Genomic DNA, 57671 nt, shown 5'->3' on the forward strand with positions numbered 1-57671 from the left:
AGGAAGAACAACACAGTTATTAGATATTCGTGTTACTGATGATCATGACAACTTAATATCAGTTTGTAGACTATCTACTATTTCGCTACCAAAAAACAAATCATGATTATATCCGATTTTTTTGATCAGTTAGCAATACATTTTAATAGTGAATTACCTTTTGTAGGTTACCGAAAGCCTAACGAAAAAAAGCTTCAGGCATTCTTACAAACATCAGATGAACTTAATACTATTTCTGATTATACAGAAAAAGGTTTTGTTATGGCTCCTTTTAATGATGAAGAGCCAAGTGTTTTAATTCCGTTAGAACAATCTAAAAGTATTTCTACACTATACAGTTTTGATTCGTCAAATGAGTTACCAGAAAAAACGCATAATAGTGATTTATCTGCCAGTGAGCATATAGCACTTGTAGCTAAAGGTGTAAATACAATTAATAAAGGAAGTTTAGATAAAGTTGTAATATCTAGAGAGGAAGTTGTTTCAATAACAGAAACAAATCCTATTACAATTTTTAAGCGCTTGTTACAAAGCTATCCAACGGCATTTGTATATTGTTGGTACCACCCAAAAGTAGGATTATGGCTGGGAGCAACACCAGAAACATTACTGTCTGTAGCAAATAACAGACTTTCTACAATGTCACTTGCAGGAACTCAAGAATACAAAGATTCTTTAGATGTTGTTTGGGGAAATAAGGAGCAAGTTGAGCAACAGTTTGTAACAGACTATATTGTTGAAAACCTTCAAGATTCGTTATCTAACATTTCAGTTTCAGAGCCAGAAACAATTAAGGCTGGTAATTTATTACATCTTAAATCTACAATTACCGGTAAAATTAATGAAACCGGATTAAAAGATATTATAAAAAAGTTACATCCAACTCCAGCTGTTTGCGGAGTTCCTAAACAAGAAGCAAAAGCTTTTCTTATTCAAAATGAACCATATAACAGAGCATTTTATACAGGCTTTTTAGGAGAATTAAACATAACACAAAAGTCTACGAGAAACACAAATAGGCGAAATGTAGAGAATAATGCTTATGCAACTGTAAAAACAACTACAAAGCTATTTGTAAACCTTCGTTGCATGCAATGGTTTAATAATGATACTGTGCATTTATATCTTGGAGGTGGTATCACCAAAGATTCTAATCCAGAAGCTGAATGGTTAGAAACAGTAGCAAAAGCAAGAGTTATGAAAAAGGTGCTTTATTAAGCATTTTTATAAGCTTTCCTGTTTGACATTATGGTTTCCATATTCTGTAAAGACCATTTTGTCAAGCTATCTATGTGTGGTATTAAGCTAATCCCTAATGCTGTAAGACGATATTCTACTTTTGGAGGAATTTGTGGGTAAACTTTTCTACTTACAAATCCATCTGCTTCTAGTGATTTTAATGTTACAGAAAGCATTTTTTGTGAAATATCTCCAATAGATTTATGTATTTCATTAAAACGTAGAACAGGTTCCTCATTTAGTATAAGAAGAATTAAAATAGACCATTTATCACCAAATCTATCTAGTACATTTCTGACAGGGCAATTATTTATTTCAATTTTTTTTAAGTTTTTTTCCATGTTAATACACTCATTTTTAGCATTACTAACTTTAAAGTAAGCGTCTGATTTACAGGTAAGTTCTTGTGAAAAATATAGTTACTTTTTACCTTTGACTAACCAAAAGTAAGTAAATATATTATATTAATTAAAAAAAATAGAAAAAATGATTTTAGTAACAGGCGCAAGCGGACAGTTAGGAGATTTAGTTGTTAAACAACTTTTGAACAAAATACAAGCATCAGAAATAGCTGTATTATCAAGAGACACTAGCAAAGTTGAAAACTTAAAAAAATTAGGCGTTGAAGTAAGACAAGGTGATTATGATAATTACAAAACATTAGTAAACGCTTTTGCAGGAATTAAAAAGCTATATTTTGTATCAGCATCAGATATAGAAAAACGAGATAGCCAACACGAAAATGTGGTTAATGCAGCTATTGAAGCTGGTATTGAGCATATAGTTTATACAAGTTTTCAAAGAAAAACTGATAAGAAAGATAGTGTTATAGGTTTTATAGCAAATTCACATTTAGATACAGAACAAAAAATAAAAGATTCAGGATTAACCTATACAATACTTAAACATGCTTTATATATGGAAGTGATTCCATTGTTTATAGGTGATAATGTATTAGATACTAAAACTATTTACATTCCTACAGAACAAGGACAAGTGTCATTTGTCTCAAGAAAAGATTTAGCAGAAGGAGCAGCAATAATATTAACAACTTCAGGGCACAACAATAAAGTATATGAGTTTGGTAATGACAAAGTATTATCTATGCAGGATATAGCTCAAGAATTATCAAAATTAGCAAATCAAACAATTTCTTATACAAGCCCTAAACCAGAAGATTTTGTAGCGACATTAACACAAAACAATGTTCCAAAGCCATTTATAGATTTAAGGTTAGGTTTTAGTATAGGTATTGCAGCAGATGAGTTTAATAATCCTACAGATGAGCTTAAAAATCTTTTAGGAAAAGACTTAATTTCAATATCTAGCTATCTAAAAGACACATACTTTAAAGAATAATTCTGAAATTTGTATTTATGACAGATTCTGATTTATATACATGGAAAAATAACCTGTCTTACAAAGATACAGTTCAGCCTGTGTTATTTGTAGGGCATGGTTCTCCTATGAATGCTATTCAAAACAATGCATTTACACAACAGTGGAATGCACTGGGTGAAACTTTGGAAACACCTATTGCTATTTTATGTATTTCTGCACATTGGTTAACAAACGGTACGCTTGTTACACATATGGAAGCACCAAAAACCATTCATGATTTTGGCGGTTTTCCTCAAGAACTTTTTGATGTACAATACCCAGCAAAAGGATTACCTACGTTAGCTGAAGAAATTGCGCATCATATTACATCAACTCATGTAGGATTAGATGATGATTGGGGATTAGATCATGGAGCTTGGAGTGTAATAAGACACATATATCCTAAAGCCAATATTCCTGTTGTACAAATGAGTATAGACTATTTTAAGCCACCAGAATATCATTATAATTTAGCCAAACAATTGTTAGATTTAAGAAAAAAGGGAGTACTCATTGTAGGTAGCGGAAATATGGTACATAATTTAAAAATGCTAGCATGGGACAAAATCGAAGATACTTATGGTTTTGATTGGGCATTAGAGATTAATGAACTTTTTAAAACAAAAATATCCAACGGAAATCATAAAGACTTAATCAATTACAAGAGCTTACATAGCGATATTGTTAAAGCCATTCCTACGCCAGATCATTATTACCCGTTGTTATACACATTAGGGTTACAAACCCAAAAAGACGATATTCAATTTTTTAATGATTTGCCAGTAGCAGGTTCGCTAACTATGACTTCTGTAAAAATAGGATAGCATTAAAATTCATTAAGTCGTGCATATTAAGTAATTTTGTAAGACTATTTATACTACTAAATGATATATCCTAAAATACCACTCGCACAAACAGTTGTTCAGTTATGTAAAGCAGAAAACATAAAACATATTGTGTTGTCACCAGGAAGTAGAAATGCACCGTTGACAATTGGTTTTACTCACGATGATTTTTTTACATGCTATAGCATTGTAGATGAACGATGTGCTGCTTTTTTTGCATTAGGAATCGCTCAAAATATACAGCATCCGGTAGTGTTGGTATGTAGTTCAGGAAGCGCATTGTTAAATTATTACCCAGCAATAGCAGAAGCTTTTTACAGTGATATTCCGTTAGTTGTTTTATCTGCTGATAGACCAAAATATTTAATAGGAATAGGAGATGGGCAAACCATAAACCAAGAAGATGTTTATAAAAACCATATACTGTATTCTGCCAATTTAAAATTAGATATAAAAAATCTACCAAAAACAAATGATGACGAACCTGCAATAATAAAAAGCATAGAAAATAAATTAGAGCGCTTTTTAGGTATAAAACAAGAAATTCAAGATGCTAACGAAACTGAAATTAATACTGCATTAAATAAAGCAATAATTAAAAAAGGACCAGTACATATTAATGTACCTTTTGAAGAACCTTTATACGAAACCGTTGATAATTTATCAGTAGATGTCACGATAGATGATATTGAAAAAAAGATAAAAAAAGTTGATGAGTTTATTATTCAAGAGTGTTTTGAAGATTGGAATAATGCACCTAAAAAAATGGTGCTTGTAGGTGTAAATCAACCTAATGCTATAGAGCAACAGTGGCTTGATGAGTTAGCAAAAGATGATAGCGTTGTTGTTTTTACCGAAACAACATCAAACTTACACCATGAAGCCTTTTTTCCAAGTATAGACAAGATTATAGCACCTTTAAGTGATGATGAATTTAAAGCATTACAGCCTGATATTCTAATAACTTTTGGAGGTTTAATTGTTTCAAAAAAAATAAAAGCTTTTTTACGAACATATAAACCAAAACATCATTGGCATATAGATGAGAAAAAAGCTAACGATACCTTTTTTTGTTTAGAAAAGCATATAAAACAAGATCCAAACCAGTTTTTTGAGACATTTTTATCTCGAATGACACATTTTGTTAAAAGTGATTATAAACCTTTATGGAGAAGTGTTAAGCAGCACCGACAAGAAGCCCATGAAGCCTATATAAAAGATATTCCATTTTCAGACTTTAAAGTTTTCAATACTGTATTTAAAAGTTTACCTAATGATTCTGTTTTACAATTAGGAAATAGCTCAACCATAAGATATGCACAACTTTTTGATTTAAATAAAACGCTACATGTGTTTTGTAACCGTGGTACAAGTGGAATAGATGGTAGCACAAGTACAGCCATAGGCTATGCCGTAGGAAGTAAGCAGCAAACTACTTTTATAACAGGAGATTTAAGCTTCTTTTATGATAGTAACGCTTTATGGAATAATTACATTCCCAAAAACTTTAGAATAATTGTAATTAATAATCAAGGAGGTGGCATTTTTAGAATTCTTCCAGGTCACAAAAACACAGATAACTTTGATAATTTCTTTGAGACAAAACACGATTTAACAGCCAAGCAATTATGTGCTATGTATCATTTTGATTACCATACAGCAACAAATGAGTTACAAGTAAAAAACAAGCTTAAAACATTTTTTGATACATCAGATAAACCAAAACTATTAGAAGTTTTTACACCAAGAACTGTTAACGATGAGGTGCTACTGAATTATTTTAAATACATTAAGTAATTGTTAAAGTGACTTTTATTTTTTTTGAAAGTCTTAAATATTAGCTATATTTATGTGAAAACAATACGAATAACTTAAAATAAATATCAAAATGAGTAAAAGAGACGAATTAATCGCAAAATACGCAGCAGATTTAAAAGACAAAATAGGAGTAACACCAGATATGGACTTATTAACAAAAGTAACTATAGGTTGTGGACCTGCTATTTATAATGCTGATGCTGCAACGGTTTCAGGGTCTGATGAATCAGAATTAGCAACTGTAAAAAATAATTTTTTAATTAAAAAACTAGGATTAGCCGATAGTCCAGAATTAGATAAAGGTATTGCAAAAGTTATGGAGCAATACGGACAATCTAACAGAAACAAATATAGAGCAGTTGTATACTACTTATTGACTAAACATTTCAAAAAAGAATCTGTTTATTAAAAAACACATTCATAATCATAAAAGCACTACAAACTTGTGGTGCTTTTTTTATTTCCATAATGTAATATGATTACCTTTGCGGTATGATAAAAATAGGAGAATATAATACATTAGAAATACTTCGAGAAACAGATCCAGGATTGTTTTTGGCTGATGATGAAGGCAATGAGGTTTTACTACCAAATAGATATGTGCCAGAAACATTTAAAATTTGGGATAAAATTGAAGTTTTTGTTTATCTAGATAATGAAGAGCGTTTAGTAGCTGTTACAGACAGACCTTACATAAAAAAAGGCGATTTTGCTTTATTGCGTTGTAATCAAGTAAATAAACATGGTGCTTTTTTAGATTGGGGAATGGTTAAAGAATTATTTTGTCCGTTTAAAGAGCAAGCTTTCAAAATGAAACCTGGCGGTTGGTATTTGGTATATTGCTATATTGATGAAAAAACAGATAGATTAGTAGCTTCAAGTAAAACCAATCAGTTTTTAGACAATAGCGTACTAACAGTTGAAAAATTTGATGAAGTAGACATTATTGTATCTCACCCTTCAGAAATAGGAATGAATGTTATTGTAAACAAAAAGCATTTAGGACTTATTTTTAAAGACGAAATTTTTAAGGATATAAGTATAGGTGATAGGTTAAAAGGGTATGTGAAAAAAATTCGTCACGATAATAAAATAGATATTGTTTTAGGACAAATAGGTTATCGTAACATAGAGCCTAATGCAGAGCTTATTATGAGAGAACTTGAAGATAATTCAGGCTACTTAAACCTTACAGATAAATCTGACCCAGATGTGATTAAAGAACAGTTACAAATGAGCAAAAAAAGCTTTAAAAAAGCAATAGGCTCACTGTATAAGCAAAAGTTGATAGAATTAAAGGAAGACGGTATTTATCTTAAATAACTTCTTTTAGAATATTTAACTCATTTGTTATCCACTTTTCACTTTCTAATAAGCATTTAAACTCTTTTCTTTTTACATCACAAAAGTGACTTTCTAGATGAAATAACTTTGTTGTTTGTTCAGAATAAGAAACCACAGCTTTTGCTATAGCATTAGGATATCTTTCTCTAAATTTTTCTGAATCTAAAAGATTTATAGAAAAAGAATTTATTCTGTTTGATATAATACCAAATGGTTTATCGGTTCCAAAATGAAGATCTACGAGCGGAATTAAATCTTTAGAGTTTTCAAAGTCTTGAACAACACCTTCGTTAATTTCGGTAACAAAGAAATTTTCAAAAAAATAAACAATGCCATTTTTTATCGTATAACTGTTTTTAATTTTTGAAAATAAATCAGAGTTAATTAACTGCATAAATGTCCTTTTGTTTAAAACGGCCGGCAAATATACACCCTTATTAGGTTTGTAGATACATATTTAAAACAGTTTAACAATTTTATTATAAATTGATTAAGCTTTATATACTGTTGGTTATCAATAATTAAGATTATGATAGGTAATAGTGATAAATACTAAATGCTTTGATTATTAGGTTTTTAACAGGAAAACGTTTTCGTGAATTAAAAAATGATAAATTTTACTCTATAAGCATGCTTAATACCCATTTTTCAGCTTCTTCAATCGAAGAAAACAATTTTCGGTTTATAGCATTAAAAAAATGATTCTCTAAATCAAAATTCACAACCGATGGTAAATTGTAGCTTACCACAGCTGTACATACCAAATTTTTAAGCTCACTTTCTAGCTTCATAGCATCACTAGGAATGGTAGAGTAGTTGTTTACCTTATTTACAATTAGCCCAAATTGTTTTTCTGTACCATAAAATGCTTTACTTCTAGAAATCATATTACTTATGGTAGGCATAGATACAACAACATTTTCAGCATATTCAACTACAGCATATTTTTCAAAAAAATAGAAGTCGCCAATTTTTGTATGGAAATGTTGTTGTACGTCATTTAGTAGTTTGGAGCTGCTTATTTTCATTAAAAAAAATTATTTAATACTCAAGTTCTTTTTTAAAACTTTAGAAAGTGCATCTTTATGAACCATAACAGAGATTGTTTTTAATCTTAAATAAGCTTCACTCATATACACATATCCTCCATTCGCAACACGAGACTCATCAGTTCCCCAAGAGTTTTTTACTTTATAATACGTTGTACCATTTTGATCTTTTAGCATTCCAGTAATATGCATTAAGTGATCATCTGTAGTTTGGTAATTTTCAAATTCTTGTTGTCTGTATTGCGGCGTTATTGTTTTTTCAGGTCTTACACTTATAATAGCTTCTGCAGCAGTCTCATCATTTTCAGGAATTACAGCAATACCATGTTTTGCAGAAAATGTGTTTTCACTTACATCACAATCTAGCTCTACAGTAAATCCGTTTTCTAAAGCTGTATTTACAGTAGTTACCATTTCGTCTAGAGAGACATTATAAAAACTCCCATTAGAAAAATTATCAGGAATGTTTAGAATAAATTTAGAGTAAAACGGCTGGTGTGTAAATGAGGTAATACTTACATAATCATCTGGATTTATTTTGGTCATTTTTAAGAATGATTCTGGAGTATATTGCACACCGTCATAATTAAAAGTTGATGTTTTCTTTCCTAAATAGGTGTCTAAAACACTCTCTGTTACAGTTTTCCATTTAGGAGATAACTTTCTTGCAGGATTATCAATATAAACATCTAAAACACCTTTTAATACAGCAACCATTTCAGCATGATTATGAGTGTCATCACCTTCATAAAGTCCAGAAAAAGCAGATTGAGGTACTAAACCATGATCAGCAATACTGTTTATAACATCATGAGCAAGACCACCTTCGCTAAATTGCGCTTTTCCTTGACGCATAATGTAATTCCAAGCTTTTTTAGGATACGTTTGCCTTACGGTATACATTTCAGAAATATCTATTTGTTTACCAGTTAATCGAATAATCTCACTTTCAATAAACGATGAGGTTGAAAAACTCCAACACGTTCCTGTGCGTCCTTGACTAATAACATCTGTTGTTTCTAAATCTACCACTGTTTTAAAATGATAAGTTTGAGAAAATAGAGAAGTAGAAATTAAAAACAGGCTATAAAAGATGATATTATTTTTCATTGAGAAGTGATGTTTATTTAAAATAATTTATTTTTGACAAAATTAAAAAAAATGAGTGTAGCAAACTGGAAAACTGCCAAAGAATACGAAGATATTACTTATAAAAAATGCAATGGTGTTGCCAGAATAGCATTTAATAGACCTAATGTACGAAACGCCTTTCGTCCTAAAACAACTAGCGAACTTTATGATGCTTTTTATGATGCCAATGAAGATGTAAATATTGGTGTTGTTTTATTATCGGCTGAAGGTCCTTCAACAAAAGATGGAGTTTGGAGTTTTTGCTCTGGAGGCGATCAAAAAGCACGTGGGCATCAAGGTTATGTAGGTGACGATGGTTACCACAGACTTAATATTCTTGAAGTACAACGATTAATACGCTTTATGCCAAAAGCTGTAATTGCTGTTGTTCCAGGTTGGGCTGTTGGTGGCGGTCATAGTTTACATGTAGTTTGCGATTTAACACTAGCAAGTAAAGAGCATGCTATTTTTAAGCAAACAGATGCTGATGTAACAAGTTTTGACGGTGGTTATGGTTCTGCGTATTTAGCAAAAATGGTAGGTCAAAAAAAGGCTCGTGAAATTTTCTTTTTAGGTAGAAATTATTCTGCTCAAGAAGCTTATGAAATGGGTATGGTAAACGCTGTAATTCCTCATGATGAATTAGAATCTACGGCATTTGAGTGGGCTCAAGAAATATTGGCTAAATCTCCAACATCAATAAAAATGTTAAAGTTTGCTATGAACCTTACAGATGATGGTATGGTAGGGCAACAAGTATTTGCTGGAGAAGCAACAAGACTAGCTTACATGACAGATGAAGCAAAAGAAGGTCGTGATGCTTTTTTAGAAAAGCGTAAGCCTAACTTTCCTAAAAAATGGATTCCATAAGCCTAGATTTATTTTATGAATAATTTAAAAAACTGGTTGTCTGCATTTAGGTTACGAACATTGCCATTATCTCTTTCTGGAATTATTTTAGCCGCATTTTTAGCCATACAAAACAATGTGTTTGATTCGGCAATTTTAATATTAGCCATTTTTACAACCTTAAGTTTGCAAATACTATCTAATCTAGCAAATGACTATGGCGATGGCGTAAAAGGCACTGATAATGAGGATAGAATAGGGCCAAAACGTGCTATACAAAGTGGTCATATTTCACCAAGTAGCATGTTTAAAGCCATAAAAATTAATGTAGTTATTACTATTGTTTTTGCAGGTTTACTTATTTACGCAGCATTCGGATTATCATACGTTGTTTATTCAATTATATTTTTTGTTTTAGGTGGATTAGCAATTTATGCAGCCATAAGATATACTGTAGGTGATAATGCCTATGGATATAAAGGATTAGGTGATGTTTTTGTATTTCTGTTTTTTGGGCTTGTAAGCATAATAGGAAGCTATGTATTGTTTGCTAAACAAATTGATCCCGTTGTTTTTTTACCAGCTTGTACGATTGGGTTTTTGAGTACAGCAGTTCTTAACTTAAACAATTTAAGAGACTACGAATCTGATAAAAAATCAAATAAAAACACACTTATTGTCAAGATAGGAGTTAAAAACGGAAAAATTTACCATTATTTTCTAATCATCGCAGCTATAGTGTTATCTGCTTCATTTGGTATATTATATTACAGTTCGCCGTATAATTTTATTTACGTTATTGCATATATTCCGTTGTTAATACACTTAAAAACAGTTTATAAAACAAAAGATACAAAGCAGTTAGATCCTGAATTAAAAAAAGTAGCATTAACAACATTTGTATTAAGTATCCTTTTAGGAATAGGGCATATTTTATAGGGAATTATTAAGACTATTTCTTTAATTTTTTTGTAAATTCAAAACTCAAAAAAATCATAATTATGAAAATCACATTTTATGGACATGCTTGTTTAGGTATTGAAGTTAATGATATAAATATTTTAGTAGATCCGTTTATTTCAGCAAATAAGAATGCATCGCATATCAATATAGATACACTTAAAGCAGATTATATTTTATTAACACATGCGCACCAAGATCATATTCTTGATGCCGAAGCTATCGCAAAACGAACAAATGCTGTTATAGTATCTAATTTTGAAGTAGCTAATTTTTACGAAACAAAAGGACTTGAAGTACACCCAATGAACCATGGTGGTAGTTGGGATTTTGAATTTGGCACTGTAAAATACGTTAACGCTATTCATACATCATCGTTTCCAGATGGAAGCTATGGCGGACAACCAGGAGGTTTTGTTATTGAAGGCGAACACAAAAACATTTATATAGCTGGCGATACTGCCTTAACTATGGATATGAAACTGATACCATTGCGTACTAAACTAGATTTAGCCATTTTACCAATAGGAGATAATTTTACTATGGGTATTGATGATGCTATTACAGCTAGTGATTTTGTAGAGTGCGATAAAGTATTGGGTTACCATTTTGACACCTTTGGTTATATAGAAATTGACCACGAAGAAGCTAAACGCAAGTTTTTTGACAAAAACAAAGACTTAATGTTACTTGAAATAGGAGAGAGTATTGAGCTTTAGCGTATTGATAAAATATTATTAATTAACCTTAAAAAAAAATCTACTAGCAACTAGTAGATTTTTTTGTTTTAAAACGACGCTTCATTAAAAATAATGAGTGGTACTTTAGCGTGGTGACTTATAGATTTACTCTGGCTTTTATTAAAAAGCTTTTCAAAGAAATTGTGTTTTTTAGCAATGACACACATCATATCTAACTTTCTACTTTCACTAAAAATACGAGTTCCTATAGCAACAGATACATCCGTTAACTGATAAAAATGAGTTGGTACTGGGTTTAAAAAATCTATAAGTTTCTCTTTACTAGATATTTTTTCAGGGGTTAATGCTTTATCTTTTAAAATATGAACCACAGAAACTTGCGCTTCAAAATGTTCGGCAAGCGCTTTTAATAGGCTTAAACCATTGGTATAAGAATTTATAGAGTAGTCTACTGCAAAACCAATTTCGTTAATGTCATTAAATACCACATTAGAAGGTACAGCAATAATTGGACAGGTTAACTTACCAATTAAACCAGCAGTGTTGCTACCTAAAGTCACTTCTTTTAGGCCGCTAGCACCTTTTGTTCCTAAAATTACAGCATCAATACTGTGTTCTTTTACTTTGGTTTTTACAGCACCTGTAAAATAGTCATTAATTATAGAGGTTTTAAACGTATGATTCTCATTTTTAGGTAAGGCATCTATTTGTTTTTTTAATTTATTTAGTCCAGAAACAGCTTCACTTTTCATAGACTCCATAATTATAGAGTTTGCGCGTTTAGAAGTAACAGCTGTTGATGGAGCAGCAACTTGAGGCTCATATGAATGCATTAAATAAAATGTACATTCAGCATCTTTTAGCAGTTCTAAAGCGTATGAAATCGCTTTCCATGAATTGTCAGAAAAATCGGTAGGTAATAGTATATTCTTCATTTTTTTGCTTTGAAATGATTATACTATAAAATTAAAGGTTTTTTAGGAAACTGTATATGATAAATATCAGTAGTTTTTATCTATTGGGTTAGATTTTAACCATTCTTTACGCAAGTCATCACTTAATTTTCCAGTACCATCATGAGTCCAACCAGGAGGTTTCAATAAATATAAAACTCTGTTTTTAAGCGATTTTTTACCCGAAAAAGCATCCTTGAACATATTAATCCATTCTATAAAGGCTATCTTTATTGGGTTGAAAGTATTTATGTTTTTTACTAAACCGTAGGTAACTTTTTCTTCTTCTAGTTCTGGCTGAAATGTGCCAAATAGTTTATCCCAAATTATTAAAATACCTGCATGATTTCTATCTAAATAAATAGGATTACTACCATGATGCACTCTGTGATGCGAAGGTGTATTCATAACGGCTTCAAACCATTTAGGGAGTTTATTTATCGCTTCGGTATGAATCCAAAATTGGTATAATAAACTTATAGACATTTGTAATAAAATCATACCAGGATGAAAACCAATAAGCGGCATCCATAACCAGAATATAAAAGAATAAAATCCGCCAGACCATGTTTGCCTTAAAGCTGTGCTTAAATTATAATGTTCAGAAGAATGATGCACCACATGAGATGCCCAAAAAAGTCTGCTCTCGTGAGAAATTCTATGAAACCAGTAATAAGAAAAATCATCAGCAAAGAATATTAGTATAAAACTCCACCAAGTTACCGGAATTGTAAAAAGTCTATAATTTTCATAAATCCAAAAAAATGCTAGGAGTACAATAGCTTTACTAAAAAAGCCTAAAAAAACATTTCCTAAACCCATAGCAATAGAGGCAAAAGCATCCTTAAGCTCGTAACCTTTAGTTTCCTTATAAGCTTCGCGAGTAGTCACATAAAGCTCAAGAAGCATAGATATTACAAAAAACGGAATAGCAAAATGAATAATATTAGGAAACTCTGGCATAGTAATCAAATTATGTAGCCTAAAGTACAAAATAATTTAAGTATTTTTGATGCAGACTATGACAGCAACCTACCATAAGCATATTTTAGAGTTTAAGCAACCTAGCGGAACATCTAGAGGAATTTTGAAAACCAAGGAAACTTGGTTTTTGATTTTAGAGCATCAAAACCAAAAAGGTATTGGCGAATGCGGTATTTTACGAGGTTTGAGCGCTGATGATAGACCTGATTATGAACAGCAACTAAACTGGACATGCCAAAATATTCATTTAGGTTTTCAGGAGCTTTATACTGCTAATAGAGAGTTTCCTAGTATTCAATTTGGATTAGAAATGGCTTTTAAATCTCTTAAAAGTGTTAATGATTTTGATTTATTTCCTTCAAAATTTACTAGAGGAGAAGCTTTTATTCCCATAAATGGTTTAATATGGATGGGCGATGAAGCCTTTATGAAACGTCAAATTACTGATAAAATAGAAGCGGGTTTTAGTTGTATTAAAATGAAGATTGGTGCTATTGATTTTCTAACGGAATACAATTTGCTTAAGTCTATTAGAAAAGAGTTTTCAAAAGCTGACATAGAATTACGAGTTGATGCTAATGGTGCTTTTTCAGAAGAAGAAGCATTAGAAAAATTAAAGCGCTTATCAGAATTAGATTTACATTCTATTGAGCAACCAATCAAGCAAGGTAATGTTGATTGTATGGCAAAATTATGTAGTCAGACACCTTTACCAATAGCATTAGATGAAGAATTAATAGGGGTTTTTGATGTAACAAAAAAGCAAGAACTACTACAAACTATTCAACCGCAATATATTATTTTAAAACCTAGTTTTGTTGGTGGTTGGAAAGGTAGTCAAGAATGGATTACGTTTGCTGAAACTCAAAATATAGGTTGGTGGATAACTAGCGCATTAGAAAGTAATGTAGGGCTAAATGCCATTGCACAGTGGACCTACACTTTAAACAGTCATATGCCGCAAGGTTTGGGAACAGGTAGTCTGTTTACCAATAATTTTGAAAGCCCACTAGTTGTGAAACAAGGTGAATTGCAGTATGATAAAAATTTGAATTGGAACTTTAACTTATAAACATGTATATAGCACAAGCATATAAGGGATTACACGATTGGTGGCGATATTTAATAGGTACACTAATCATAATTTTTGCAGTAATAATAGGTCAGATACCATTTACTATAGCAGCTGTTTTAAAAGCAATGCAAGAGGGTGAATCTATTATGGGCATGGATGAACAAAAACTTATGACGGTTTTAGAACCTAACTTAAACTTGTTTTTAATGTTATTGTCTTTTGCTGCAGGTTTGTTGGGTGTCATTTTGGTTGCAAAATTTTTACATAAACAGTCCTTAAGAGCCCTAACAACAGCAAGGTCTAAAATAGACTGGAAACGCTTTTGGTTTGCATTTTTACTTTGGGGTGTAGTTAGTTCTGGCTTTGTTTTTCTAGATTATTTTTCATCACCAGAGAATTATGTTCTCAATTTTAAATTAGTACCTTTTTTAATTCTTTGTGTTATAGCCATACTATTAATCCCGCTTCAAACTAGTTTTGAAGAGTATCTTTTTAGAGGATATTTCATGCAAGGTATAGGAGTGCTTACCAATTCAAAATGGATTCCATTATTAACAACTTCTGTGGTTTTTGGACTTATGCATATTGCAAATCCAGAAGTAAGTCAACTAGGTTATACTGTAATGATTTACTACATAGGTACAGGTTTGTTTTTAGGAATTATCACACTAATGGATGAAGGCCTAGAACTCGCTTTAGGGTTTCATGCAGCAAATAATTTATTTACAGCCTTGTTAGTTACTGCAGATTGGACTGCACTGCAAACACATTCTGTATTTAAAGATATATCAAGTCCTACAGCAGCAGGTTTTATAGATATATTTATGCCCGTTTTTGTAGTGTTTCCTTTACTGTTATTTGTATTTTCAAAGGTTTATAAATGGACAAATTGGAAAGACAAACTACTAGGCACTGTAGAAAAACAAAAAAATGAAGATTATAAAATTTTAGAATAAAATCGTGATACCTACATACAATAATATACATAACAGATTTAAACTAAACGGACGTTACTATTCTTTATCTGATTTATCAGAAGTTGCTTATAGTTTTATAAAAGAAGGAGATGATTTTGAACAAGAAATAGGTGTTTTTCTAAATGATTGGTTAGACGAAAAGCCTTATATAATTACAAAAACATCAGGATCAACAGCAACTCCTAAATTAATTGAAATATCTAAACAAGCTATGGTAAATTCAGCCATTGCTACAGGTGATTTTTTTAATTTAAAACCTGGAGATACAGCCTTACATTGTTTACCGGCAAATTTTATTGCAGGCCGAATGATGTTAGTAAGAGCAATGATTTTAGGTTTAGAAATTGATGTTGTAAAACCTGCAACACATTTAGAGTTTAGTACCAAAAAGCACTATGATTTTTGTGCCATGGTACCAATGCAACTTCAAAAAAACATGAGTAACCTTCAGCATATAAAAACAATAATAGTTGGTGGAGCAGCTATTTCTGATGCGTTACTACTACAAATTCAAAGTATAAAGCCTTATGTGTATCAAACTTATGGTATGACAGAAACTGTCACGCATATTGCACTAAAAAAAATCAATCATATAAAAAAAACAACACCTTATAAAGTGTTGCCTGGAATAAAAATATCTCAAGATGATAGAGAATGTCTGGTAATATCAGCACCAAAATTGCAAGAAGAAAGCATTGTAACAAATGATGTTGTAATACTACACTCTAAAACAACTTTTGACTGGTTAGGACGTATTGATAATGTGATTAATTCTGGAGGTGTTAAATTGTTTCCAGAACAAATAGAAACAAAGCTTCAAAAGCATATTAGCAACCGATTTTTCGTAAGCTCAAAAATAGATGAAACATTAGGAAATAAACTTATACTAATCATAGAAGGCAAAGAAAAAACCTTAAAACCTGAAGTGTTTAAAAGTTTAGATGCTTACGAAAAGCCAAAGCAAATTTTTTATACATCTAAATTTGAAGAAACTAAAACAGGTAAAATCCATCGTAAAAAAACATTAGAAAAAATAGACTTATAAAATAAAGTATATGAACTTTTTAAAACGCGTATTATCAACCGTAGTAGGTATTATTGTATTTTTAATTATTAGCTTCTTCGGACTCATATTTTTAGGAGCACTATTCGGTTCAGTAGATAATAATATTGTACAAGTAAGAACAAATTCTGTTTTAGAATTACAATTAGATTTCCCAATTAATGATTATGCCGGAAAAACTAATTTTAAGGAATACACTTTTTTAAATGAGAATGAAAAAAACGGCTTGTTTAATCTTATAGATGCTATAAACTATGCTGCAACCGATAATAATATACAAGGTATTTCTATAACCAATAACATGGTAGATGCCGGAATTTCTCAAGTAAGTGCATTAAGAAAAGCACTGTTAAATTTTAAAGAATCAGGAAAGTTTATTGTAGCCTACGCAGATATATATTCACAAAAAGATTACTATTTAAGCTCTGTTGCTGATACTATATATTTAAATCCAGCTGGGATGATGGAGTTTAAGGGTTTATATTCAGAGCAGTTATATTTTAAAGATTTTCAAGAAAAAACAGGAGTGCGAATGGAAGTTGTTCGTTTAGGAAAGTATAAAAGTGCTGTAGAGCCATTTTTAGAAAGTGAGATGAGCGAAAACAACCGAGAGCAAATTTATTCGTACTTAAATTCATTATGGAGTACGTTAAAATCTGATATATCAGAAAGTAGAGATATTCCTGTAGAATCATTACACCAAATAGCAGATAGTTTATTAGCAAGAACTCCTAAACTAGCATTAAAATCAGGGTTAATTGATAGAATAGGATATTATGATGAGTATTTAAATGGTATAAAAAATGCCGTAGGCATTTCAAGTAGTGACAATTTAAGGTTTATAACAATAGAGGATTATGCCGAACATGCAGCTACAAAGCTAGGTTCTAAATACAGCAAAAATAAAATAGCAGTTATTTATGCTCAAGGTGAAATTATTTATGGCGAAGGCGATCAAACTACAGTTGGTCAAGGTGCAGTAAATAGAGCTTTAGAAAGCGCTAGAAATGATGATAGAGTGAAAGCGGTAGTACTTCGTGTAAATTCACCAGGTGGAAGTGCGTTAGCTAGTGAACTTATTTGGAGAGAAATAGAATTAACAAAGCAAGTAAAACCTGTAATAGTAAGTATGGGAGATTTAGCAGCTTCTGGCGGCTATTACATAGCTTCAAATGCTAACGAAATTATAGCAGAACCTACAACCATAACAGGAAGTATTGGTGTTTTTGGTGTGTTGCCAAACGGAAAAGAGTTAGCAGATAATTTAGGAATTAACGCAGAACAAGTAGTTACTAATAAAAATGCGGTGACCTATAGCTTTTTTGAGCGTTTAGATGATAACCAAAGAGCTTATATTAAAGAAGGTGTTTTGGATATCTACGAATTATTTTCAACACGTGTTTCTCAAGGAAGAAACCTTACTAGAGAACAGGTTGAAACCATAGCTCAAGGTCGTGTTTGGACTGGACAAGAAGCGTTAAATATTGGACTGGTTGATCAGTTAGGAGGCCTAGATTTAGCCATACAACGAGCTTCTGAATATGCGCAAATTGAAGATTTTACTATTAAGGAATTACCAGTTTTTGAAAAAGATTTAGATAAAATGCTACAAGACTTTGGGTTGGTTAAAGCCAAAGAAACCATTTTAAAAGAAGAAATGGGAGCTGAAAATTATGAAACTTACAAGAGAATAAAAGCATTAACACAGAAAAAGGGTATTCAATTATTATTTCCTTATAGCACAAATATTAATTAAGCACATCTGTGTTTTATTAACGTTTATGTTTTTTTGATGTGTTTACTCAACCAAACAGTGTTGTTACTCATTAGTACTTTTTAAGTAGGTTGTGTGGTTTTAGTTTTATGAAAACTTAAAATCACATAACCATGAAAACTATTATCCAATTTATATTTCTATGTACTTTGGTACTACAAGTAAAAGCTCAAGAAACCTTAATTACAGGAAAAGTCTCTGATGAAAACGGATTGCCATTGCCAGGTGTTAACATTCTAGTAAAAGGTACAACCATTGGTACACAAACAAATTTTAATGGCTTTTATAGCTTAAATGCTAAAAAAGGAGATACACTAGCGTATTCATTTGTTGGTTATATTCCTGAAAATAGAGTTGTAAAAACTTCTAATGTCATAAACATCATTATGCAATTAGATGATAATTCTTTAGAAGAAGTTGTTATTACTGCATTGGGCGTTAAACGATACCAAAAAGAGGTAACAGCTTCAAGTAATCTTATTAAAAAAGAATACCTTAATCATTCAAGCAATCCTAATGTTGTTCAGGGTTTGTCTGGTAAAGTATCAGGTTTACAAATTAATTCTAAAAATAAGAATTCAAATCAGTCAACTAAAATTGTTTTACGAGGAAATCGATCTATAAAGGGAACAAATGAAGCGCTGATTGTTATAGATGGAAAAATTTCTAATGCAGAAACATTAGCAAATTTATCTCCCAAAAAAATAAAAGAAACACAGGTAATCAAAGGAGCTGGCGGATATGCTTTATATGGATCTCAAGGTGCTTATGGAGTTATTATTGTCTCAACAAAAAATAGTGGTTATGAAATACCAAAAGAACTAAAAGAGAGTATTCTTAAAAAAAGTGTGCAACAACCAGAGTTAGAAACTTATGATGATATTGTAGAGAATGATTTTGAGGCTGTAAAGCAAAACCCTTTATCAACGTTTTCAATTGATGTTGATAGAGCGTCTTATAGCAATGTAAGACGTATGATTAATAATGGAGAAAAAATCAATCCTAATGCGGTAAAAATAGAGGAGATGATTAATTATTTTAAGTATAATTACGCACAGCCTAAAGGCAATCATCCATTTTCAATTCATACAGAAGCAGCAGTAACTCCTTGGAATAGCGATACCAGAATTGTTAAAATAGGATTACAAGGCAAAACTTATACAAATGAACAATTACCGGCTTCAAATCTTACATTTTTAATAGATGTTTCAGGTTCTATGAATTCTCAAAACAAATTGCCATTATTAAAATCAGCGTTTAAACTTTTAGTAAATCAGTTACGAGCGAAAGACAAAGTTTCAATCGTTGTTTATGCAGGAGCAGCAGGAGTTGTTCTTGATCCAACATCAGGTAAAGACAAAGAAACAATAATGAATGCCATAGATAAACTAAAATCTGGAGGCTCAACAGCTGGAGGCGAAGGCATTGAATTAGCTTATAAATTAGCAGTAGAAAACTTTATTAATGATGGTAATAACAGAGTGATTCTTGCTACCGATGGCGACTTTAATGTTGGAGCATCGAGTGACAAGGCAATGGAGAAGCTTATTGAAGAAAAAAGAAAATCAGGAGTGTTTTTGTCGGTTTTAGGGTTTGGTTATGGTAATTATAAAGATTCAAAACTTGAAATTTTAGCCGATAAAGGTAATGGTAATCATGCTTATATTGATAATATGCAAGAGGCTCAAAAAGTCTTTGGAAAAGAGTTTGGAGGTACACTTTATACGATTGCAAAAGATGTGAAAATTCAAGTAGAATTCAATCCTAAAAAAGTACAAGCCTATAGATTGATTGGTTACGAAAACAGAATGTTGGCAGACGAAGATTTTATTGATGATACTAAAGATGCTGGAGAATTAGGAAGTGGACATACAGTTACTGCGCTTTATGAGTTGATTCCTGTTGGTGTTGCTAGTAGTTACTTAAAAGAAGTCAACAACTTAAAATACACTACAACCAATTCGGTTGAAGGGTTTTCAGATGAATTATTCACTGTAAAATTCAGATACAAGAAACCTGATGGAGAAAAAAGTATTGAAATGGTGCATGTTCAAAAAGATGAGCTTTCCGAAGGTTCAGAAGACTTAAATTTTGCGTCGGCAGTAGCTTTGTTCGGTATGCAATTAAGGCAATCAAAATATTATAATAATGCTAGTATGGATGATGTAGTTGCATTGGCAAAAAAAGGTAGAGGAGATGATGATGATGGTTTTAGAGCAGAGTTTATTCGCTTGGTAAAAGCTTCACAAAACAGTATTAATTAAAAAAAGCGACCAATTTGGTCGCTTTTTTTATCAAAACTCATGAAAGATCCGCATTTTGCTGTTTTCATTTTTAAGAGATTTTTTAGCACGCTCGTGTTGTTTTTCAAATGCTTCTAAATTTGAACCTTTACAAATTCCATATGAATAATGGTATTTTATAATTTCCATATCCAAAGGTGTTAATTTTTTGTTTTTAGAATAGCAATTAGATAAATAACTATCACAACTAAAATCATTTGATAAATAAAAATGACCAAGTGTTCCTATAAACAGTTCTCTCAACTTGTATTGTATTAAAGATTCATTAAAAAGCGCTTTGGTATCTATTCTTAGACCACATTTATATATTTGTTGTTTTTTATTCCAGCTTAAATAATAATCGTTTTGATTTGTTAGTCTTGGTTCATAATCATAATCTCCTAAATAGTAAATAACATAATTAGATTCTTCTACTTTTTTTACTTCAGATATGCTTAATGAATCAACCTTATTTGCAATAGTTTCAGCAAAAGACATAAAACTCTTTTTAGTTTTTTTTGAAACACTATTAGAGAAATAAATTTTTATAGGTTCTTTCCAATAGCGCATTGTTTGTTTTTTATCTGTTGAATCTACTCCATTTGTTCTGAAGGCTACTTTTTTATATAAGCTAAGAAATGTTGAATCTTTGTATTCGTAAGGAACACTTACTCCTTTAGGTAATTCATAGTTTGTAACTAATACCAAGGTGTCATTATTGTGAAAACGAAAGTTTAAAGAGTCTGTTTTTGTTAAAGGCTTGTCCTTATATTTTAACTTATAGCTTTTTAGAGACATATAAGTTTTAGTAACTTGTTTTGTAATTGTGTGTTGCGCTTGTGTTTGAATTGCAAATACTAAAAACGTAATAAATAATGCTAGTTTTTTCATTTGTTTGAGTTTGCTAGTTTGACAAGAGATCTAAATTTACTACCGTTAATTATTTGCTCGTAAATAATTCCGTAATGAATTTTTAATATGTTCATATCAAATTCAGAAATAGTATCAGAGTTTATGTAAGCCTTGTGTAACAGGCTATCAGTATCTTTATAATTGTCAGCTACAAAGTTACCTAGGCTTTTAAAGAAAAGCTGTTTTAATTGTTTTAGAAACTGATCATCTGTTTTTTTTAGTTTAGAACTCATTTCAAGTACTGCACTATAAAATTTATTGTTTTGATCGGTTGATAATTCATAAGTGCCTCCAGTTAAAAAGCTATTTTTTCTTTCTTCTTCAGAGTCAAATTCAAAATCTTTATCATAGCCATTAACCATTTTGGGAGTCATTTTAATTATATAATTAGCTTCGCTTACTTTTTTTGTAAAGCTAATGTTTAAATTATTTACACTATTTATATTAGATTTTGATATAAAATCATAAAAACCGTTAGCAACACTTTTAGGTAAGTTTTTATCTAAGTATATAACAATATCAGTACTCCATTGCATGAGTTTATAGTTATAAAGTGTATCATCATAAATAGTACAAAAAACAATACGTTGATAATATTTTATCATGTTTTCGTATTCGTAATTTGAAGCATTTAAGTAATCCAAATCTGGATTTAAAGTACGACTTTCATCAATAAAACTGATTCTAGGTTTAACTATAGAGCTGTATGTTTGGCTATAACTCACATAAGAGAAAAAAAATATGCTAAAAAGCAACAGTTGAATTTTATTCATAAGATTTTAATTCATTTGTAAAAGCATTTGCTACATCTGTATAAAAATGACTTGTTTTAAATAAATAGACTCCATCGCTATTTATTGTTAGCATAAAATCACATGATTCTTTGCCCTTATCAAATAACGTTGATATAATTTTACTTTTATCATAATGGCTATAAAATGACTTATAACCATAGTCATAATGAGCCATTAATAAATCAGAATTCATTTCTGATTTATATTTATTTATACGCTTTATGTTAGATTTTTTTTCTATTCCGCTATAATTGTCATACCAACACTTGTTCTTAGACTTTAAATACGATATGGTTAAATATTTTAAACTATCTAAATCTTTATTGAAAGTCTCTTTTAAATACTTTTTAAAAGTAGCAAGTTCGTGTTTTTTTAATTCGCCCACTTGTATTAGTGATGAGCTGTTTTTAATATCAGCTAGCGTATAATCTTTGGTGTTCTTTTCTGTATTACTTTTAGTAGACTTACATGAAAAGGCAAATAAAACGAACAAAATCAAAAATAAATTTTTCATAAGAAAGCAAAGTACATTAAATTAAACCTGCAACACACCCAAATTAAATGGTTTTTCAATAGGAGCGTGGTTAGCGGCTTCAATACCCATACTAATCCAGGTTCTGGTGTCTAAAGGGTCAATAACTGCATCGGTCCATAATCTGGCAGCAGCATAGTAAGGAGATACTTGGTTGTCGTAACGCGCTTTTATTTTGTTGTAAAGTTCGTCTTCTTTCTCTTTGGTGAATTTTTCACCTTGTTTTTCTAAAGAGGCTTTTTCTATTTGTAATAATACTTTAGCAGCACTATTTCCACTCATTACAGCCAGTTCAGCACTTGGCCATGCAAAAATAAGTCTTGGGTCGTAAGCCTTACCACACATAGCATAATTACCAGCACCATAACTATTACCAACTACAACGGTAAATTTTGGCACCACACTATTACTCACAGCGTTTACCATTTTAGCACCATCTTTTATGATCCCAGAATGTTCACTCTTACTACCTACCATAAAACCAGTAACATCCTGTAAAAACACTAACGGAATCTTCTTCTGGTTACAATTTGCTATAAAGCGCGTGGCTTTATCGGCAGAATCATTGTAAATCACACCACCAAATTGCATTTCGGCAGGTTTGGTTTTAGCACCTGTAGTTTTTACAATATGACGCTGATTTGCAACAATACCAACAGCCCAACCATCAATTCTGGCATAACACGTAATAATGGTTTGTCCGTAACCAGCTTTGTATTCTTCAAACTCACTATTATCTACAAGACGTTTTATAATCTCATACATATCGTATTGATCGGCACGACTTTTTGGTAAAATACCATAAATATCTTGAGGATTTTCTTTAGGTTTTTTAGCCGTAGTACGATTAAAACCAGCCTTGTCAAAATCACCTATTTTATCAACAATATTTTTTATTTTATCCAATGCATCTTTATCATCTTTAGCCTTGTAGTCCGTAACACCGCTAATTTCACTATGTGTTGTTGCGCCACCAAGCGTTTCGTTGTCAATACTTTCTCCAATAGCCGCTTTTACCAAATAACTACCAGCAAGAAAGATACTTCCAGTTTTATCCACAATAAGCGCTTCATCACTCATAATAGGTAAGTAAGCACCACCAGCAACACAACTACCCATTACAGCAGCAATTTGTGTAATGCCCATACTACTCATTACAGCATTGTTTCTAAAAATACGACCAAAATGCTCCTTATCAGGGAAAATCTCGTCTTGCATTGGCAAGTACACACCAGCCGAATCCACAAGGTAAATAATTGGCAATTTGTTTTCAATGGCAAGCTCTTGCGCGCGTAAATTCTTTTTTCCAGTTATAGGAAACCACGCACCAGCTTTCACAGTCGCATCATTAGCCACTACAATACATTGCTTGCCTTTTATATAACCAATTTTCACTACAACACCACCAGACGGACAACCACCATGTTCTTTATACATGTCATCACCTGCAAAAGCGCCAATTTCAATACTTTTGGCTTTATCATCAAGTAAATAATCAATACGTTCTCTAGCAGTCATTTTTCCTTTAGCGTGATGTTTTTCAATACGCTTTTCGCCACCGCCAAGTTTTACTTTTGCAAGTCGTTTCTTAAGTTCAGAAACTAATAATTTATTATGATCTTCGTTTTTGTTGAAGTTTAAATCCATAAGATGTTATATAGTTAATTAGGGCGTTCCCACGCAATAGCGTGGTCGGGTTTTTCGCTATATCTCCCTAAAAAATAGGGAGGATGCCGCTGCAACCCCTAACGCAAGTTGTTAATGCAGGCTAAAAATACAAAACTTAACCTTGCTACGAAAACGTTGTAATGTAAAAGCTATGTTAAAAATATTACCATGTAAATAGTTTCCTTGGAAAATAAAATATTTTATCATATATTTGCCATGGAAAATAAAAACAATCACACATGAAACATATTATAGCATTCGCAGGAAGTAACAGTACAACATCAATCAACAAACAATTGGCAACATACGCTTCAGGGTTAGTAGAAGGAGCCAAAGCAGAAGTATTAGATTTAAATGATTTTGATGTACCGCTATTTAGTACAGATTTAGAAAAAAGCATGGGCGGACAACCAGAAAACGCTCACAAGCTATTCAATAAAATAAAGGAAGCTGATGGTATGGTTATTTCATTAGCAGAACACAATGGCGCTTATGCTTCAGTTTTTAAAAACCTATTTGATTGGATATCGCGTATAGAAGCTAAAACATTTTTAGGAAAACCTATGTTGCTTATGGCAACATCACCAGGAGCAAGAGGCGGACAATCGGTATTAACCATTGCTGAAGACCGTTTTCCAAGACATGAAGCAGATATTGTAGGCGTGTTTTCTTTACCGCAATTCGGAAATAATTTTTCTGAAGGAAAGATTACTAATAAGGAATTAAACGACCAATTATTAGTTGAAGTAGATAAATTTCAAAACGCAATATAGTTATGAACATCCAGCAAGAAGACGATACTAAAAAAGGTGCTTTTTACATAGAGCAAGATGCGAAACGAATAGCTGAAATGACTTACGTTTATGCAGGAGAACAAAAAATTATTATTGATCATACTGAAGTAGATGCAAGTCTAAAAGGTCAAGGCGTTGGTTACAAACTAGTAGAAGAAGCTGTAGCATTTGCAAGAGAAAAAGCGTTAAAAATTTTACCACTTTGTCCGTTTGCAGCAGCAGTTTTTAAAAAGAAAGCTGATGATTATAATGATGTAAAAGCCTAACAACTATGGGAGATATTTCAAAAGACGTTAATTCCTCGTTTAAAGATAACCGTACAAAAGCGCTGATTAATATTTTGTACACAGCTAATTGGATTACAGGAAAGCAAAATACATTTTTTGCAAAGTTCGGGTTATCACCACAACAATATAATATTTTACGCATTTTACGTGGTGCAGATAAACCATTGACGATGCAAGATGTAAAATCAAGAATGATAGACAGAGCTCCAAATGCCACACGATTGGCAGACAAGCTTTGTGCAAAACAACTCATTGAGCGTATCCCATCTGAAACAGATAGACGTGTGGTACAAGTTGCCATCACCAGCGAAGGATTAAAACTTTTAGAAGATATATCAGACAATTTTAATGACGATTGGTTAAAAAATATCACAGAAAAAGAAGCATCACAATTAAGTGATTTATTAGATAAATTAAGATAAAAGGGGAAACCCAGAAAGGATAATAAAATGAAAACAGTAGTTCACAAAGCAGGAACAAGAGGATTTGCAAATCACGGATGGTTACAAGCCAATCATTCGTTTAGCTTTGCAGGTTGGTTTAATCCAGAGCGCATTCATTTTGGAGCGTTACGCGTATTAAATGATGATGTTATTGCACCAAAAATGGGTTTTGGAACACATCCGCACGATAATATGGAAATTATCACCATTCCTTTAAGTGGTGAGCTTAAACATCGTGATTCTATGCACAACGAATGGCAATCTGTATTACCAGGTGAAGTGCAAGTAATGAGTGCCGGAACTGGAGTGCAACATTCTGAAATTAATGGTTCTGAAGATTCGCATTTAAGTTTGTTTCAAATATGGATAATACCTAACAAACAAGGTGTTTCACCACGTTATGATCAAAAAACATTTAGTGATTCTGACAGGAAAAATAAACTACAAACCTTGGTAACATCTATTGATGATAATCATGAAGGAAGTTTAAAAATTCATCAAGATGCTAAACTATCTCGCATTGATTTAAGCCAAGGTGAAACGTTTACCTATAACCTAAAAAGTAGTAATCATGGTGTTTACGTAATGACTATTTATGGTGATACTATCATAGCAGATCAAAACCTTGAAACGAGAGACGCTATAGGTGTTTCAGAAACTGAAAGCTTTTCAATAGAAACAAAACAAGATTCTGAATTGTTGTTTATTGAAGTTCCAATGATAACTCTATAGGCGTTTAAACAGGAGGAAACTATCTCGAAGCAAGCACACAAGGTATTAAAAAGAACAAACGTTTAATTTCGAGGCAAGCATTGGAGCATTTAATCTCGATTATCGAGTAAACTAAAGCATCACAAACGTGATGCTTTTTTTCATTTTATGACATTAATCATATTTTTAATCTTATTCGTGTACTAAATTTGTTTTATTAATTAAGACAGAATTATCCTAATTTAAAATCACTATTATGAGAACACTAAAAAACACTAAAATTAAAGGTATCAACATACTATTTTTTGTGGTTGTATCATTGTTTATGGTTTCTTGTTTCAACAACGAGAAAACCGTTTATGAAGAAGCACAAGACATTCCTGTTAGCCGTGAAATGACAGCAGAGTTAACTGCACCACCAAACGTACCAACACCTGTTGGAAGACGAAAGGCCAAAAAGCTTATTGTTGAAATGGAAATCCTTGAAGAAGAAGGCGAACTTACCGATGGTGTACGCTATGTATATTGGACTTTTGGTGGAACAGTTCCTGGAAGCTTCATTAGAACTCGGGTAGGTGATGAGGTTGAGTTTAGACTACAAAACCACCCAGATAATAAGCTGCCTCACAACATCGATTTACACGCTGTAACTGGTCCAGGTGGTGGTGCAGAATCTTCGTTTGTAGCACCAGGTCACGAAAAAGTGTTTTCTTTTAAAACACTCAACCCTGGTTTGTATGTGTACCACTGTGCAACGGCTCCTGTAGGAATGCACATTGCCAATGGTATGTATGGATTAATTTTGGTAGAACCTGAAGGTGGTTTACCACTTGTAGATAAGGAATATTATATTATGCAAGGCGATTTTTATACCAAAGGAAAAAATGGTGAACGTGGTTTGCAACCTTTTGATATGCAAAAGGCTGTTGATGAACACGCCGATTATGTTGTCTTTAATGGTAGTGTAAATGCTCTAACAGGCGATAATGCTATTACTGCTAATGTGGGTGAAACTATTAGACTGTTTGTAGGAAACGGTGGGCCTAATTTAGTGTCTTCATTTCACGTAATTGGAGAAATATTTGATAAGGTTCACGTAGAAGGTGGTGATATGGTAAATGAAAATGTTCAGACCACAATAATCCCTGCAGGAGGAGCAGCTATTGTAGAATTTCGTGTAGATGTTCCTGGAACATTTATTTTAGTTGACCATTCCATTTTTAGAGCTTTTAATAAAGGGGCTTTGGGTATGTTGAAAGTACAAGGAGAAGAACATGAAAAAATCTATTCTGGAGAACAATATGAAGGAATCTATTTACCAGAAGGTCCAGGAATTCAAGAAATGCCAACAACCAATGAAATTGTAGAGTCTGAAATTCCTGCACAAAACTTTGAGGAGCAAATGAAATTTGGCAAACAAATTTATATGCAAACTTGTTTTGCATGCCATCAAGCTGAAGGACAAGGTGTTCCTAATGCATTTCCACCATTGGCAAAATCAGATTATTTAAACGCAGATGTAAATCGTGCCATTGGTGCAGTTGTAAACGGATTAACAGGCGAAATTACCGTAAATGGGAAAAAATACAATAGTGTAATGACCAGACAAATGTTATCTTCTGAAGAAATAGCCAATGTTTTGACCTACGTGTATAACAGTTGGGATAATAACGGAACAGTGGTTACTAAACAAATGGTGGATAAAGTAAAAGGAAAGTAATTAATAGTAATAGTTAGTGTTATGTTTGACCATACCTTCAAAATATTGTGTGTGTTTTTAGTGTTTCAAACCATTTGTTTTTCACAAACTGAAGGTATGGCAAATATAAAGGGTAGTCGCTATATCCCTTTATATGGTAGAGATTCAACTGTTGTTGAAGTTCAAGATTTTAAACTTGATAAATACCCTGTTAGCAATCAGCAGTTTTTAGAGTTTCTAAAGAAAAACCCTAAATGGCAAAAACACAATATACTTAAGCTCTATGCTGATGGAAACTATTTGAGACAATTTAAAAGTGATACAATTCTAAACGATATAGTAAACCCTCAAAGCCCTGTAACCTATGTGTCTTGGTTTGCAGCCAAAGCTTACTGCGAGTGTCAAGGCAAACGATTACCAACTATTGATGAATGGGAATATGTAGCAATGGCAGATGAAGACGTAGCGGATGCCAGAAGAAAGCCTTCATATAACCAACAAATCCTCTCTTGGTACGAAACACCTAGAACTGATGAAAAAACTATAGGTAATTCGCCTAAAAATTATTGGGGTATTTACGATATGCATGGTTTGGTTTGGGAATGGACACTCGATTTTAACTCGGTATTGATTTCTGGAGAATCCAGAAAAGATGTTGACAAAGATAGTAATCTGTTTTGTGGAAGCGCAGCCATTGGTGCTACCGATTTAATGAATTATGCTGCTTTTATGCGATATGCTTTTAGAGGTAGTATAAAGGCAAGTTTTAGTATTAAAAACCTTGGATTTAGATGTGCAAAAGACATTGAAGTAAACCCTTAAAAACAACATTATGAAACCATTTATCTATATAATATGTATTGCCTTAACGTTGGTATCTTGTAAAAACACCTCTTCAAAAGCTGCAAAAGATGATGTGGCTTACCATTGTCCTATGCGTTGTGAAGGTGATAAAATATATACCGAAAAAGGAAATTGTCCTGTTTGTAAAATGGATTTGGTTGTAGAAGAAAACCATGTAAAAACTATTTCAGATGATAAGTTTTCAGAGATGTCTATCTACAACTTACCCTCAACTTGGACCACCCAAAATGGAGAAGATATTCAACTTAAAGACTTGAAAGGTGATGTTTTGGTCATGGTAATGATTTATACTAGTTGTAAAGCAGCATGCCCACGTTTGGTAGCCGATATGCGAAATATTGAAGAGCGTTTACCAGAACATTCCAAAGAAAATGTAAAAATGATTTTTGTAAGTATTGATCCCGAAGTTGATACACCAGAACGTTTAAAAACCTTTGCAAAAGAAAACTTGATGGATAATGACCCTTGGCTGTTTTTACGTTCTACAGAAGAAAACACGCGCGAATTTGCTGCGGTTTTAGCGGTAAGCTATAAAGAAATATCACCAATCGATTTTTCACATTCAAATATTATTAGCGTATTTAACCATAAAGGAGAGTTAGTGTTTCAGCAAGAAGGTTTGGGTGTGAATTCCGATAATACCATTAAACATATTAACGAAGCTGTTGACGCTATGTAACAGTTTAACAATATCTAACAACTTATGAAAAATATAATTTGCACAATGTTCTTCGGAATGTTGACATACACCTTTTTTGCCCAAGAATTAGAAGTAGGTATCGAATTTAGACCACGATACGAGTTTAGAAACGGCTTTGGTACATTGCTGGATGATACACAAGACCCAACGTCTTTTGTGTCCCAACGTAGCAGATTAAATCTGAATTTTAATTACGAAAACCTAACTATTGTATTAAGACCGCAAGACATTAGAGTCTGGGGAGATGTTGCAACAAACCAAAGTAATGCCCATGATGGTTTAGCTCTTTTTGAAGGTTATGCCCAATATAGATTGGATAATATTTGGAAGTTTAAAGTGGGAAGACAAACGTTGTCGTATGATAATCAACGTATTTTAGGAGAAGTCAATTGGGCACAACAAGGTAGAAGTCACGATGCCTTTTTGGTCTCGGTAACACCCAACAAAAAACATCGACTGGATGTTGGCGCATCGGTGAGTTCAAATGCTGAAACTGTTGAGCGTACAGCGTATTCGGTAAACAATTACAAGAATATGCAATTGTTGTGGTATCAATATGGCTTTAAGACATCAACATTGAGTGTTTTGTTTTTAAATACAGGTTATGAGTTTGAAACTACTAATCAAGACCTGAAAACCCAATATGCACAAACATTTGGTATGTTTTACAGCTTGAAAACCAATAAATGGATAGGCGAGTTTTCTGTTTACGGACAAACAGGAACACGAAATGACACTACTGTTTCTGCTTGGTATGGTGGAGCTTCGTTGGGATATTTGGCAACAGAACATTGGTTCTTTGGTATTGGAGGCGAATATTTGTCAGGAACAGCCATGGATGATACTTCGGGAACTAATAAATCGTTTACTCCGTTGTTTGGAACCAATCATAAGTTTAATGGTTTAATGGATTATTTCTATGTAGGAAATCATGCCAATTCTGTTGGTTTGATTGATGCTTATGCACAACTAAAATACAGTAAAAACAAATTGACTTTAACTCTATTGCCACATGTGTTTTCTTCAGCAGAGAGCGTATTGAGCGGTTCCAATACAATGGATAGCTATTTAGGCACAGTAATCGATGTTGTGGCAACCTATAAACTTCATAAATTCATTACGGCAAATTTGGGCTACTCACAAATATTTGCAACTAATACAATGGAAGTGTTAAAAGGAGGAAACGCCAATAGAACCCATAATTGGGCTTGGGCAATGGTTACTGTAAGACCAGAGATTTTTAGTTTTAAGAAGTAATTACTTCCAAAATTCATCATCCAGATTATCTATAAATTTTTCGTCTGGATGATGGATTTTTTCAATATGTTGTAATTGTGTTTCAGTAGCTATCTTCTGGATTTCCTTAAAAAGTACACGCTCTTCAAAACGGATGTGTTGTTCTAGTTCTTCTTCAATTAATCCCAAGGCTTTGGAAACATCTTTGTCATTGGTAAAGAGACGTTTTAACCTTCGGTGTTCTGTCAATGCTCGCTTGATCAAATCATTGTCATTTCCCAATAACGGAAAAATGTATTGTTCTTCCATTTCAAAATGAGGAATCAAATGCGTTTTAAAAAACCAATCGGTATAGGTTTTCATACGTTTAACCTCAATGTTCTTCTTGAAGCCTTCTCGTAGTTTCCAAGACAATAATAAACCGTGATGATGCTCTCTGCTCAATGGTTGTAATGCTTTATGGCGTTTTAAAGGTTTATTAGACATGCTGTTTTTGTTTTGAATAGGTGAATAAAATTAAAGTAATTCCCAACGGAAGAAATATGCTACTTATAAAAAGTAAAAGGTAGTAGTGCGGTATTAATCCTTTTCCAAAATAGAAAAAACTACCTTGATACGTCAGTAAAAGTTCTGTTAAAACAAACCCTATAAAAAAGCTAAATATTCCTAGATTGAGATAGACTGACGGTTTTATGGTTTTTGAATAAAGTAGAAATGCGAATAGGAATCCACTAACTATTCCTAGCATCAATAAATGGATAAAACCGATAATAAAATTTTTGTGGTTTATGAGTACTTGTGAAAATTCAGGAATAACCGAAACACTTTGGAGTGCCATTTTCAAAATAAAACAGCTCAACGCAAAAATATAAAGCCATCTTACGGCTTTTTGTTGTTTAACAATAATGGTCTTAAAAGGAATTTTTATGATTTTTATAAAGTAAACTAAAGTTAAAAGCTGTAAAATGCTACCCAATGCATTGATGTAGTACAGCAACCAATGGGTTGCAAACCATTGAATAGGTAAAGCGAACGTAGTTATGGTTGCGACAATCAATAATCTTAAAAATAGTTTTGTGTTTTTTGACGGTTGTACTTGTAGCTGATGAAAAAGAATAGCAATAACAGCAAACAAAAACCAACCGTTAAACTGAAAATGTAAAAAATACTGAATGGCTATTTGATAAAATGCCGATGCTTTTCCTAGAAGCCCAACAGCAGGACCCAAACACCAAACACCAATGGTACTCAATACCATAAAAGCTAATGACCACTTTATGAGTCTTTCAATTAAAATATTTTTTGCTTTTAAATTTTTCCACATCTTAAAGGCAAACACATAGCTACATAAGATATGTAAAGTTGAAAATATTATGGAAACTGTTGCATAACCTTGAAAAGGAAAGCTAAAGAGCATGCCCAAAACAGCAAGTTGGGTAACCCAAAAAAGCTTGGTGTAAAAACGTTTGTTTTTAGGGATAAAGTAATGTACAAAAAGTGTAAAAATCATAAGATAAACCCAACCCAAGATAGCTACATGCGAATGTGTATGGGTCAAAAATTGGTAGTTGAAATCTAGATGTCCAACAAATGCGTAGCGCAAAACCAAACCTAATAATGCGGCAATTAAAAAATTGATAAGACAAGTTGCTACAAGTTTTTTTTGCATAAAATGTATTTTTATATTTTAAAAATACGTATAAAAAAGAAACACCTTTCCTTTATACTTCTCTCGTATATTCTTTTATTGGAAAGGTGTTTCAATCACAGCGTTATTTTATTTAAAAACAAATGTTATTGAATCATTTTTTTAAAAAAAGCTTTTCAAGATCGGTAGCTTTAGGGAATAAAATGTTGTTTTCAAGATGGATGTGAAGATGTAAATCTTGTTCAAACTCGTTGAGCATGGCAAAGGTAACACGATATGTGTTACATGCATCAGCAGGTGGATTATAGTTATTTGTTAGTTCAGCGATTTTTCTAAATCGTTTCCCTTCATTATCGTGTTCTTGCATCATCATGGCAATAGGGTTTTCAACGGTTCCAAAACCAGGTGCTTGAATTTCTTGACCAGAAATAGAGGCTTTCATCATCTTTTTTATAAAAGGGAAGAGGATAAGTTCTTCCTTTTTCATGTGGGCAGCCAGTTCGCCAGCAGAAGCCGAAAAGAGTTCGTTGATTTCGAATAATTCAGGATGGCGGTTTCCATGCACTTTACATAGCTTATCTAGAAATTGTTTTAATACTGGTATAGTTTCTTCTACATAACGATGGTGTTTTTTTTCAATATACTCTGCAAGTAAATCTAATGGCCAAGATTTATAATCAATATTTTCATTGGTTTTCGAATTCATAATGACATTCAAATTATTCAATAATTCGTCTGCATTAATATCATTTTTTTCGCAGACCTCATGAATGGTTCTGTGGCCTTTACAGCAGAAATCAATACCGTATTTTGAAAACACTGCAGCAGTTCTGTAATCATCAGCCACAAAACTTCCTATTTGTTTGTTTGTTTGTTGTTCTAGAATCTCCATATCATATTTATTTATTCGGATAAATTTATCCTGTTTTGTTTTAATTTTTTTTTTTTATTATTTTAGATTTTTAAAAAAACAGCACCAGCATTCACATTCATTGCCAAGGATTTTAAATTAGTTGTCTCTAGAAGGATTCTTAAATTATTTCTAACAACCTTAAAGTCATTATGAATAGGACAAGGATGTTGTTCGCTACATTCTTTTAAACCAATACCACAACCTTTATATATACTGTCTCCATCAATGGCATTAACAATATCAGCCAATTGAATATTTTCAAGTTTTTGCTTGTCTATTTCAAAGCCACCATTAATACCTCTTATAGAGTTTACAATATTCTCTCTCGCAAGAGTTTGAAGAATTTTTGCAGTAAAGGCTTCTGGTGAATCAATATGTTTTGAAATGCCTTTTAAGCTAACACGCTTACCTTCATTGGAATTTGATGCAATGTAAATTGCTGCTTTAATACCATATTCACAAGCTTTTGAAAACATATAGATAATTTATCTTTTACAAATTTACGAATATTTTTTTAATTAGGATGTTTTTGTCTTAATTAAAATGTCTTTAACCTATTATATGTTATTTCTTAAATAATGCCGATATTTGTATTAACTAACTATCTAATAAAATAAGAAGAAAAATTATGGCAATGAATAAAAACACAGTGTTGGCTTGGGCCACATGGATTATGATTTTTGTAGGATTAGGTTTAATAGGACTAGGAGCTTTTCGTTATGACGATGTTGCAGGTTGGGGATTTGCTGCTGTTGGTTTTGGCTTTTTCTGTATTGCTTGGGTGTTTAATGCATTAAAAGGAAGAGTATAATTATGAGCGACGATAAAAAAGTAATTTTTTCAATGTCTGGTGTAACCAAGACATTTCAATCGGCTAATACGCCAGTACTTAAAAATATTTATTTAAGCTTCTTTTACGGAGCTAAAATTGGTATTTTAGGTCTTAACGGTTCGGGTAAATCTACTTTATTAAAGATTATTGCAGGTGTAGATAAAAACTATCAAGGCGATGTGGTTTTTTCACCAGGATATTCTGTTGGTTATCTAGAACAAGAACCACAACTAGATGATGAAAAAACAGTGATGGAAGTAGTGCGAGAAGGCGCTGCTGAAACTGTAGCTATTCTAGATGAATACAACAAAATAAACGATATGTTTGGTTTGGAAGAAGTGTATAGCAATCCTGAAAAAATGGAAAAGCTTATGAACCGTCAAGCCGAATTACAAGATCAAATAGATGCTTCCAATGCTTGGGAATTAGACACCAAATTAGAAATTGCCATGGATGCATTACGTACTCCAGATGGCGATAAAAAAATAGGTGTACTTTCTGGTGGTGAGCGTCGTCGTGTAGCTTTATGTCGTTTATTACTACAAGAACCAGACGTATTACTTCTTGATGAGCCTACCAACCACCTGGATGCAGAATCGGTACATTGGTTAGAGCATCATTTAGCACAGTATAAAGGAACTGTTATTGCTGTAACGCACGATAGATATTTCTTGGATAATGTTGCAGGTTGGATTTTAGAGCTGGATAGAGGTGAAGGCATTCCTTGGAAAGGGAATTACTCTTCATGGTTAGACCAAAAGTCTAAACGTATGGCTCAAGAAGGAAAAGCAGCTTCAAAACGTCAAAAAACATTAGAACGCGAGTTAGAATGGGTACGTCAAGGTGCAAAAGGACGTCAAACCAAGCAAAAAGCACGTTTAAAGAACTACGATAAATTAATGAGTCAAGATCAAAAACAACTTGACGAAAAGCTTGAAATTTACATACCAAATGGTCCACGTTTAGGAACCAATGTTATAGAAGCAAAAGGTGTGAGTAAAGGTTATGGCGATAAGTTATTGTACGAAGATTTAAACTTCAATCTACCTCAAGCTGGAATTGTTGGTGTTATAGGGCCAAATGGTGCAGGTAAAACCACAATTTTCAGAATGATAATGGGCGAAGAAACACCAGACAAAGGAGAGTTTGTAGTAGGTGATACTTCAAAAATAGCTTATGTAGACCAAAGTCATTCTAATATAGATCCAGAAAAAACCATTTGGCAAAACTTTAGTGATGAGCAAGAATTGGTAATGATGGGAGGTAAGCAAGTCAATTCTCGTGCGTATTTAAGTCGTTTTAATTTCTCTGGAAGTGAACAAAACAAAAAAGTAAAATTACTATCTGGAGGAGAACGTAACCGCTTGCATTTAGCAATGACGTTAAAAGAAGAAGGAAACGTACTACTTTTAGATGAGCCTACAAACGACCTTGATGTAAATACGTTACGTGCGCTAGAAGAAGGTTTAGAAAACTTTGCTGGTTGTGCTGTGATTATTTCTCACGACCGTTGGTTTTTAGATCGTATTTGTACGCACATATTAGCTTTTGAAGGTGATAGCCAAGTATATTTCTTTGAAGGTAGTTTTAGTGATTACGAAGAGAACAAGAAAAAACGTTTGGGTGGTGACTTAATGCCGAAACGAATTAAGTATAAAAAATTAGTTAGATAGATAAAAAAAGCCTGCATTTTGCAGGCTTTTTTTAACGATTCTCATAAAGATGACCTTCTGTAAAGTCTTTATATATTTTATTTTCATCATCAAGCTCCATTGATGTACTTAAACTGTTTAAGCGATCATTCTCTTGTTTTAATTTATAGGATTTTCGAACTCCTAGAATTAATAAAATCAAGAAAAATAATATGGTGATTGATAATGCTGTTATAATACTATATCCTTTAATTATAAGAAATTGTTCTACTGAAAATAATTGATGAAATAAATACATCGTAGGATTTAGATTGGGTTAATAGCTGCTCAAATATAGGGATTATTTTCAATTAAACAACAGATTTTTGTTTTTTACCATTCTGTATACCAGGTGTGTAGACTTGTTTTGTTGTCAGGATACTTATGACAAAATTAATAATTGAGATTGAGATTTAACTTATAAATTAGCTTTTATAAAATCTGTAATTAAATACGTAATTAGCTTACCAACTTGGTTTTCTGTTTCCGGAGTTGGTGCAGCTTCGCAAATATGTAAATAAGCTGCTTTTTTTTGATTTCCAAAGAAGTGAACAAATCTTCTAGCTTTATTAACACTAAACCCAGAAGGCGTCATTGCACTACTAGGTGTATTTTGTATAGCATCACAGTCTATTTCTATACCAAAACTAGAATCTGATATATGGTTTAATCCGCGTTCCATTTCAGTCTTGAATTTTAATTCTTTTCTTACAGATATAGCTTCAAAAGTGTTATAAGCAATAGTTTCTGTATTGTTTAGTGTTTTAAAAATTTCTTTTGAAGTGTAATTTTCATGAAGTCCAAAAATGAAATAGTTTTTCAAAAAGCCATCAGCATTTGCATAAGAAAACCCGTTACCGCTATGTCTACCTTCTTGACTTCTATAATCAGTGTGGGCATCAAAATTTATCACATTTATAGGTTTTTTTAAAGCAAGAGCAGTTCCTTTTATATTGCCATAAGCATTATTATGACCGCCGCCAATAACAATAGGTGTTTTTCCGGCTAGAACAATTTGTTCTACAGTATAAGTAACATGTTTATCTATACTAGACACAAGCTTTCTGGCTTTCATAATATCTTTCTTACTGTTTTGCTGTAATTCTGATAGTTTTTTTAACTCTTTTTCAAAATTTAAATAACCCAAAATCAAAACCTTATCAGCATGATTTGTATGATTACTTTGTATATTTAACAAAACTTTAAGTGTAGCTTCCCAAGCTCTTGAAGTCCCTTGTTTTCCGTAGTTTCCAAAAACACCAACATCTTCAGGAATACCTAAAATCACATATTTGACGTCTAAATTTATAAGCTGTTCGTATATATTGGAAATGGCAGGTAACAAGTGTATGTTATCTCCAAATTTGGATTCGCCTGGTCGTTTGTTTACAAGCGTTTTTTTTGTAGTATTGTTAAATAAGACTAGTTTATCCATATGTAGATTTTAATTGTATATAAAATTACAGTTAATTTAGTTAAACAATAAAAAAACAACATTAAAAATTAAGATTATTGGTCAGAAAAAATATACTTGACAATAAATTTTAAAAACAAGTAATTATGGAAAATAACAAAAGTAATTTAGGTTTAAAAGTCGCTTTAGGTATTGCCTTAGCACTTTTTTTAGGTGCAGCTTTTTACTCTTTTGATTTAGTGAAAGAAAAGAAAGAAACCGAAGCACAGTTGACAAAAGAAAAGCAACTAGTAATGAAAGATTTAAGCAATATGGCAAAACAGTATGATATTGCTATTGGAGACAATGAAGTTGCAAATGCCAAGTTGGTAGAAGCAAAAGATCGTATTAATGGATTGATAGATTCATTAAAAATATCTGAAACTAACGTACAAAGTTTATGGAGATATAAATCCAAATATTTATCTCTTCAAAAAGAAATGGACGTTTTACTAACTGAAAATGATAAACTGAAAATTGAAAATGAGTTATTAGCTACGTCTTTAGATAGTACAAAAGTACGTCTTGAAGAACGAACAATGTTTACAGATTCATTATTAGTTCAAAATACTGAATTAGCTACTGTAGTAGAAAATGCAGCAGTTTTAAACACAGTAGGATTAAAAGGTTTTGGTGTTATAGAAAGAACTTCTGGAAAACTAATTCCAACTGAAAGAGCTAGACGATCAGATAAAATTAGAGTTTGTTTTACGGTTGCTAAAAACAGTTTAGTACAAGCTGGAGATCAAGAGCTTTATGTACAGGTTATAGACCCAAATAATAATACATTAGGTGCTAACGAACAAATAGCTTTTGACGACGATAAAACCTTAAATTATAGTTTAGTAAGTAAATTCAATTACGAAAATAGTAGTTTAAATGTTTGCGAGTTTGTAGCTCCTAGAACAGATGACGGATTTGCTGAAGGTAGATATGTTGTAAACGTTTTTAATAACAAAGGATTAGTTTCTGCTACAGAGTTTACTCTTAAATAAGAAATGTTTGATTAGTCATTTGAATTTTTTGAAAATATATCCATAGAACATTTCAATTATATAATTTTAATGACAAAAACCCGAAAGTAAAGCTTTCGGGTTTTTTTATTTGTAATTATGACATTTCTACGCCATTAATGATCACCGTTTCTATATGATTATTTCCAAAAGCATATGGTAAAAAGTGATAGCTAGGTATTTCTTTAGTGATGATAATATTAGCTTTTTTTCCTCTACAAATACTTCCATACATATTACTAATTCCCATTGCATAAGCACCATTAATTGTTGCTGCATTTATAGCTTCTTCTGGTGTCATTTTCATTTTTATACAAGCAGTACTTACTACAAAATTCATATTTCCACTTGGTGTAGAACCAGGGTTATAATCAGTTGCTAAAGCAACAGGCAAGCCAGCTTTCATTAATTTTCTTACTGGCGAATAAGGAATGCTTAAAAAGTAGGAGCAAGAAGGTAAAGCTACTGGCATAGTGTTACTGCCTTTTAAAGCTTTAACATCATCGTCTGATAGCTCTTCTAAATGATCTACAGATAAAGCATTGTATTTAACACCAAGCGCAACACCACCAAAAGCATTGAATTGGTTTACATGAATTTTTGGTGTAAGTCCGTGAGCTAAACCAGCTTTTAAAATACGTTCAGTATCTTCAAGTGTAAAATAGCCTTTCTCGCAAAATACATCAATATAATGAGCAAGTTCCTCTTCGGCTACTTTAGGAATCATTGAATTAACTACCAAGTCTACATATGCTTTTTGGTTGTCTTTATAAGCTTTAGGAATAGCATGTGCACCAAGAAGCGTGGCTTTTACTTTTACCGGAAACTCTTTTTTAAGACGTTTTATAACACGTAGCATTTTAAGCTCGGCATCAACAGTAAGCCCGTATCCAGATTTTATTTCAATGGCTCCAGTGCCTAACTTTATAACTTCTTTTAGTCTTTTTACAGATTGGTTATAAAGTTCTTCTTCGCTTGTGTTTTGTAGTTTTTCGGCAGAGTTAAGAATACCACCACCACGATTGGCTATGTCTTCATAACTTAAACCGTTAATTCTATCTACAAATTCTTGTTCTCTATTACCTGCATAAACAATATGTGTGTGCGAATCGCACCAGGTAGGTAATACTACTTTTCCTGTAGCATCAATTGTTTTATCTGCTTGAATGTTTTCACAATCTTCCATTTTACCATATTCTACAATGGTATCATGATCTATAAGTAGGTAAGCATTTTTTATGGTTGGAAGTTCTTTCATGTCAGCACCACTTACTTTTAGTACATTGGTTTCTCTGACTTGAATTAGCTCTTTTATATTTTTGATTAAAATTGACACAGGTTGTTTTTTTAATTGGTTAATTGTAATAAAAAACGCCAACAGAGATTGTTAGCGTTTTAAATATACTATTATTTTTAATTTATTCTTTTATGAATTTAAAAGCTTTATCACTATTACTAAATTTCAGGATATAAATTCCATGAGATAATTTAGATATATCAATAGATTTGTTTTCAGATAGGTGAGTGTTTAATACTTTTTTTCCTAATATGTTATAAACAGTAGCAACACCTATATTAGATAAATTTGTTTTAATATGTAAAACGTTTTTTGCTGGATTAGGATATATACTTACCCCCTTATTTTTTAACTCTTCATTTATAGAAAGTGATTCTAATTGGTTTTTAATCCAATAGACACCATCTCCAGCACTGTTATAACCAGCTGAAGCAATATCTAAATCACCATCATTATCAAAATCATTTATAGTCATAGAAAACACTTGGGATTGTGTTCCAGATCCATCAACTGTTCCTTCAGTTTCAAAAGTAGTTGGACTAGTGCCATCACTTTCAAACCAAACAATATCATTAGTGCCTGTAGCACTTCCGTTACTAACTACGAGGTCATTATCACCATCATTGTCTAAATCTACAGATTCAACTATAGCAGAACTAGGTAAGGAAACTGGAATAACTATTTTTGTATAAGAACCATCTCCCTCTTTTTTATACCAAGCAAGATCACTATAACTATCAGTTGCTAGAATATCTATAGAGCCATCGTTATCAATATCTGCAAAATTAACATCAAATAAATATTGGCCTGAATTTGATACGTTATTACTGTCAATAATAAATGTTGGAGAACCGCTTTCTGTTAGTTGGTTATAGAATACTTCAATGACACCAGGAGGAGTATAAGGAGCTGTAGATATAACAATATCTAAATCATTATCACCATCAAAATCCTTTATATCAAAATCACCAGCTCCAGACAGCCCAGACGCAATAGTTTGTTCTGTACCAAAGTTGCCAGAGCCATCATTTGAAAACCAAACAAATTTATTATCGTTAAAACCAGCAACAATAACATCTAAACCAATATTGTCATCAATATTTGCAGCGTATACGGCTCCAGCTCCATTTATATTATTAGAAATGACGTTTTCAGACCCAAAATTTCCAGAGCCATCATTAGCATACCAAACCAGTTTGTTTCCATCAAAAGAGGTAGCTAGTATGTCATCTCCATTAATGCCGTCAATATCAGCCAAAAATAATCCAGAAACTTGCGTTAAGGAAGAGACTTCAACAGCTGATGCGAAAGTGTCGTTACCATTATTTTTGTAATGTAATACTTTGTTTCCATATAATAGCCCAACAACAAGGTCAGGAAAAGAGTCACCATCTAAATTTCCAGATGCTATAGCATAGGGAGTGGATCCTGGAGATGCATCTATAGTTATTATAGGAGAAAATGTTGTAGAATCTGATTGAGATTGTATAGTTAGTATACTAATTATAAATAATAAAATAGTCAGTAGTTTTTTTTTCATAATTTGAATTTATATATGGATTTTAATTATTTTAAACTACCTACCATGTCTTCTGGTTTTACCCAAGCATCATATTCTTCAGCAGTTACATAGCCTAAATTAATAGCTTCTTCTTTTAATGTTGTTCCGTTTTTATGAGCAGTATTAGCTATTTCTGCAGCTTTATAATACCCTATTTTGGTATTTAAAGCAGTAACAAGCATTAATGAGTTGTTTAGTAATTGTTTTATTACACTGTGGTTTGGTTCAATTCCAGAAGCACAATGATCATCAAAACTAGCACAAGCATCTCCAATTAATTGAGCAGATTGTAGTAAGTTGGCTGCCATCATAGGTTTAAATACGTTAAGCTCATAATGTCCTTGTGTACCACCTACAGTTACAGCTACATCATTACCCATAACTTGTGCACAAACCATTGTTAAAGCTTCACATTGTGTAGGGTTTACTTTCCCTGGCATAATAGAACTTCCAGGCTCGTTAGCAGGAATAATAATTTCTCCAATTCCAGAGCGTGGTCCTGAAGCCATCATTCTAATATCATTGGCTATTTTATTTAGAGATACAGCCAATTGTTTTAAAGCGCCATGTGTTTCAACCAAAGCATCATGAGCAGCAAGCGCTTCAAATTTATTTCCAGCAGAAACAAAAGGAAGGTTAGTAAATTTAGCTATGTATTCAGCTACTAACTCTGCATAACCTTCAGGTGTATTAAGTCCTGTTCCAACAGCTGTACCACCTAGAGCTAATTCAGCAAGGTGTGGTAAAGTGTTTTCTAAAGCTTTTAATCCGTGATCTAATTGAGATACATAACCAGAAAACTCTTGTCCAAGGGTTAGTGGTGTTGCATCCATAAGATGCGTACGACCTATTTTTACAACATCTTTAAAAGCTATAGATTTTTCATGTAATGTATTTCGTAGTTTAATAACACCCGGAATGGTTGTTTCAACTACTTTTTTATAAATCGCAATATGCATTCCTGTAGGAAATGTGTCATTTGATGATTGTGATTTATTTACATCATCATTAGGTTGAATAGTTTTTTCGCCTTCACCAATAACTTTACCAGCTATTTGATGTGCTCTATTTGCAATAACCTCATTTAGGTTCATATTACTTTGCGTACCAGAACCAGTTTGCCAGATTACTAAAGGAAATTGATTATCGTGTTTTCCTTCTAAAATTTCATCACATACTTGAGCAATTAAATCACGTTTTTCAGAAGAAAGAAATTCTAGCTCACAGTTAGTATACGCAGCAGCTTTTTTTAAGTAAGCAAAACCGTATACAATTTCTAAAGGCATAGAAGCTACATTTCCAATTTTAAAGTTGTTTCTAGAACGTTCTGTTTGTGCTCCCCAAAGTTTATCAGCAGGTACTTTAACCTCGCCCATTGTGTCTTTTTCTATTCTGTATGTCATAATATGTTTTGTTTTGTTTTAACAAGCGCTAAAGTTACAATTTTTGATTGTTTTAATAGCTTAGTTTTTTACATAAAAAGACCGTTTATGGTAGATATTAATTCAATTTTTTTAAAATTAATACTCAAAATGTTATTATTTACTAATTCCCATTTTTTTCCAATATCTTAAAGTAAATTTACATTGTGAAAATTTTAGTAATAGAAGACGAAATAAAACTATTAAGTAGTATTAAAGAATCTCTTGAAAGAGAGAATTTTTTGGTAGAAACAGCTTCAGATTATTATAGTGCAATAGATAAGATCTTTATTTATGAATACGATTGTATTTTACTAGATATAATGCTACCTAATGGAAACGGATTAAAAATTTTACAAGACATTAAGAATGCTAACAAGCGTGAAAATGTAATAATAATTTCTGCCAAGGATTCATTAGACGATAAACTAAAAGGACTTGAACTTGGTGCTGATGATTATCTCACAAAACCTTTTCATTTGGCAGAACTCAATGCTAGAGTTAAAGCTGTTTTAAGAAGGAAGCAATTAGATGGTAAAACCACTATTGAAATTACTAATTGTGTTCTGGATATTAAAGAGCGTACAATATTAATAAATCATGAAGATGTAGCCTTAAACAGAAAAGAGTTTGATATTTTAAACTATTTTATGGTTAATAAAAATAGGCTCATTACAAAGTCTGCAATGGCAGAACATGTTTGGGGAGACAACTCTGATACTGCTGATAATTTTGACTTTGTTTATTATCAAATAAAAAATTTAAGAAAGAAACTTCAAATAGCTAAAGCCGAAATAGAAATACAATCTATTTACGGAATTGGGTATAAACTTGTTGCTTTATGAAACTTCTTAATCAGTCATTAAATTATTTATCTATATCAATATTAACAATTATCACAGCTTGGTCTGTGCTTTTTTATTTCAACATGCTAAATGAAATAAAAAGTAGTATTGACGAAGGGTTAGAAAACTACAAGCGGTTAATAATATTAAACGCACAACAAGATTCTACCATACTTACAAAAACGTATTTTGATGAAAGTTTTTTTACTATAAAACAAATTGACAAGCAACAAGCTCTTAAAGTAAAAGACTCTTATGTAGATACTGTTTTATATATGCAAGACGCTGATGACGAACAATTAGAACAAGAACCAGTAAGAATGCTAATCACAGCCTTTGAGTTAAATGATAATTACTATGAATTAAAAGTGGCAAATTCAATGGTAGAAGAAGATGATTTAATAAAAGAGCTACTTAAAGATACCATTTGGTTGTATATAAGCTTGCTAGTTTGCATTGTTTTAATAAACAATTTTGTATTAAAAAAACTCTGGACACCATTTTATGAGTTTTTATATCAGCTTAAAGCATTTAGATTAGGCAAAAGTAAATTGTACCCAAAAGTAAAAACAAAAACAAAAGAGTTTTTAGATTTACAAGATACAGTAACAAACCTACTAAAACATACAACAGATGTTTATGACCAGCAAAAGCAGTTTATAGGTAATGCAGCGCATGAGCTACAAACACCGTTAGCAATAACTATAAATAAGTTAGAGTTACTTATAGAAGATGGGCAATTACAAGACAAACAAGCAAATGATATTGCTGAAGTAATGAATATTATAGAGCGATTAACACGTCTCAATAAATCATTATTACTCTTATCAAAAATAGAAAACAGACAGTTTTTTCAAAATGAGCAAATTTTGATTAATGATGTAGTAAAAGATAGCTTAAGTAATTTAAAAGATATCATTGACTACAAAAAGATTAAGGTCACAGTAAACGAAAACAAAAAGGCATCAGTTAATATAGATAAAACACTAGCAAGCATTATCATATCTAACTTAATACGAAATGCTGTTTTTCATAATGTAGAAATAGGCTATATATCAATAACAATAGAAAAAGAAAGTATAACGATAAGTAATTCAGGTAACAACGTTAGTCTAGATGAAAATTTAATATTTAAGCGATTTTATAAACCAAATCAAGAATCAACAGGAGCAGGGCTTGGTCTAGCTATTGTAAAAGCTATTTCTGATAGTTATAACTTTCAAGTTACTTATGCTTATAAAAATTTAGAACACAGTTTTCAAGTCGTTTTTTCATAAAAATAACTTTCCCAATTCTTTCCAACTTTAGGTGTTTACTTTGTTTTAGTATTAACAATATAAAAACACATAACAAGATGAAAAAACAAGTTTTAATTTTTGCAGCAACAATATGTATTGCTATTTCAGGTCAATCTCAAGATCTTGCACAAAATCAAGTGCCTTCGGTAATTTTAAATACGTTTAATAATAGTTTTCCAAAAGCATCAGATATAGAATGGGAAATGGATGGTGTTTTGTATAACGTAGATTTTGAAATAGGGTGGAATACAGATCACGAAATATGGTATAATTCCCAAGGTGTTTTAGTAAGACACAAAGAAGATATAACCAAAGATGAATTACCTAAAGTTGTTATGGATAGATTAAAATCCAATTTCAAAGGATATACAATTGATGATATTGAAAGAATGACAGATGAAGATAAAATTTCATATAAAATTGAACTAAACACATTTACAAGACAAGATCTAGATGTTATTATAGATCAACACGGAAACCTAATAAGTAAAATGCTAGATTAAGCTAAATTTTGTTTATAAAAGGTTAACAGATATCTGCGATATATTTTAGCTCATATTTTCATAATGCATACATTAGTTATCAAATTAGAATTAATATTTTATGATAGAAATTGTTGATTTAAGCCAAGAAATATATGAGGGAATGCCCGTTTAAAAAGATTTACCCCAAGTAAAAATGAGTATACATAACTCTCATGAAGAATGGGATGGTATTAAAAACTCTAAAGAAAAAACAGCCGCTGTACATAAACTAGAGTTGGGTGAGCATACGGGAACTCATGTAGATGCTATAAATCACATGGCAAAGGAATACCTTTAAAAATAAGAGGAGGAACAGGTTCTCCTGTTAGAGCGGTTGCTGTTTTTGATAGTTAAAATCATAAAAAAATCACAAAAAAGCTAATTCCTACCGATTTAGTAGATTATTGCGTATTTTTACAGTACAATAAAAAAATAAACATTATGTCTACAATACGATTAGGTGATGTTGCGCCAAATTTCACAGCACAAACATCACAAGGAGAATTAGTCTTTCATGACTGGTTAGGAGAAAGCTGGGGAATATTATTTTCTCACCCAGCAGATTATACTCCGGTATGTACAACTGAATTAGGAACAGTTGCAAAATATAAACCAGAGTTTGATAAACGAAACGTTAAGGTTGCAGCATTAAGTGTTGATGGATTAGAATCTCACAAAGGCTGGATTAGTGATATTAACGAAACTCAAAATACTACTGTAAATTTTCCCATTATAGCAGATGAGAATAGGGAAGTATCAGCACTATATGATATGATTCACCCAAATTCTGATGCTAATGCTACAGTAAGATCAGTTTTTGTTATTGCTCCAGATAAAACGGTAAAGCTAATTATAACATATCCAGCATCAACTGGTAGAAATTTTGATGAGCTTTTAAGAGTTATCGATTCACTGCAGCTTACAGCTTATCATAAAGTAGCAACTCCTGCTAATTGGAAAAATGGCGATGACTGTGTTGTTGTACCAGCAATAGCTACTAGTGATATTCCTAAACATTTTCCTAAAGGATACACAGAAGTAAAACCTTACTTACGTTTAACTCCACAACCTAATTTGGATTAGGAAATTCAATAAAAAAAGCATCATAGTGTTTATTATGGTGCTTTTTTTGTTTGAATAATAAATTAATGGCTTGAGTAAGAAAAACACTTATCTATTAATAATGTGTTAGTTAATTATCGAAACGCTATAATTAATGTATTTACAATGACACTATTTCTAAAAAATGTTGATTATCCTGTTAATAATTTTGAAATTGCTGTTGTAAAAGAAAACACTTTATCCTATCTTTGCAGTAAATTAATAATACAGCCAATTATGTTCGATTTTGATCAATATTTAGGATTTTTAGCATTTTTAACCATTTTAACCATTGGTTTTTGGGTCATGATATTTTTATTAACCTTTGTTATTCCTTACTGGATTGGCGGAGCATTAATTGAGCGTCTTAAAGAGATAAAAGAAGAAAGAAAAGCTAAACGTGCTGCGCACTAAAAATTTTCTTTATAAATATAAATATAAAAGGAAACCGTTGAGGTTTCCTTTTTTTATGCGCTTTATTAAAGTTTATAAAACAAAAAAAGCTCTAAATTTTTAGAGCGTTTTTTGTTTTTATGATGAGAATATATGTTATCCTTCAAACTGCATATCATCACCACCATCACTATTTCTTTCGCGGTCTTGACGACTTTTTTGTTGATTAAATCTATAAGTAAATGATAGGTTAAAGCTACGTTTTCTCCATTGAAATTCGCTTTCACGATTAAAAGTTTCTGTAAAAGAATCTGTTTGTCGTTTTCTGCTATTAAATAAATCATTAACACTTAACGCAATTGAGGCATTGTTGTTGAATAAATCTTTGCTAAACGCCATATCTGTAGAGAACATACCTTTAGATTTGTTTTGAGCATCTTCACGAGGTCCACTGTAAAACAAACGTGTTTGCCAGTCTATGTTTCCAGGTAAAGTGTATTTGTTATTAAAGCGTACAAACCAGCTTAAGTTTTCATTGTCATAAACAACATTGTTATAAGTTCCTTCAGTAGAAGATTGGAATAAGTTAAAGTTACCATTCATATTCCAGTTTTTTGTAGGTCTATAAGTTAAAGTAAACTCAAAGCCGTAACGGTCTTCACTTGATAGGTTTACCGGTGTACTTAAAACAACAGGAACAGGAACACCATCAACGATAGTTGTAGTACCAGAATCTATAGTTATGAAAGTAAACACATCTGTTGCATGTTGAAAATATATTGAAGAGTTTAAGGTTAATTTTCCAAATTTATTAAGGTAACCAAAATCAAAAGAATTAGAGTAGGTAGGGTCTAAATCTGGGTTTCCTTGAAATAGGTTAGTGGCACTACTTCTTGAAGGAAAAGGATTGATAAATCTAGAACGAGGTCTTCTAATTCGTCTGTTGTATCCTAAAGTCAAACTTTGGTTTTCAGTTAACTCATAACCTAAATTAATGGTAGGAAAGAAACCAGTGTAATTTTTCTTCTCTAAATCATTAGATGTTAATTGCTCTACTGTAACACGTGTATCTTCCATTCGTAACCCCAATAGGTAAGAGAATTTGTCTTTTATTTTATTACCATATTGCGCATAAACAGCATTTACGTATTCCTTATAAATAAGGTTGTTACTTGTTTTTCTGTCTAAAACAAAACCACTTCCGTTATTTAATTCTAATGCATAATCTGTATCAGATGTATTAAAATTACCACGGTAACCTAATTCAAATTGACTAGATTCATTTAGCGGGTGTACATAATCTGCTTGTAATAAAACACGGTCTTCAGACTGGTATGTGGTTACTCTTTCAGAATCTATATAGTTTTGTTGAATAGAGGCAAACTCATTTTCATTAGAATTTTCATATTGAAAATCTGCAGTTAGTTTATGCTGACTGTTTCCATTAAATTGTTTGTCAAAATTTAATGAATATTGTATTGTTTTATCATCTTCTGTTTCAAACTCTAAACGTGTTGAATTGCTAGCTTCACCAAGCCCGTTAATTAGGTGACTTTGATTTGTAGTCAAATCATCATCGTCACTTTTTCTGTAGAAAACAGCTCCTGTTAATGATGCAGAGTCTGTGATGTACCATTCTACACCAAAGTTTGTATTAATACCTTTTCTTTCTCTATCAAAATCACGGTATTCATTTAGAAAACTATTTGGGTCATCACCATTAAAGTATTCTGTTTCAGTAGTTGATTCTCCTGGAGATTCTCTATAGCTAACACCTGTTGTATTAAAAAAGTTAAAATTTCCTGTTCTGTAATTAATATTTCCAGAAAGACCTGCTTGATTTGGATACCCAGCATTGGCAGTTATGGCACCGTTTAAACCTTGAAGTTTACTACGACGTAAAATAATATTTAAAATACCAGCGGTACCTTCAGCATCATAACGAGCCGAAGGAGATGTGATAACTTCAACACGCTCTATTGATTCAGCAGGTAGCTGACGCAAAGCATCGGTAGAATTTAATCCAACTAAACCAGATGGTTTACCGTTAATAAGTATTCTAACGTTATCTTGTCCTCTTAAGGCTACATTTCCTTCAACATCAACAGAAACAGAAGGAACGTTGTCTAAAACATCACTTACTGTACCACCACGAACGGTAAGGTCTTTACCTACGTTATAAATCTTTTTATCAAGTTTTATATCTACAGTTGTAGTTTCGGCAATAATTTCTACTTCGTCTAAAGCTTCTGAACCAGCTGAAAGCCCTATGCTTCCAAGGTTTTTATCTGTGGTAAGGTTTTGATTGTTAAGTGTTATTTTTTCAAAACCAATAAATTCTACAGAAATATTATAAGTACCACTAGCAACAGAAATATTAAATTTTCCATTTTCGTCAGTGATGCCACCTGTAGCAATACGATTTTCGGCTTTGTTAAAAAAAGAAACAGTAGCATACTCTAGCGGTTGCTTGGTTTCTTTATCGTAGACTATTCCTGAAATAGTTAGATCATTTTGTGCGGTTACAAATGATAAGGATAATGCAAATAATGCAAATAAAAATTTGGTCATGGTTTGTTTTTTTGCTTTAAGACTGCAAAAATAGACCTAGGTTTAGTCGGCTTTGGTTAAAAGTTTGTTAAATAAAAAACCTTGGCTGTTAAACCAAGGTTTTGAATTTTTTATATAATGTTTTTTATAGTTTCAGGTGGGCGTCCTATTACTGCTTTACTATTATTTGTAACTATTGGACGTTCAATAAGTTTTGGGTTTTTTATCATGGCAGAGATAATTTCGCTATCTGATAAATCTTTTCCTTTATAGTCAGATTTCCATATGGCTTCATTTTTTCTAACAAGTTCTATAGGTTTAATATCTAAAAGGGTGATTAAACGTTTTAGTTCTTCTTCTGAAGGTACATTATCAAGGTATTTTATAATTTCAAATTCTTTTCCAGAGTTTTCTAAAATTTCTAATCCTTGTCTAGATTTACTGCATCTAGGATTATGGTATATATGTATCATAATACAGTTATGTTGTAATTTTTTAATTCAGTTTTTAGTTGTTCTGGATTGGAGAAGTGAATGCCGTTAATATTCATAGCTCTTGCAGCTTCAATATTTCTCAAGTTATCATCTATAAAAATGGCATTTTCGGCAGTGATGTTAAAGCGGTTTAATGTTATTTCATAAATATCATTAAAAGGCTTTCTTGTTTTTTCTTCTCCAGAAACGATAATGCCTTCAAACCAATGTAAAAAATCAAACCTATCTAAAGCTATTGGGAAAGTTTCGTGACTCCAGTTTGTTAAAGCTACTACTTGATAGTTTTTGTTATCGATTAGTTGTTTTAAGATGGTAACGCTACCTTGAATGGCTTCGCCTAACATTTCTACCCAGCGACCATAGTACATTTCTATGAGTTCTTTATGTTCAGGAAACATAGCAATACGGTCTTGTGTTGCCTGTGCTAAAGGATATCCAGCATCTTGATTCTCATTCCAGTCTGTGGTGCATATGTTATCAAAAAACCATTGCATTTTTTTTCGGTCACCATTAAAAACATCTAAATAGACATATTCTGGATTCCAATCAATAAGCACTCCACCAAGGTCAAAAATTATAGTTTTAATTGTGTTTTGTTGCATGTTTATAAGGTTTGAGATGAGTCTTCTTTTTGTCCCATCATCATTAAATAAGCTTTTAAAAATGGTTGAATGTTTCCGTCCATAACAGCATCTACATTTCCGGTTTCTTGTCCAGATCTAACATCTTTTACCAATTTGTAAGGATGCATCACGTAGTTTCGGATTTGACTTCCCCATTCAATTTTCATTTTTTCAGCTTCTATATCATCACGTTGTGCTAATTGCTTTTGCAACTCAATTTCATAAAGCTGTGATTTAAGCATTTGCATAGCTCTAGCTCTGTTATCATGTTGAGAGCGTGTTTCTGAACATGAAATTTGGATGCCTGTGGGTTTGTGTGTAAGCTGAACTTTAGTTTCTACTTTATTGACATTTTGTCCACCAGCACCACTAGATCGGGCTGTGGTAATTTCAATATCAGCAGGGTTAATTTCAATTTCAATTGTATCGTCAACAAGCGGATATACATATACTGAAGCAAAGCTTGTATGTCGTTTTGCATTACTATCAAAAGGTGAAATACGAACTAAACGGTGTACACCATTTTCTCCTTTTAACCATCCAAAAGCAAATTCTCCTTCAATCTCTAAAGTAACTGTTTTAATGCCAGCAACATCACCTTCTTGATGGTTAAGTTCTTTTACTTTAAAACCACTTTTTTCTGCATACATTAAATACATACGCATAAGCATACTTGCCCAATCACAAGATTCTGTGCCACCAGCGCCAGCGGTAATTTGTAAAACGGCGCTTAAGCTATCACCTTCTTCAGAAAGCATGTTTTTAAACTCTAAATCTTCAATAAGATTTTTAGCTTTTTCAAATCTACTTTCAACATCCTCGGCAGTTGCTTCTTCTTCTTTGTAGAATTCGTATATAACTTCTAAATCTTCTACAAGTGTTTTTGATGTATTATAATCTTCTACCCATTTCTTTTTTGAACGTAGAGATTGCATAACAATTTCGGCAGCTTTAGAGTCGTTCCAGAAATTAGGGTCAAATGTTTGTTCTTCTTCGTTTTGAATTTCGATGAGCTTTGCATCTATGTCAAAGATAGTGCCTTAGTTTATCAAGGCGGGTGTTAAGATCTTTTATTTGATCTGAAGTAATCATACAATAATATTTATGTGAATGACAAAAATAAAATTAAAAAAGAGTCTTATAAAATATAACTTGAATTAATTTTATAGTTTTATGTTTTAAAATAAATTCATGATAATAGATTTAAGAAGCGATACAGTAACCAAGCCAACAAAAGGCATGTTAAAAGCAATGATGCAAGCCAAGGTAGGAGACGATGTTTACAAGGAAGATGAAACCGTTAATTTACTTGAGAAACGTATTGCTGATATGTTTGACAAACCCATGGCACTATTTTTTCCTAGTGGCACTATGGCAAATCAAACAGCTATTAAGCTACATACGCAGCCTGGAGAACAAGTAATATGTGATAAATATGCACATATTTTTAATTACGAAGGTGGCGGAGCTTCTTTTAATAGTGGTGTATCATGCAAACTTATTAATGGCGATAGAGGTATGTTTACTGCTAGTGATGTTGAAAAATCTATTAATCCGCCAGATTTTTATCATAGTCCGTTGACATCGTTAGTAGCAATAGAAAATACAACCAATAAAGGAGGAGGCGCTTGTTGGGATTTTGATGAGTTAAAAAAAATAAAAGCTGTTTGTAATACACATAATTTAGGATATCATTTAGATGGAGCAAGATTATGGAACGCGTTAGTTTATAAAGGGGAAACAGCAAAACAATATGGCGATTTGTTTAATACTATTTCGGTGTGTTTGAGTAAGGGTTTGGGTTGTCCTATGGGATCTGTGTTGGTAGGTGATGAGCCCTTTATGAAACATGCTATTAGAGTACGTAAAATTTTAGGTGGCGGAATGAGGCAAATGGGATTTGCGGCAGCAGCAGGACTTTATGCGTTAGATAATCATTTAGACAGATTGCAAGAAGATCATGAAAAAGCAAAAGAATTAGAAACTGTTTTAACTACGCTATCTTACATACAAAAAGTAGAACCCGTAGAAACTAATATTGTTATTTTTGAGTTGTCTGATACTGTAGATGCAGCTTTATTCAATAAAAAAATGCATGATAATGGTATTTTAATAAGTGACATGGGAGAAGGTAAAATGCGCCTTGTTACCCATTTAGATTATACCAATATCATGCATAATAAAATGCTAGATGTATTAAAAACACTTACATTTTAGTATATTTTATTTAAACATATCCATTCCTGGAATATTAGGCATGCCATCTTTTGCTACAGCAGCAATTTCTGTTTCATTTACTTGTGTAGCTCTAGCTATAGCTTTGTTAAGTGTTAATACAAGATAGTCTTCTAGTTGTTCTTTATCTTCAAGAAGTTCGTTGTCTATTTCAATGTTTTTTATGGCTCTGTTTGCTGTAAGCGTTATTTTTAATTTTCCGTCATTACTAGCTTCATCAATTAGTACGGTGTCTAAACGTTTTTTAGTTTCTTCAACTTTTTTCTGGGTTTCTTTAAGTTTGCCCATCATTCCCATAAGATCTCCAAACATGATTTTATTTTTTTAATTATTCGCAGCAAAGCTATTTAATTTTATATTTTTGATAGCTATAATTAATAATAAAAAATATCCCTTTTTTTGAAAAACTTAAAGCAAGCTCCAGTCGCAAAAAAGATACCACACGAATTAAAAATACATAATGATGTTCGTGTGGATAATTACTTTTGGTTGAATGATAGAGAAAACCCTGATGTTATAGCATATTTACAAGCAGAAAACGCTTATACAAAAGACGTCATGACTCACACAGAAGACTTTCAAAAAAGCCTTTTTGAAGAGATGAAAGCTAGAATTAAAGAGGATGATAGCTCTGTGCCTTATAAACTAAATGGTTATTGGTACATGACACGTTTTGAAAAAGGTAAAGATTATCCTATATATACAAGAAAAAAAGAATCTCTCGATGCTGAAGAAGAAGTTTTGTTTGATTGTAATGAAATGGCAAAGGCACATGCGTATTTCAAATTAGGAGGTATTTCTGTTAGTCCAGATAATACCATGGCAGCTTTTTCTACAGATATTGTGAGTAGACGTCAATATAGTATTCAAATTAAAAATTTAGTAACAGGAGAAATTTATTCAGATAAAATTGAAAACACTACAGGCTCTTGTACTTGGGGAAATGATAATAAAACACTGTTTTATTCAAGAAAAGATGACGTAACCCTACGATCACATAAAATATATAGGCACACAATACATACAAATATAGCGGATGATGTAGAAGTATTTCATGAAGAAGATGATACATTTAATACATACATATATAAAACCAAATCACGAAAATATCTAGTAATAGGTTCTTCCAGTACATTAACAACGGAATACAGGATTTTAAATGCTGATACACCTCAAGCAGATTTTAAGCTATTTCAAAAGCGTGAACGAGGTTTAGAGTATGCGATATCTCATTATGATGATGCGTTCTACATTATAACCAATAAGGATGAAGCAGTTAATTTCAAGCTGCAAAAAACAAGTGAGAAAACTACAGAAAAAGAACATTGGGTTGATGTTTTACCACACAGAAATAACGTTCTCCTAGAAGATATAGATATATTTAAAGATTATTACGTGGTAAGTGAACGTGAAAATGGTTTAAATAGACTTCGAATTATAAGTTGGAGTGGAGATGAAGATTACTATCTACCTTTTGATAGTGAGACTTATACAGCTTACACAGGTAGTAACCCAGAATTTAATACCGATGTACTTCGTTATAGTTATAATGCACTTACAACACCAAGTTCAGTAATTGATTATAATTTCAAGACTAAACAAAAAACAGTATTAAAAGAGCAAGAAGTTCTTGGTGGAACTTTTAATAAAGAAAATTATAAATCAGAACGTGTTTGGGCTACAGCTAGAGACGGCGTAAAAGTACCAATATCATTAGTTTATAATAAGAATACAAAACTAAACGGTAATGCACCATTATTATTATATGCTTATGGCTCTTATGGCTCTACTATAGATCCCTATTTTTCAAGTATCAGATTAAGCTTATTAGATAGAGGTTTTATTTATGCTATAGCGCATATTAGAGGCGGAGAATATTTAGGTCGCGATTGGTATGAAACTGGAAAGCTATTACAAAAGAAAAATACGTTTTATGATTTTATAGACTCTTCAAAATATCTTATTCAACAGCAATATACTTCAAGTAGTCATTTATATGCATATGGAGGTTCAGCAGGAGGATTGTTAATGGGAGCTATTATAAACTTAAACCCTGAACTATATAAAGGTGTTATAGCAGCAGTGCCTTTTGTAGATGTTGTAACAACCATGTTAGACGATTCAATACCATTAACAACAGGAGAATATGATGAATGGGGAAATCCTAATGATGAAACATATTATGATTATATAAAATCATACTCACCTTATGATAATGTTGAGAAAAAAGCATACCCTAATATGTTAGTAACTACAGGACTACATGATTCTCAAGTGCAATACTGGGAACCTGCAAAGTGGGTAGCTAAATTACGAGACCTAAAAACCGATAAAAATAAGTTGCTTTTTCATATAGATATGGATTCTGGTCATGGCGGAGCCTCTGGGCGTTTTGAAAGCTTAAAAGAGGTAGCTTTAGAGTATGCATTTATATTAGATTTAGAAGGAATTTATGTGTAGTCAAAAAAAAAATGTATTTTTGCGAGGTTTTAGGCTACAAATAGGATAATTATTGTAGCTATCTAAAAAGCATTTATGGGACAAGACAAACAAGTTTTTGATAATGTATTGGATTTAGTGGGAAACACACCACTAATTAAGTTAAATAAAATAACAACTTCTTTAAAAGGAAATTACTACGCAAAAGTAGAAGCTTTTAATCCAGGGCACTCTTCAAAAGATAGAATCGCTCTTTACATTATTGAACAAGCCGAAAAAAAAGGTATTTTAAAGCCAGGAGATACAATTATAGAAACAACTTCAGGTAATACCGGTTTTAGTATAGCAATGGTTAGTATAATCAAAGGATATCAGTGTATTTTAGCTGTTAGCTCAAAATCTTCACCAGATAAAATAGATATGCTAAAAACTATGGGAGCAAAGGTATATGTATGTCCAGCTCACGTAAGTGCCGATGATCCTCGCTCATACTACCAAGTAGCAAAACGTTTGCACGAAGAAACAAAAGGATCAGTTTATATAAACCAGTATTTTAATGAGCTTAATACAGATGCACATTATCATAGTACTGGACCAGAAATATGGAATCAAACAGATGGGAAAATCACGCATTTAATTGCGTGTAGTGGAACAGGAGGAACTATTTCAGGAACTGCAAAATATCTTAAAGAGCAAAACCCAAATATCAAAGTAATAGGCGTAGATGCTTACGGTTCTGTTATTAAGAAATATCATGAAACCCAAGAGTTTGATGAAAAAGAAATATACCCTTACCGTATTGAAGGTTTAGGGAAAAACCTTATCCCAACAGCTACAGATTTTGATGTGATAGACGAGTTTGTAAAAGTAACAGATGAGGAAAGTGCCCATACAGCAAGAGAAATAGCAAAAACTGAAGGCCTTTTTGTAGGTTATACTTCAGGAGCAGCTATGCAAGCAATAAAACAACTTAATGAAGAAGAAACTTTTAGCGACAATGATAAAATTGTTGTTATCTTCCCAGATCATGGATCACGTTATATGAGTAAAATATACAGTGATAAGTGGATGAGCGAGCAAGGATTCTTTGATAGTGTTAACGCTGAAAAAGCAGAAACAATAGAATTCGTTAAATAATAACTATAAATATATGTATAGCTAGCTTTATCATTGTAAAGTTAGCTGTACTTTTTTGTTAATAATAGAGCATTAAATTATTATGTTCTGAATATTAAAATATCTAATTTTGTATCCTACTAACTAGATTAATGGCTATATGAAAGATTTATTTGATAAAATATATAGAGATAAAGGACCTTTAGGAAAATGGGCTTCTCAAGCAGAAGGCTATTTTGTATTCCCAAAGCTAGAAGGAGAAATCTCTAATAGAATGAAATTTCAAGGTAAAGAAGTAATTACTTGGAGTATCAATGACTATTTAGGATTAGCAAATCACCCTGAAGTACGTAAAGTAGATGCTGAAGCTGGTGCTGCTTATGGTTCGGCTTATCCTATGGGAGCAAGAATGATGTCAGGTCACACAGAGTTGCATGAGCAACTTCAAAATGAACTAGCTTCGTTTGTAAATAAAGAAGCTGCTTATTTGCTTAACTTTGGTTATCAAGGAATGGTATCAACAATAGATGCATTAGTATCTAAAGATGATATTATTGTTTATGACGTTGATGCACATGCGTGTATTATTGACGGTGTGCGTTTACATATGGGAAAACGCTTTACTTACAAGCATAATGATGTTGAAAGTTTAGAAAAAAACCTAGAGAGAGCTACCAAAATGGCTGAACAAACCGGAGGAGGAATTTTAGTGATTTCTGAAGGTGTATTTGGAATGCGTGGTGAGCAAGGTCGTTTAAAAGAAATTGTAGCCTTAAAAGAAAAGTATAATTTCAGATTTTTTGTTGATGACGCTCATGGTTTTGGTACATTAGGAAAAACAGGAGCAGGAGCAGGAGAAGAGCAAGGAGTTCAAGATGGTATAGATGTTTATTTTGCAACTTTTGCAAAGTCTATGGCAAGTACAGGAGCTTTTATTGCTGCAGATCAAGAAATCATAGATTATTTAAAATATAACTTACGTTCTCAAATGTTTGCAAAATCACTACAAATGCAACTTGTAGTTGGAGCATTAAAGCGTTTAGAGATGTTAAGAACAATGCCAGAGCTTAAAGCAAAGCTTTGGGAAAACGTTAACGCATTACAATCTGGATTAAAAGAACGTGGCTTTGATATAGGAACAACACAAAGTTGTGTAACAC

Annotated in this window: 59 protein-coding genes (2 of these 59 cut by a window edge); 36 read left to right on the forward strand and 23 right to left on the reverse strand. The window is 32.1% G+C overall.

The window, feature by feature from the left end; genetic code table 11:
• Both ACN5J3_RS10470 and ACN5J3_RS10475 read left to right on the forward strand, forming a co-directional pair.
• Positions 1-106, forward strand: the end of a protein-coding gene (locus ACN5J3_RS10470; RefSeq protein ID WP_418511720.1) for a PaaI family thioesterase. 323 nt of this gene lie to the left of the window's left edge; the window shows 106 of its 429 coding nt (coding positions 324-429); its start codon lies off the left edge, out of view; its stop codon occupies positions 104-106.
• Entirely contained in the window at positions 103-1218 is a 1116-nt protein-coding gene (locus ACN5J3_RS10475) for a chorismate-binding protein (protein ID WP_418511721.1), read from the forward strand. Before ACN5J3_RS10470 ends, ACN5J3_RS10475 begins: the two co-directional genes overlap by 4 nt.
• Here ACN5J3_RS10475 and ACN5J3_RS10480 read toward each other — a convergent pair.
• Positions 1215-1580 carry a winged helix-turn-helix transcriptional regulator gene (locus ACN5J3_RS10480; protein WP_262733378.1) on the reverse strand — a complete coding sequence of 122 codons (366 nt, stop codon included), beginning with the start codon at positions 1578-1580 and terminating at the stop codon, positions 1215-1217. The genes ACN5J3_RS10475 and ACN5J3_RS10480 overlap by 4 nt on opposite strands.
• Before the next feature lie 145 nt (positions 1581-1725).
• Between ACN5J3_RS10480 and ACN5J3_RS10485 the strand changes: the two genes are divergently transcribed.
• From ACN5J3_RS10485 to ACN5J3_RS10505, 5 genes are all read left to right on the forward strand, one after another.
• A complete protein-coding gene (locus tag ACN5J3_RS10485; RefSeq protein ID WP_418511722.1) occupies positions 1726-2598 on the forward strand; it encodes an SDR family oxidoreductase in 873 nt (290 codons plus the stop codon).
• A gap of 17 nt (positions 2599-2615) precedes the next feature.
• Positions 2616-3443, forward strand: a complete 828-nt coding sequence (gene ygiD / locus ACN5J3_RS10490; RefSeq protein ID WP_418511723.1) for a 4,5-DOPA dioxygenase extradiol — start codon at positions 2616-2618, stop codon at positions 3441-3443.
• A 60-nt stretch (positions 3444-3503) separates the two neighbouring features.
• A complete protein-coding gene (gene menD / locus ACN5J3_RS10495) occupies positions 3504-5261 on the forward strand; it encodes a 2-succinyl-5-enolpyruvyl-6-hydroxy-3-cyclohexene-1-carboxylate synthase (protein WP_418511724.1) in 1758 nt (585 codons plus the stop codon).
• A 91-nt stretch (positions 5262-5352) separates the two neighbouring features.
• Positions 5353-5691, forward strand: a complete 339-nt coding sequence (locus ACN5J3_RS10500) for a DUF2853 family protein (RefSeq protein WP_344730895.1) — start codon at positions 5353-5355, stop codon at positions 5689-5691.
• A gap of 83 nt (positions 5692-5774) precedes the next feature.
• Positions 5775-6605, forward strand: coding sequence for a S1 RNA-binding domain-containing protein (locus ACN5J3_RS10505; RefSeq protein ID WP_417291136.1), 831 nt, complete (start codon positions 5775-5777; stop codon positions 6603-6605).
• On the opposite strand, the gene ACN5J3_RS10510 is transcribed toward ACN5J3_RS10505, so the two are convergent.
• The 3 genes from ACN5J3_RS10510 to ACN5J3_RS10520 all read right to left on the reverse strand — a co-directional run bounded on the left by ACN5J3_RS10510 (position 6598) and on the right by ACN5J3_RS10520 (position 8785).
• Positions 6598-7020: a hypothetical protein gene (locus tag ACN5J3_RS10510; protein ID WP_418511725.1), complete on the reverse strand. Its 423-nt coding sequence runs from the start codon at positions 7018-7020 to the stop codon at positions 6598-6600. The genes ACN5J3_RS10505 and ACN5J3_RS10510 overlap by 8 nt on opposite strands.
• A 223-nt stretch (positions 7021-7243) precedes the next feature.
• Positions 7244-7654 (reverse strand): hypothetical protein, encoded by a 411-nt coding sequence (locus tag ACN5J3_RS10515; protein ID WP_418510038.1) that lies wholly within the window; start codon positions 7652-7654, stop codon positions 7244-7246.
• A gap of 9 nt (positions 7655-7663) precedes the next feature.
• Positions 7664-8785, reverse strand: a complete 1122-nt coding sequence (locus ACN5J3_RS10520) for a C1 family peptidase (RefSeq protein WP_418511726.1) — start codon at positions 8783-8785, stop codon at positions 7664-7666.
• Between the two features lie 51 nt (positions 8786-8836).
• Here ACN5J3_RS10520 and ACN5J3_RS10525 point away from each other — a divergent pair, with 51 nt between their 5' ends.
• From ACN5J3_RS10525 to ACN5J3_RS10535, 3 genes are all read left to right on the forward strand, one after another.
• Positions 8837-9676 (forward strand): 1,4-dihydroxy-2-naphthoyl-CoA synthase, encoded by an 840-nt coding sequence (locus ACN5J3_RS10525; RefSeq protein WP_417291132.1) that lies wholly within the window; start codon positions 8837-8839, stop codon positions 9674-9676.
• A 15-nt stretch (positions 9677-9691) separates the two neighbouring features.
• A complete protein-coding gene (gene menA / locus ACN5J3_RS10530) occupies positions 9692-10594 on the forward strand; it encodes a 1,4-dihydroxy-2-naphthoate octaprenyltransferase (protein WP_418511727.1) in 903 nt (300 codons plus the stop codon).
• Between the two features lie 62 nt (positions 10595-10656).
• Positions 10657-11334: a metal-dependent hydrolase gene (locus tag ACN5J3_RS10535; protein ID WP_417291130.1), complete on the forward strand. Its 678-nt coding sequence runs from the start codon at positions 10657-10659 to the stop codon at positions 11332-11334.
• Positions 11335-11402: 68 nt separating this feature from the next.
• On the opposite strand, the gene ACN5J3_RS10540 is transcribed toward ACN5J3_RS10535, so the two are convergent.
• Together ACN5J3_RS10540 and ACN5J3_RS10545 are read right to left on the reverse strand one after the other, a co-directional pair.
• Complete coding sequence (locus ACN5J3_RS10540; protein ID WP_418511728.1) at positions 11403-12251, reverse strand: universal stress protein; 849 nt, start codon at positions 12249-12251, stop codon at positions 11403-11405.
• A 66-nt stretch (positions 12252-12317) separates the two neighbouring features.
• Positions 12318-13232, reverse strand: coding sequence for a sterol desaturase family protein (locus tag ACN5J3_RS10545; protein ID WP_417291128.1), 915 nt, complete (start codon positions 13230-13232; stop codon positions 12318-12320).
• A 58-nt stretch (positions 13233-13290) separates the two neighbouring features.
• On the opposite strand from ACN5J3_RS10545, the gene ACN5J3_RS10550 reads away from it, so the two are divergent.
• From ACN5J3_RS10550 to ACN5J3_RS10570, 5 genes are all read left to right on the forward strand, one after another.
• Complete coding sequence (locus tag ACN5J3_RS10550; protein ID WP_418511729.1) at positions 13291-14325, forward strand: o-succinylbenzoate synthase; 1035 nt, start codon at positions 13291-13293, stop codon at positions 14323-14325.
• A gap of 2 nt (positions 14326-14327) precedes the next feature.
• On the forward strand, positions 14328-15284 hold the full coding sequence (locus ACN5J3_RS10555) for a lysostaphin resistance A-like protein (RefSeq protein WP_418510032.1): 957 nt from the start codon (positions 14328-14330) through the stop codon (positions 15282-15284).
• 4 nt (positions 15285-15288) lie between these two features.
• Positions 15289-16350, forward strand: a complete 1062-nt coding sequence (locus ACN5J3_RS10560) for an AMP-binding protein (RefSeq protein ID WP_418511730.1) — start codon at positions 15289-15291, stop codon at positions 16348-16350.
• Positions 16351-16360: 10 nt separating this feature from the next.
• Positions 16361-18124, forward strand: coding sequence for a signal peptide peptidase SppA (sppA, locus tag ACN5J3_RS10565; RefSeq protein ID WP_418511731.1), 1764 nt, complete (start codon positions 16361-16363; stop codon positions 18122-18124).
• A gap of 131 nt (positions 18125-18255) precedes the next feature.
• The gene (locus ACN5J3_RS10570) at positions 18256-20406 is read left to right on the forward strand and encodes a YfbK domain-containing protein (RefSeq protein WP_418511732.1); all 2151 of its coding nucleotides are present in this window, start codon (positions 18256-18258) and stop codon (positions 20404-20406) included.
• 30 nt (positions 20407-20436) lie between these two features.
• Here the strand turns inward: ACN5J3_RS10570 and ACN5J3_RS10575 are convergent, their stop codons facing one another.
• Genes ACN5J3_RS10575 through ACN5J3_RS10590 form a run of 4 tightly spaced genes read right to left on the reverse strand, consistent with a single transcriptional unit; the run spans position 20437 to position 24309 of the window.
• The gene (locus tag ACN5J3_RS10575; protein ID WP_418511733.1) at positions 20437-21315 is read right to left on the reverse strand and encodes a hypothetical protein; all 879 of its coding nucleotides are present in this window, start codon (positions 21313-21315) and stop codon (positions 20437-20439) included.
• Positions 21312-22109: a hypothetical protein gene (locus tag ACN5J3_RS10580; RefSeq protein WP_418511734.1), complete on the reverse strand. Its 798-nt coding sequence runs from the start codon at positions 22107-22109 to the stop codon at positions 21312-21314. Before ACN5J3_RS10580 ends, ACN5J3_RS10575 begins: the two co-directional genes overlap by 4 nt.
• A complete protein-coding gene (locus ACN5J3_RS10585) occupies positions 22102-22644 on the reverse strand; it encodes a hypothetical protein (RefSeq protein ID WP_418511735.1) in 543 nt (180 codons plus the stop codon). The genes ACN5J3_RS10580 and ACN5J3_RS10585 overlap by 8 nt, the downstream gene beginning before the upstream one ends.
• 21 nt (positions 22645-22665) lie before the next feature.
• Positions 22666-24309 carry an acyl-CoA carboxylase subunit beta gene (locus ACN5J3_RS10590; protein WP_418511736.1) on the reverse strand — a complete coding sequence of 548 codons (1644 nt, stop codon included), beginning with the start codon at positions 24307-24309 and terminating at the stop codon, positions 22666-22668.
• Positions 24310-24569: 260 nt separating this feature from the next.
• On the opposite strand from ACN5J3_RS10590, the gene ACN5J3_RS10595 reads away from it, so the two are divergent.
• From ACN5J3_RS10595 to ACN5J3_RS10630, 8 genes are all read left to right on the forward strand, one after another.
• Entirely contained in the window at positions 24570-25103 is a 534-nt protein-coding gene (locus ACN5J3_RS10595; RefSeq protein ID WP_131506911.1) for an NADPH-dependent FMN reductase, read from the forward strand.
• A 2-nt stretch (positions 25104-25105) separates the two neighbouring features.
• On the forward strand, positions 25106-25390 hold the full coding sequence (locus ACN5J3_RS10600; protein WP_418510024.1) for a GNAT family N-acetyltransferase: 285 nt from the start codon (positions 25106-25108) through the stop codon (positions 25388-25390).
• Between the two features lie 5 nt (positions 25391-25395).
• Entirely contained in the window at positions 25396-25833 is a 438-nt protein-coding gene (locus ACN5J3_RS10605; protein WP_129760218.1) for a MarR family winged helix-turn-helix transcriptional regulator, read from the forward strand.
• A gap of 27 nt (positions 25834-25860) precedes the next feature.
• The gene (locus ACN5J3_RS10610; protein WP_418510023.1) at positions 25861-26586 is read left to right on the forward strand and encodes a pirin family protein; all 726 of its coding nucleotides are present in this window, start codon (positions 25861-25863) and stop codon (positions 26584-26586) included.
• A gap of 235 nt (positions 26587-26821) precedes the next feature.
• Positions 26822-28285 carry a copper-containing nitrite reductase gene (gene nirK / locus ACN5J3_RS10615; protein WP_262733358.1) on the forward strand — a complete coding sequence of 488 codons (1464 nt, stop codon included), beginning with the start codon at positions 26822-26824 and terminating at the stop codon, positions 28283-28285.
• A 96-nt stretch (positions 28286-28381) separates the two neighbouring features.
• Entirely contained in the window at positions 28382-29086 is a 705-nt protein-coding gene (locus ACN5J3_RS10620; RefSeq protein WP_335975673.1) for a formylglycine-generating enzyme family protein, read from the forward strand.
• A 10-nt stretch (positions 29087-29096) separates the two neighbouring features.
• On the forward strand, positions 29097-29807 hold the full coding sequence (locus tag ACN5J3_RS10625) for an SCO family protein (protein WP_262733356.1): 711 nt from the start codon (positions 29097-29099) through the stop codon (positions 29805-29807).
• Positions 29808-29831: 24 nt separating this feature from the next.
• Entirely contained in the window at positions 29832-31085 is a 1254-nt protein-coding gene (locus ACN5J3_RS10630) for an alginate export family protein (RefSeq protein WP_418511737.1), read from the forward strand.
• Here the strand turns inward: ACN5J3_RS10630 and ACN5J3_RS10635 are convergent, their stop codons facing one another.
• The 4 genes from ACN5J3_RS10635 to ACN5J3_RS10650 all read right to left on the reverse strand — a co-directional run bounded on the left by ACN5J3_RS10635 (position 31086) and on the right by ACN5J3_RS10650 (position 34101).
• Positions 31086-31550: a hemerythrin domain-containing protein gene (locus ACN5J3_RS10635; RefSeq protein ID WP_129760213.1), complete on the reverse strand. Its 465-nt coding sequence runs from the start codon at positions 31548-31550 to the stop codon at positions 31086-31088.
• Positions 31543-32733, reverse strand: a complete 1191-nt coding sequence (locus tag ACN5J3_RS10640; RefSeq protein ID WP_418511738.1) for a hypothetical protein — start codon at positions 32731-32733, stop codon at positions 31543-31545. Before ACN5J3_RS10640 ends, ACN5J3_RS10635 begins: the two co-directional genes overlap by 8 nt.
• A gap of 133 nt (positions 32734-32866) precedes the next feature.
• Positions 32867-33604 (reverse strand): iron-sulfur cluster repair di-iron protein, encoded by a 738-nt coding sequence (ric, locus tag ACN5J3_RS10645; RefSeq protein WP_262733353.1) that lies wholly within the window; start codon positions 33602-33604, stop codon positions 32867-32869.
• A gap of 62 nt (positions 33605-33666) precedes the next feature.
• Positions 33667-34101, reverse strand: a complete 435-nt coding sequence (locus ACN5J3_RS10650; RefSeq protein WP_129760210.1) for an RrF2 family transcriptional regulator — start codon at positions 34099-34101, stop codon at positions 33667-33669.
• 152 nt (positions 34102-34253) lie between these two features.
• Between ACN5J3_RS10650 and ACN5J3_RS10655 the strand changes: the two genes are divergently transcribed.
• Together ACN5J3_RS10655 and ettA are read left to right on the forward strand one after the other, a co-directional pair.
• Positions 34254-34436, forward strand: coding sequence for a CAL67264 family membrane protein (locus tag ACN5J3_RS10655; RefSeq protein ID WP_103052245.1), 183 nt, complete (start codon positions 34254-34256; stop codon positions 34434-34436).
• A 2-nt stretch (positions 34437-34438) separates the two neighbouring features.
• Positions 34439-36130, forward strand: coding sequence for an energy-dependent translational throttle protein EttA (gene ettA, locus ACN5J3_RS10660; RefSeq protein ID WP_343798253.1), 1692 nt, complete (start codon positions 34439-34441; stop codon positions 36128-36130).
• Between the two features lie 436 nt (positions 36131-36566).
• Here the strand turns inward: ettA and ACN5J3_RS10665 are convergent, their stop codons facing one another.
• On the reverse strand, positions 36567-37583 hold the full coding sequence (locus ACN5J3_RS10665) for a formimidoylglutamase (RefSeq protein ID WP_418511739.1): 1017 nt from the start codon (positions 37581-37583) through the stop codon (positions 36567-36569).
• A gap of 125 nt (positions 37584-37708) precedes the next feature.
• Between ACN5J3_RS10665 and ACN5J3_RS10670 the strand changes: the two genes are divergently transcribed.
• On the forward strand, positions 37709-38596 hold the full coding sequence (locus ACN5J3_RS10670) for a chromosome partitioning protein ParA (RefSeq protein ID WP_417291114.1): 888 nt from the start codon (positions 37709-37711) through the stop codon (positions 38594-38596).
• Between the two features lie 115 nt (positions 38597-38711).
• On the opposite strand, the gene hutI is transcribed toward ACN5J3_RS10670, so the two are convergent.
• The 3 genes from hutI to fumC form a co-directional block, all read right to left on the reverse strand.
• Positions 38712-39950: an imidazolonepropionase gene (gene hutI, locus ACN5J3_RS10675; RefSeq protein ID WP_418511740.1), complete on the reverse strand. Its 1239-nt coding sequence runs from the start codon at positions 39948-39950 to the stop codon at positions 38712-38714.
• Between the two features lie 82 nt (positions 39951-40032).
• Positions 40033-41451 carry a T9SS type A sorting domain-containing protein gene (locus ACN5J3_RS10680; protein ID WP_418511741.1) on the reverse strand — a complete coding sequence of 473 codons (1419 nt, stop codon included), beginning with the start codon at positions 41449-41451 and terminating at the stop codon, positions 40033-40035.
• A 26-nt stretch (positions 41452-41477) separates the two neighbouring features.
• Complete coding sequence (gene fumC, locus ACN5J3_RS10685) at positions 41478-42875, reverse strand: class II fumarate hydratase (RefSeq protein ID WP_418511742.1); 1398 nt, start codon at positions 42873-42875, stop codon at positions 41478-41480.
• Between the two features lie 185 nt (positions 42876-43060).
• Here fumC and ACN5J3_RS10690 point away from each other — a divergent pair, with 185 nt between their 5' ends.
• The 6 genes from ACN5J3_RS10690 (at position 43061) to ACN5J3_RS10715 (ending at position 47075) form a co-directional block, all read left to right on the forward strand.
• Complete coding sequence (locus tag ACN5J3_RS10690) at positions 43061-43738, forward strand: response regulator transcription factor (RefSeq protein WP_418511743.1); 678 nt, start codon at positions 43061-43063, stop codon at positions 43736-43738.
• Positions 43735-45015, forward strand: a complete 1281-nt coding sequence (locus tag ACN5J3_RS10695; RefSeq protein WP_418511744.1) for a sensor histidine kinase — start codon at positions 43735-43737, stop codon at positions 45013-45015. The genes ACN5J3_RS10690 and ACN5J3_RS10695 overlap by 4 nt, the downstream gene beginning before the upstream one ends.
• Positions 45016-45092: 77 nt before the next feature.
• The gene (locus ACN5J3_RS10700; RefSeq protein ID WP_418511745.1) at positions 45093-45539 is read left to right on the forward strand and encodes a PepSY-like domain-containing protein; all 447 of its coding nucleotides are present in this window, start codon (positions 45093-45095) and stop codon (positions 45537-45539) included.
• Positions 45540-45714: 175 nt separating this feature from the next.
• A complete protein-coding gene (locus ACN5J3_RS10705; RefSeq protein ID WP_418511746.1) occupies positions 45715-45858 on the forward strand; it encodes a cyclase family protein in 144 nt (47 codons plus the stop codon).
• A gap of 143 nt (positions 45859-46001) precedes the next feature.
• Positions 46002-46643, forward strand: coding sequence for a peroxiredoxin (locus ACN5J3_RS10710; protein ID WP_418510012.1), 642 nt, complete (start codon positions 46002-46004; stop codon positions 46641-46643).
• A gap of 144 nt (positions 46644-46787) precedes the next feature.
• Positions 46788-47075, forward strand: coding sequence for a hypothetical protein (locus ACN5J3_RS10715; RefSeq protein ID WP_418511765.1), 288 nt, complete (start codon positions 46788-46790; stop codon positions 47073-47075).
• A 135-nt stretch (positions 47076-47210) separates the two neighbouring features.
• Here ACN5J3_RS10715 and ACN5J3_RS10720 read toward each other — a convergent pair whose 3' ends face one another.
• The 4 genes from ACN5J3_RS10720 to prfB all read right to left on the reverse strand — a co-directional run bounded on the left by ACN5J3_RS10720 (position 47211) and on the right by prfB (position 51813).
• On the reverse strand, positions 47211-49625 hold the full coding sequence (locus ACN5J3_RS10720) for a TonB-dependent receptor domain-containing protein (RefSeq protein ID WP_418511747.1): 2415 nt from the start codon (positions 49623-49625) through the stop codon (positions 47211-47213).
• A gap of 110 nt (positions 49626-49735) precedes the next feature.
• Entirely contained in the window at positions 49736-50077 is a 342-nt protein-coding gene (gene arsC / locus ACN5J3_RS10725; RefSeq protein WP_418510010.1) for an arsenate reductase (glutaredoxin), read from the reverse strand.
• Entirely contained in the window at positions 50074-50700 is a 627-nt protein-coding gene (locus ACN5J3_RS10730) for an HAD family hydrolase (protein WP_418510009.1), read from the reverse strand. The genes arsC and ACN5J3_RS10730 overlap by 4 nt, the downstream gene beginning before the upstream one ends.
• A gap of 2 nt (positions 50701-50702) precedes the next feature.
• Positions 50703-51813 (reverse strand): peptide chain release factor 2 gene (prfB, locus tag ACN5J3_RS10735; protein WP_417291102.1). Its coding sequence is split into 2 segments (ribosomal slippage): positions 50703-51749 and positions 51751-51813, totalling 1110 coding nucleotides; the frame shifts between segments, so codons are not numbered across the junction.
• Between the two features lie 99 nt (positions 51814-51912).
• Here prfB and ACN5J3_RS10740 point away from each other — a divergent pair.
• Positions 51913-52938 carry a threonine aldolase family protein gene (locus tag ACN5J3_RS10740; RefSeq protein ID WP_418511748.1) on the forward strand — a complete coding sequence of 342 codons (1026 nt, stop codon included), beginning with the start codon at positions 51913-51915 and terminating at the stop codon, positions 52936-52938.
• Between the two features lie 6 nt (positions 52939-52944).
• Here ACN5J3_RS10740 and ACN5J3_RS10745 read toward each other — a convergent pair whose 3' ends face one another.
• Positions 52945-53268 carry a YbaB/EbfC family nucleoid-associated protein gene (locus tag ACN5J3_RS10745; protein ID WP_344730858.1) on the reverse strand — a complete coding sequence of 108 codons (324 nt, stop codon included), beginning with the start codon at positions 53266-53268 and terminating at the stop codon, positions 52945-52947.
• A gap of 87 nt (positions 53269-53355) precedes the next feature.
• On the opposite strand from ACN5J3_RS10745, the gene ACN5J3_RS10750 reads away from it, so the two are divergent.
• From ACN5J3_RS10750 to ACN5J3_RS10760, 3 genes are all read left to right on the forward strand, one after another.
• Positions 53356-55416: a S9 family peptidase gene (locus tag ACN5J3_RS10750; RefSeq protein WP_418511749.1), complete on the forward strand. Its 2061-nt coding sequence runs from the start codon at positions 53356-53358 to the stop codon at positions 55414-55416.
• Between the two features lie 75 nt (positions 55417-55491).
• Complete coding sequence (locus tag ACN5J3_RS10755) at positions 55492-56532, forward strand: PLP-dependent cysteine synthase family protein (protein WP_417291099.1); 1041 nt, start codon at positions 55492-55494, stop codon at positions 56530-56532.
• A gap of 139 nt (positions 56533-56671) precedes the next feature.
• Positions 56672-57671: the 5' portion of an aminotransferase class I/II-fold pyridoxal phosphate-dependent enzyme gene (locus ACN5J3_RS10760; protein ID WP_344730855.1), read on the forward strand. 260 nt of this gene lie beyond the right edge of the window; the window shows 1000 of its 1260 coding nt (coding positions 1-1000); its start codon is at positions 56672-56674; its stop codon lies off the right edge, out of view.

This window comes from Corallibacter sp. (genome assembly GCF_048381695.1).
Classification (GTDB): Bacteria; Bacteroidota; Bacteroidia; order Flavobacteriales; family Flavobacteriaceae; genus Corallibacter; species Corallibacter vietnamensis.

Bases quoted from the DNA above. Each gene is read 5' to 3' on its own strand.
- ACN5J3_RS10550 (WP_418511729.1), top strand. From the start codon at position 13,291: ATGACAGCAACCTACCATAAGCATATTTTAGAGTTTAAGCAACCTAGC.
- ACN5J3_RS10745 (WP_344730858.1), bottom strand. From the start codon at position 53,268: ATGTTTGGAGATCTTATGGGAATGATGGGCAAACTTAAAGAAACCCAG.
- ACN5J3_RS10630 (WP_418511737.1), top strand. From the start codon at position 29,832: ATGAAAAATATAATTTGCACAATGTTCTTCGGAATGTTGACATACACC.
- ACN5J3_RS10755 (WP_417291099.1), top strand. From the start codon at position 55,492: ATGGGACAAGACAAACAAGTTTTTGATAATGTATTGGATTTAGTGGGA.
- ACN5J3_RS10585 (WP_418511735.1), bottom strand. From the start codon at position 22,644: ATGAAAAATTTATTTTTGATTTTGTTCGTTTTATTTGCCTTTTCATGT.
- ACN5J3_RS10620 (WP_335975673.1), top strand. From the start codon at position 28,382: ATGGCAAATATAAAGGGTAGTCGCTATATCCCTTTATATGGTAGAGAT.
- sppA (WP_418511731.1), top strand. From the start codon at position 16,361: ATGAACTTTTTAAAACGCGTATTATCAACCGTAGTAGGTATTATTGTA.
- ygiD (WP_418511723.1), top strand. From the start codon at position 2,616: ATGACAGATTCTGATTTATATACATGGAAAAATAACCTGTCTTACAAA.
- ACN5J3_RS10555 (WP_418510032.1), top strand. From the start codon at position 14,328: ATGTATATAGCACAAGCATATAAGGGATTACACGATTGGTGGCGATAT.
- ettA (WP_343798253.1), top strand. From the start codon at position 34,439: ATGAGCGACGATAAAAAAGTAATTTTTTCAATGTCTGGTGTAACCAAG.
- ACN5J3_RS10485 (WP_418511722.1), top strand. From the start codon at position 1,726: ATGATTTTAGTAACAGGCGCAAGCGGACAGTTAGGAGATTTAGTTGTT.
- ACN5J3_RS10680 (WP_418511741.1), bottom strand. From the start codon at position 41,451: ATGAAAAAAAAACTACTGACTATTTTATTATTTATAATTAGTATACTA.
- menA (WP_418511727.1), top strand. From the start codon at position 9,692: ATGAATAATTTAAAAAACTGGTTGTCTGCATTTAGGTTACGAACATTG.
- ACN5J3_RS10575 (WP_418511733.1), bottom strand. From the start codon at position 21,315: ATGAAAAAACTAGCATTATTTATTACGTTTTTAGTATTTGCAATTCAA.
- ACN5J3_RS10510 (WP_418511725.1), bottom strand. From the start codon at position 7,020: ATGCAGTTAATTAACTCTGATTTATTTTCAAAAATTAAAAACAGTTAT.
- ACN5J3_RS10520 (WP_418511726.1), bottom strand. From the start codon at position 8,785: ATGAAAAATAATATCATCTTTTATAGCCTGTTTTTAATTTCTACTTCT.
- ACN5J3_RS10720 (WP_418511747.1), bottom strand. From the start codon at position 49,625: ATGACCAAATTTTTATTTGCATTATTTGCATTATCCTTATCATTTGTA.
- ACN5J3_RS10515 (WP_418510038.1), bottom strand. From the start codon at position 7,654: ATGAAAATAAGCAGCTCCAAACTACTAAATGACGTACAACAACATTTC.
- ric (WP_262733353.1), bottom strand. From the start codon at position 33,604: ATGGAGATTCTAGAACAACAAACAAACAAACAAATAGGAAGTTTTGTG.
- ACN5J3_RS10545 (WP_417291128.1), bottom strand. From the start codon at position 13,232: ATGCCAGAGTTTCCTAATATTATTCATTTTGCTATTCCGTTTTTTGTA.
- ACN5J3_RS10605 (WP_129760218.1), top strand. From the start codon at position 25,396: ATGGGAGATATTTCAAAAGACGTTAATTCCTCGTTTAAAGATAACCGT.
- ACN5J3_RS10580 (WP_418511734.1), bottom strand. From the start codon at position 22,109: ATGAATAAAATTCAACTGTTGCTTTTTAGCATATTTTTTTTCTCTTAT.
- ACN5J3_RS10540 (WP_418511728.1), bottom strand. From the start codon at position 12,251: ATGAAGAATATACTATTACCTACCGATTTTTCTGACAATTCATGGAAA.
- ACN5J3_RS10535 (WP_417291130.1), top strand. From the start codon at position 10,657: ATGAAAATCACATTTTATGGACATGCTTGTTTAGGTATTGAAGTTAAT.
- ACN5J3_RS10640 (WP_418511738.1), bottom strand. From the start codon at position 32,733: ATGCAAAAAAAACTTGTAGCAACTTGTCTTATCAATTTTTTAATTGCC.
- menD (WP_418511724.1), top strand. From the start codon at position 3,504: ATGATATATCCTAAAATACCACTCGCACAAACAGTTGTTCAGTTATGT.
- ACN5J3_RS10670 (WP_417291114.1), top strand. From the start codon at position 37,709: ATGGAAAATAACAAAAGTAATTTAGGTTTAAAAGTCGCTTTAGGTATT.
- ACN5J3_RS10635 (WP_129760213.1), bottom strand. From the start codon at position 31,550: ATGTCTAATAAACCTTTAAAACGCCATAAAGCATTACAACCATTGAGC.
- nirK (WP_262733358.1), top strand. From the start codon at position 26,822: ATGAGAACACTAAAAAACACTAAAATTAAAGGTATCAACATACTATTT.
- ACN5J3_RS10500 (WP_344730895.1), top strand. From the start codon at position 5,353: ATGAGTAAAAGAGACGAATTAATCGCAAAATACGCAGCAGATTTAAAA.
- ACN5J3_RS10740 (WP_418511748.1), top strand. From the start codon at position 51,913: ATGATAATAGATTTAAGAAGCGATACAGTAACCAAGCCAACAAAAGGC.
- ACN5J3_RS10695 (WP_418511744.1), top strand. From the start codon at position 43,735: ATGAAACTTCTTAATCAGTCATTAAATTATTTATCTATATCAATATTA.
- ACN5J3_RS10730 (WP_418510009.1), bottom strand. From the start codon at position 50,700: ATGCAACAAAACACAATTAAAACTATAATTTTTGACCTTGGTGGAGTG.
- ACN5J3_RS10610 (WP_418510023.1), top strand. From the start codon at position 25,861: ATGAAAACAGTAGTTCACAAAGCAGGAACAAGAGGATTTGCAAATCAC.
- ACN5J3_RS10625 (WP_262733356.1), top strand. From the start codon at position 29,097: ATGAAACCATTTATCTATATAATATGTATTGCCTTAACGTTGGTATCT.
- ACN5J3_RS10715 (WP_418511765.1), top strand. From the start codon at position 46,788: ATGACACTATTTCTAAAAAATGTTGATTATCCTGTTAATAATTTTGAA.
- fumC (WP_418511742.1), bottom strand. From the start codon at position 42,875: ATGACATACAGAATAGAAAAAGACACAATGGGCGAGGTTAAAGTACCT.
- ACN5J3_RS10705 (WP_418511746.1), top strand. From the start codon at position 45,715: ATGAGTATACATAACTCTCATGAAGAATGGGATGGTATTAAAAACTCT.
- ACN5J3_RS10600 (WP_418510024.1), top strand. From the start codon at position 25,106: ATGAACATCCAGCAAGAAGACGATACTAAAAAAGGTGCTTTTTACATA.
- ACN5J3_RS10590 (WP_418511736.1), bottom strand. From the start codon at position 24,309: ATGGATTTAAACTTCAACAAAAACGAAGATCATAATAAATTATTAGTT.
- ACN5J3_RS10480 (WP_262733378.1), bottom strand. From the start codon at position 1,580: ATGGAAAAAAACTTAAAAAAAATTGAAATAAATAATTGCCCTGTCAGA.
- ACN5J3_RS10525 (WP_417291132.1), top strand. From the start codon at position 8,837: ATGAGTGTAGCAAACTGGAAAACTGCCAAAGAATACGAAGATATTACT.
- ACN5J3_RS10655 (WP_103052245.1), top strand. From the start codon at position 34,254: ATGGCAATGAATAAAAACACAGTGTTGGCTTGGGCCACATGGATTATG.
- ACN5J3_RS10505 (WP_417291136.1), top strand. From the start codon at position 5,775: ATGATAAAAATAGGAGAATATAATACATTAGAAATACTTCGAGAAACA.
- ACN5J3_RS10570 (WP_418511732.1), top strand. From the start codon at position 18,256: ATGAAAACTATTATCCAATTTATATTTCTATGTACTTTGGTACTACAA.
- ACN5J3_RS10710 (WP_418510012.1), top strand. From the start codon at position 46,002: ATGTCTACAATACGATTAGGTGATGTTGCGCCAAATTTCACAGCACAA.
- arsC (WP_418510010.1), bottom strand. From the start codon at position 50,077: ATGATACATATATACCATAATCCTAGATGCAGTAAATCTAGACAAGGA.
- ACN5J3_RS10700 (WP_418511745.1), top strand. From the start codon at position 45,093: ATGAAAAAACAAGTTTTAATTTTTGCAGCAACAATATGTATTGCTATT.
- ACN5J3_RS10650 (WP_129760210.1), bottom strand. From the start codon at position 34,101: ATGTTTTCAAAAGCTTGTGAATATGGTATTAAAGCAGCAATTTACATT.
- ACN5J3_RS10665 (WP_418511739.1), bottom strand. From the start codon at position 37,583: ATGGATAAACTAGTCTTATTTAACAATACTACAAAAAAAACGCTTGTA.
- ACN5J3_RS10475 (WP_418511721.1), top strand. From the start codon at position 103: ATGATTATATCCGATTTTTTTGATCAGTTAGCAATACATTTTAATAGT.
- ACN5J3_RS10595 (WP_131506911.1), top strand. From the start codon at position 24,570: ATGAAACATATTATAGCATTCGCAGGAAGTAACAGTACAACATCAATC.